This window comes from Curtobacterium sp. TXMA1 (genome assembly GCF_020162095.1).
Taxonomy (GTDB): domain Bacteria; phylum Actinomycetota; class Actinomycetes; order Actinomycetales; family Microbacteriaceae; genus Curtobacterium.
In genome coordinates this window covers 1,713,847-1,771,517 of record NZ_CP083910.1, presented here as the reverse complement: position 1 = coordinate 1,771,517, position 57,671 = coordinate 1,713,847, and the positions used below count along the sequence as shown (strand labels likewise).

At 71.6% G+C, this 57,671-nt stretch carries 52 protein-coding genes, 1 tRNA gene and 1 pseudogene (2 of these 54 only partly in view); 33 read left to right on the top strand and 21 right to left on the bottom strand.

What is annotated here, in order from left to right; all coding sequences use genetic code 11:
- The 7 genes from rapZ to LCG91_RS08405 form a co-directional block, all read left to right on the top strand.
- On the top strand, positions 1-284 hold the 3' portion of the coding sequence (gene rapZ, locus LCG91_RS08435; protein ID WP_058727792.1) for an RNase adapter RapZ. The gene continues 628 nt to the left of window position 1, outside the view; the window shows 284 of its 912 coding nt (coding positions 629-912); its start codon lies off the left edge, out of view; it ends in the stop codon at positions 282-284.
- 75 nt (positions 285-359) lie between these two features.
- Positions 360-1,340 carry a DNA-binding protein WhiA gene (gene whiA / locus LCG91_RS08430; RefSeq protein ID WP_058727793.1) on the top strand — a complete coding sequence of 327 codons (981 nt, stop codon included), beginning with the start codon at positions 360-362 and terminating at the stop codon, positions 1,338-1,340.
- Between the two features lie 272 nt (positions 1,341-1,612).
- Complete coding sequence (gap, locus tag LCG91_RS08425; protein ID WP_058749583.1) at positions 1,613-2,623, top strand: type I glyceraldehyde-3-phosphate dehydrogenase; 1,011 nt, start codon at positions 1,613-1,615, stop codon at positions 2,621-2,623.
- Positions 2,620-3,837, top strand: coding sequence for a phosphoglycerate kinase (locus LCG91_RS08420; protein WP_224441110.1), 1,218 nt, complete (start codon positions 2,620-2,622; stop codon positions 3,835-3,837). The genes gap and LCG91_RS08420 overlap by 4 nt, the downstream gene beginning before the upstream one ends.
- Positions 3,834-4,613 carry a triose-phosphate isomerase gene (gene tpiA, locus LCG91_RS08415; RefSeq protein WP_224441109.1) on the top strand — a complete coding sequence of 260 codons (780 nt, stop codon included), beginning with the start codon at positions 3,834-3,836 and terminating at the stop codon, positions 4,611-4,613. Before LCG91_RS08420 ends, tpiA begins: the two co-directional genes overlap by 4 nt.
- Positions 4,614-4,733: 120 nt before the next feature.
- On the top strand, positions 4,734-4,985 hold the full coding sequence (secG, locus tag LCG91_RS08410; RefSeq protein WP_058727797.1) for a preprotein translocase subunit SecG: 252 nt from the start codon (positions 4,734-4,736) through the stop codon (positions 4,983-4,985).
- A gap of 3 nt (positions 4,986-4,988) precedes the next feature.
- Positions 4,989-5,348, top strand: coding sequence for an RNA polymerase-binding protein RbpA (locus LCG91_RS08405; protein ID WP_058727798.1), 360 nt, complete (start codon positions 4,989-4,991; stop codon positions 5,346-5,348).
- A 304-nt stretch (positions 5,349-5,652) separates the two neighbouring features.
- On the opposite strand, the gene pgl is transcribed toward LCG91_RS08405, so the two are convergent.
- From pgl to tkt, 5 genes are all read right to left on the bottom strand, one after another.
- Positions 5,653-6,423, bottom strand: a complete 771-nt coding sequence (gene pgl / locus LCG91_RS08400) for a 6-phosphogluconolactonase (RefSeq protein ID WP_224441108.1) — start codon at positions 6,421-6,423, stop codon at positions 5,653-5,655.
- A gap of 106 nt (positions 6,424-6,529) precedes the next feature.
- Positions 6,530-7,474 carry a glucose-6-phosphate dehydrogenase assembly protein OpcA gene (locus LCG91_RS08395; protein WP_058749585.1) on the bottom strand — a complete coding sequence of 315 codons (945 nt, stop codon included), beginning with the start codon at positions 7,472-7,474 and terminating at the stop codon, positions 6,530-6,532.
- Positions 7,471-9,009, bottom strand: coding sequence for a glucose-6-phosphate dehydrogenase (zwf, locus tag LCG91_RS08390; RefSeq protein WP_058727801.1), 1,539 nt, complete (start codon positions 9,007-9,009; stop codon positions 7,471-7,473). The genes LCG91_RS08395 and zwf overlap by 4 nt, the downstream gene beginning before the upstream one ends.
- Positions 9,010-9,200: 191 nt before the next feature.
- Positions 9,201-10,313 (bottom strand): transaldolase, encoded by a 1,113-nt coding sequence (gene tal / locus LCG91_RS08385; protein ID WP_058727802.1) that lies wholly within the window; start codon positions 10,311-10,313, stop codon positions 9,201-9,203.
- Positions 10,314-10,467: 154 nt separating this feature from the next.
- A complete protein-coding gene (gene tkt, locus LCG91_RS08380) occupies positions 10,468-12,561 on the bottom strand; it encodes a transketolase (RefSeq protein ID WP_137767396.1) in 2,094 nt (697 codons plus the stop codon).
- A 373-nt stretch (positions 12,562-12,934) separates the two neighbouring features.
- On the opposite strand from tkt, the gene LCG91_RS08375 reads away from it, so the two are divergent.
- On the top strand, positions 12,935-13,879 hold the full coding sequence (locus LCG91_RS08375) for a heme o synthase (protein WP_058749588.1): 945 nt from the start codon (positions 12,935-12,937) through the stop codon (positions 13,877-13,879).
- Positions 13,880-14,517: 638 nt separating this feature from the next.
- Here LCG91_RS08375 and LCG91_RS08370 read toward each other — a convergent pair.
- On the bottom strand, positions 14,518-15,504 hold the full coding sequence (locus LCG91_RS08370) for a COX15/CtaA family protein (RefSeq protein WP_224441107.1): 987 nt from the start codon (positions 15,502-15,504) through the stop codon (positions 14,518-14,520).
- Positions 15,505-15,754: 250 nt separating this feature from the next.
- Here LCG91_RS08370 and sufB point away from each other — a divergent pair, with 250 nt between their 5' ends.
- The 5 genes from sufB to LCG91_RS08345 are packed head-to-tail and all read left to right on the top strand — an operon-like array spanning position 15,755 to position 19,986.
- Positions 15,755-17,173 (top strand): Fe-S cluster assembly protein SufB, encoded by a 1,419-nt coding sequence (gene sufB, locus LCG91_RS08365; protein WP_058727805.1) that lies wholly within the window; start codon positions 15,755-15,757, stop codon positions 17,171-17,173.
- Positions 17,174-18,505, top strand: coding sequence for a Fe-S cluster assembly protein SufD (sufD, locus tag LCG91_RS08360; RefSeq protein ID WP_224441106.1), 1,332 nt, complete (start codon positions 17,174-17,176; stop codon positions 18,503-18,505).
- Positions 18,505-18,831, top strand: coding sequence for a non-heme iron oxygenase ferredoxin subunit (locus tag LCG91_RS08355; RefSeq protein ID WP_374109362.1), 327 nt, complete (start codon positions 18,505-18,507; stop codon positions 18,829-18,831). Before sufD ends, LCG91_RS08355 begins: the two co-directional genes overlap by 1 nt.
- Positions 18,832-18,889: 58 nt before the next feature.
- Positions 18,890-19,657, top strand: a complete 768-nt coding sequence (gene sufC / locus LCG91_RS08350) for a Fe-S cluster assembly ATPase SufC (RefSeq protein ID WP_058727807.1) — start codon at positions 18,890-18,892, stop codon at positions 19,655-19,657.
- The gene (locus tag LCG91_RS08345; protein ID WP_022902786.1) at positions 19,657-19,986 is read left to right on the top strand and encodes a metal-sulfur cluster assembly factor; all 330 of its coding nucleotides are present in this window, start codon (positions 19,657-19,659) and stop codon (positions 19,984-19,986) included. Before sufC ends, LCG91_RS08345 begins: the two co-directional genes overlap by 1 nt.
- 338 nt (positions 19,987-20,324) lie before the next feature.
- Here LCG91_RS08345 and LCG91_RS08340 read toward each other — a convergent pair whose 3' ends face one another.
- The gene (locus LCG91_RS08340) at positions 20,325-20,924 is read right to left on the bottom strand and encodes a biotin transporter BioY (RefSeq protein WP_224441105.1); all 600 of its coding nucleotides are present in this window, start codon (positions 20,922-20,924) and stop codon (positions 20,325-20,327) included.
- A gap of 115 nt (positions 20,925-21,039) precedes the next feature.
- On the opposite strand from LCG91_RS08340, the gene LCG91_RS08335 reads away from it, so the two are divergent.
- Complete coding sequence (locus tag LCG91_RS08335; protein WP_058750254.1) at positions 21,040-22,638, top strand: ABC-F family ATP-binding cassette domain-containing protein; 1,599 nt, start codon at positions 21,040-21,042, stop codon at positions 22,636-22,638.
- A gap of 90 nt (positions 22,639-22,728) precedes the next feature.
- On the opposite strand, the gene LCG91_RS08330 is transcribed toward LCG91_RS08335, so the two are convergent.
- Genes LCG91_RS08330 through LCG91_RS08320 form a run of 3 tightly spaced genes read right to left on the bottom strand, consistent with a single transcriptional unit; the run spans position 22,729 to position 24,550 of the window.
- Positions 22,729-23,769, bottom strand: a complete 1,041-nt coding sequence (locus LCG91_RS08330) for an SURF1 family protein (RefSeq protein WP_224441104.1) — start codon at positions 23,767-23,769, stop codon at positions 22,729-22,731.
- Positions 23,766-24,074, bottom strand: a complete 309-nt coding sequence (locus LCG91_RS08325; RefSeq protein WP_374109361.1) for a hypothetical protein — start codon at positions 24,072-24,074, stop codon at positions 23,766-23,768. The genes LCG91_RS08330 and LCG91_RS08325 overlap by 4 nt, the downstream gene beginning before the upstream one ends.
- Positions 24,074-24,550: a DUF3099 domain-containing protein gene (locus tag LCG91_RS08320; protein ID WP_058727810.1), complete on the bottom strand. Its 477-nt coding sequence runs from the start codon at positions 24,548-24,550 to the stop codon at positions 24,074-24,076. The genes LCG91_RS08325 and LCG91_RS08320 overlap by 1 nt, the downstream gene beginning before the upstream one ends.
- Before the next feature lie 108 nt (positions 24,551-24,658).
- Here LCG91_RS08320 and fabG point away from each other — a divergent pair, with 108 nt between their 5' ends.
- Positions 24,659-25,441 carry a 3-oxoacyl-ACP reductase FabG gene (gene fabG, locus LCG91_RS08315; protein ID WP_224441103.1) on the top strand — a complete coding sequence of 261 codons (783 nt, stop codon included), beginning with the start codon at positions 24,659-24,661 and terminating at the stop codon, positions 25,439-25,441.
- A gap of 115 nt (positions 25,442-25,556) precedes the next feature.
- Here fabG and serB read toward each other — a convergent pair whose 3' ends face one another.
- Together serB and LCG91_RS08305 are read right to left on the bottom strand one after the other, a co-directional pair.
- A complete protein-coding gene (serB, locus tag LCG91_RS08310) occupies positions 25,557-26,195 on the bottom strand; it encodes a phosphoserine phosphatase SerB (protein WP_224441102.1) in 639 nt (212 codons plus the stop codon).
- Positions 26,196-26,274: 79 nt separating this feature from the next.
- Complete coding sequence (locus tag LCG91_RS08305) at positions 26,275-27,516, bottom strand: glucose-1-phosphate adenylyltransferase (protein WP_058750251.1); 1,242 nt, start codon at positions 27,514-27,516, stop codon at positions 26,275-26,277.
- A gap of 47 nt (positions 27,517-27,563) precedes the next feature.
- Here LCG91_RS08305 and glgA point away from each other — a divergent pair, with 47 nt between their 5' ends.
- From glgA to LCG91_RS08290, 3 genes are all read left to right on the top strand, one after another.
- Positions 27,564-28,763, top strand: coding sequence for a glycogen synthase (glgA, locus tag LCG91_RS08300; protein ID WP_224441101.1), 1,200 nt, complete (start codon positions 27,564-27,566; stop codon positions 28,761-28,763).
- A 9-nt stretch (positions 28,764-28,772) separates the two neighbouring features.
- Complete coding sequence (locus LCG91_RS08295) at positions 28,773-29,555, top strand: ABC transporter ATP-binding protein (RefSeq protein ID WP_224441100.1); 783 nt, start codon at positions 28,773-28,775, stop codon at positions 29,553-29,555.
- Between the two features lie 136 nt (positions 29,556-29,691).
- On the top strand, positions 29,692-29,940 hold the full coding sequence (locus tag LCG91_RS08290) for a type B 50S ribosomal protein L31 (RefSeq protein ID WP_022905175.1): 249 nt from the start codon (positions 29,692-29,694) through the stop codon (positions 29,938-29,940).
- A 768-nt stretch (positions 29,941-30,708) separates the two neighbouring features.
- Here the strand turns inward: LCG91_RS08290 and LCG91_RS08285 are convergent.
- On the bottom strand, positions 30,709-31,416 hold the full coding sequence (locus LCG91_RS08285) for an exonuclease domain-containing protein (protein WP_058727932.1): 708 nt from the start codon (positions 31,414-31,416) through the stop codon (positions 30,709-30,711).
- Between the two features lie 309 nt (positions 31,417-31,725).
- A complete protein-coding gene (treS, locus tag LCG91_RS08280; protein ID WP_224441099.1) occupies positions 31,726-33,438 on the bottom strand; it encodes a maltose alpha-D-glucosyltransferase in 1,713 nt (570 codons plus the stop codon).
- A gap of 269 nt (positions 33,439-33,707) precedes the next feature.
- On the opposite strand from treS, the gene LCG91_RS08275 reads away from it, so the two are divergent.
- Together LCG91_RS08275 and LCG91_RS08270 are read left to right on the top strand one after the other, a co-directional pair.
- Positions 33,708-34,697, top strand: coding sequence for an alpha/beta fold hydrolase (locus tag LCG91_RS08275; protein WP_224441098.1), 990 nt, complete (start codon positions 33,708-33,710; stop codon positions 34,695-34,697).
- Positions 34,694-35,776, top strand: a complete 1,083-nt coding sequence (locus LCG91_RS08270; protein ID WP_058727817.1) for a glycosyltransferase family 4 protein — start codon at positions 34,694-34,696, stop codon at positions 35,774-35,776. The genes LCG91_RS08275 and LCG91_RS08270 overlap by 4 nt, the downstream gene beginning before the upstream one ends.
- 34 nt (positions 35,777-35,810) lie before the next feature.
- Here LCG91_RS08270 and LCG91_RS08265 read toward each other — a convergent pair whose 3' ends face one another.
- The 3 genes from LCG91_RS08265 to LCG91_RS08255 form a co-directional block, all read right to left on the bottom strand.
- Positions 35,811-36,572: a hypothetical protein gene (locus tag LCG91_RS08265; RefSeq protein ID WP_224441097.1), complete on the bottom strand. Its 762-nt coding sequence runs from the start codon at positions 36,570-36,572 to the stop codon at positions 35,811-35,813.
- 196 nt (positions 36,573-36,768) lie between these two features.
- Complete coding sequence (locus LCG91_RS08260) at positions 36,769-37,404, bottom strand: histidine phosphatase family protein (RefSeq protein ID WP_224441096.1); 636 nt, start codon at positions 37,402-37,404, stop codon at positions 36,769-36,771.
- A complete protein-coding gene (locus LCG91_RS08255) occupies positions 37,401-38,324 on the bottom strand; it encodes a Sir2 family NAD-dependent protein deacetylase (RefSeq protein ID WP_411955836.1) in 924 nt (307 codons plus the stop codon). The genes LCG91_RS08260 and LCG91_RS08255 overlap by 4 nt, the downstream gene beginning before the upstream one ends.
- Positions 38,325-38,382: 58 nt before the next feature.
- Here LCG91_RS08255 and LCG91_RS08250 point away from each other — a divergent pair, with 58 nt between their 5' ends.
- Positions 38,383-39,210 (top strand): TrmH family RNA methyltransferase, encoded by an 828-nt coding sequence (locus tag LCG91_RS08250; protein WP_224441094.1) that lies wholly within the window; start codon positions 38,383-38,385, stop codon positions 39,208-39,210.
- 60 nt (positions 39,211-39,270) lie between these two features.
- Here LCG91_RS08250 and LCG91_RS08245 read toward each other — a convergent pair whose 3' ends face one another.
- Both LCG91_RS08245 and LCG91_RS08240 read right to left on the bottom strand, forming a co-directional pair.
- Complete coding sequence (locus LCG91_RS08245; RefSeq protein WP_224441093.1) at positions 39,271-40,845, bottom strand: AtzH-like domain-containing protein; 1,575 nt, start codon at positions 40,843-40,845, stop codon at positions 39,271-39,273.
- The gene (locus tag LCG91_RS08240) at positions 40,842-41,912 is read right to left on the bottom strand and encodes an acetamidase/formamidase family protein (protein WP_224441092.1); all 1,071 of its coding nucleotides are present in this window, start codon (positions 41,910-41,912) and stop codon (positions 40,842-40,844) included. Before LCG91_RS08240 ends, LCG91_RS08245 begins: the two co-directional genes overlap by 4 nt.
- Positions 41,913-42,211: 299 nt before the next feature.
- Between LCG91_RS08240 and LCG91_RS08235 the strand changes: the two genes are divergently transcribed.
- The gene (locus tag LCG91_RS08235; RefSeq protein ID WP_224441091.1) at positions 42,212-43,522 is read left to right on the top strand and encodes a D-alanyl-D-alanine carboxypeptidase family protein; all 1,311 of its coding nucleotides are present in this window, start codon (positions 42,212-42,214) and stop codon (positions 43,520-43,522) included.
- A 10-nt stretch (positions 43,523-43,532) separates the two neighbouring features.
- Complete coding sequence (locus LCG91_RS08230; RefSeq protein ID WP_224443092.1) at positions 43,533-44,942, top strand: serine hydrolase domain-containing protein; 1,410 nt, start codon at positions 43,533-43,535, stop codon at positions 44,940-44,942.
- Positions 44,943-45,013: 71 nt separating this feature from the next.
- Here LCG91_RS08230 and LCG91_RS08225 read toward each other — a convergent pair whose 3' ends face one another.
- Positions 45,014-45,805 (bottom strand): SGNH/GDSL hydrolase family protein, encoded by a 792-nt coding sequence (locus LCG91_RS08225; protein ID WP_224443091.1) that lies wholly within the window; start codon positions 45,803-45,805, stop codon positions 45,014-45,016.
- 23 nt (positions 45,806-45,828) lie between these two features.
- Between LCG91_RS08225 and LCG91_RS08220 the strand changes: the two genes are divergently transcribed.
- The 8 genes and pseudogenes from LCG91_RS08220 (at position 45,829) to LCG91_RS08185 (ending at position 55,498) form a co-directional block, all read left to right on the top strand.
- The gene (locus tag LCG91_RS08220; RefSeq protein WP_224443090.1) at positions 45,829-46,986 is read left to right on the top strand and encodes an acyl-CoA dehydrogenase family protein; all 1,158 of its coding nucleotides are present in this window, start codon (positions 45,829-45,831) and stop codon (positions 46,984-46,986) included.
- Positions 46,987-47,119: 133 nt separating this feature from the next.
- The gene (gene dinB, locus LCG91_RS08215) at positions 47,120-48,370 is read left to right on the top strand and encodes a DNA polymerase IV (RefSeq protein ID WP_224443089.1); all 1,251 of its coding nucleotides are present in this window, start codon (positions 47,120-47,122) and stop codon (positions 48,368-48,370) included.
- A gap of 164 nt (positions 48,371-48,534) precedes the next feature.
- Positions 48,535-50,333 (top strand): annotated as a pseudogene (locus tag LCG91_RS08210) (DEAD/DEAH box helicase).
- Positions 50,330-50,539: a hypothetical protein gene (locus tag LCG91_RS08205; RefSeq protein WP_058727828.1), complete on the top strand. Its 210-nt coding sequence runs from the start codon at positions 50,330-50,332 to the stop codon at positions 50,537-50,539. Before LCG91_RS08210 ends, LCG91_RS08205 begins: the two are co-directional and overlap by 4 nt.
- An 88-nt stretch (positions 50,540-50,627) precedes the next feature.
- On the top strand, positions 50,628-51,956 hold the full coding sequence (locus tag LCG91_RS08200; protein ID WP_224443088.1) for an NAD(P)/FAD-dependent oxidoreductase: 1,329 nt from the start codon (positions 50,628-50,630) through the stop codon (positions 51,954-51,956).
- A gap of 275 nt (positions 51,957-52,231) precedes the next feature.
- Positions 52,232-53,623: an HD domain-containing protein gene (locus LCG91_RS08195; RefSeq protein WP_224443087.1), complete on the top strand. Its 1,392-nt coding sequence runs from the start codon at positions 52,232-52,234 to the stop codon at positions 53,621-53,623.
- Positions 53,624-53,765: 142 nt separating this feature from the next.
- A complete protein-coding gene (locus tag LCG91_RS08190) occupies positions 53,766-54,905 on the top strand; it encodes a zinc-dependent alcohol dehydrogenase (protein WP_224443086.1) in 1,140 nt (379 codons plus the stop codon).
- Positions 54,906-54,916: 11 nt separating this feature from the next.
- Positions 54,917-55,498: a hypothetical protein gene (locus LCG91_RS08185; RefSeq protein WP_224443085.1), complete on the top strand. Its 582-nt coding sequence runs from the start codon at positions 54,917-54,919 to the stop codon at positions 55,496-55,498.
- A 412-nt stretch (positions 55,499-55,910) separates the two neighbouring features.
- Here the strand turns inward: LCG91_RS08185 and LCG91_RS08180 are convergent.
- Positions 55,911-55,996 (bottom strand) — tRNA-Leu (locus tag LCG91_RS08180).
- Positions 55,997-56,186: 190 nt separating this feature from the next.
- Between LCG91_RS08180 and LCG91_RS08175 the strand changes: the two genes are divergently transcribed.
- Positions 56,187-57,503 carry a M20/M25/M40 family metallo-hydrolase gene (locus tag LCG91_RS08175; protein ID WP_224443084.1) on the top strand — a complete coding sequence of 439 codons (1,317 nt, stop codon included), beginning with the start codon at positions 56,187-56,189 and terminating at the stop codon, positions 57,501-57,503.
- Positions 57,504-57,564: 61 nt separating this feature from the next.
- Positions 57,565-57,671: the 5' portion of an undecaprenyl-diphosphate phosphatase gene (locus tag LCG91_RS08170; RefSeq protein WP_058727832.1), read on the top strand. 724 nt of this gene lie beyond the right edge of the window; 107 of the gene's 831 nt are visible here — the first part of the coding sequence; its start codon is at positions 57,565-57,567; its stop codon lies off the right edge, out of view.

The following is a 57,671-nucleotide window of genomic DNA, read 5'->3' as shown; positions in this document are numbered from 1 at the left end:
ACTGGGTGCCGGAACTCCGCCCCCACACCGGCCTCGACGCCCCCGTCTCCGAGTACGTCCTGTCGCAGCCGGGTGCCCGCTCGTTCGTCGAGCGGTACGCCGCCGTGCTCGAGCCCGTGCTGGCGGGATACCAACGCGAGAACAAAAGACACGCTACGATCGCCATCGGCTGTACCGGCGGCAAGCACCGCTCGGTCGCCGTCGTCGCCGAGTTGGCGAACCTCCTCCGCGGGATGTCCGACGTCGCCGTGCGTGTGAAGAACCGAGATCTCGGCCGGGAGTGACCGTTCCTCCGGCCGCTCCACACCGCGTGCGCCGGACCCGCGGACCCCACCAGAGAAAACGTTAGGAATGATGCTGTGCCGTTGACTGCCGAGGTCAAGGACGAACTGGCCAGGGTCGTCGTGAACCGCAACACGGTCCGCGCCGCCGAACTCGCGACCATCCTGCGGTTCGCGGGCGGCCTGCACGTCATCTCGGGCAGGATCGCGGTCGAGGTCGAGCTCGACACCCGGATCATCGTCCACCGCGTGCGCAAGGACCTGGCGGAGCTGTACGGCGTGCGGAGCGAGGCGTCGGTGGGGTCGTCCGCCTCCTCCCGCCGCGGCACCCGCTACCTCGTCCGCGTGCTCGAGGCGGGGGAGACCCTCGCCCGCCAGACCGGGCTCATGGACGCTCGTCGTCGCCCGGTGCGCGGCCTGCCCAACCGACTGACGACCGGCAACCGCGAGGACCTCGCCGCCATCTGGCGCGGTGCCTTCCTGGCCTCCGGCACGCTGACCGACCCGGGTCGCGCCGCCGCGCTCGAGGTCACCTGCCCGGGCAACGAGGCCGCGATGGCCCTGGTGGGCGCCGCGTCGCGGCTCGGCATCGCCGCGAAGGGCCGCGAGGTCCGTGGCGTCCACCGCGTCGTCATCCGCGACGGCGAGGCGATCGGGCAGATGCTCACCGTCATGGGTGCTGCCCGCACCACCGCCGAGTGGGAGGAGATGCGCCAGCGCCGCGAGGTCCGCGCCACCGCCAACCGCCTGGTCAACTTCGACGACGCGAACCTGCGCCGCTCGGCGCAGGCCGCCGTCGCCGCGTGCGCCCGCGTCGAGCGTGCGCTCGAGATCCTCGGCGACGAGGTCCCGGACCACCTCAAGTACGCCGGCTCGCTCCGGCTCGAGCACCGCGACGCGTCGCTCGACGAGCTCGGCCAGCACGCCGAGCCGCCGATGACGAAGGACGCGATCGCCGGACGCATCCGCCGCCTCCTCGCGATGGCCGACAAGAAGGCGGCGGACCTCGGCATCCCGGGGACCGAGGCCAGCGTGCCGGAGGAGCTCGAGGGGGCCTAGCCCCCGACGTTCCCCACGACGCAACGGGAGGCGCGGTGCCAGCTGGCACCGCGCCTCCCGTCCGTTCGTGCACGGGCCCACTGCCACCCGGACCGCCGCCCGGACCACCGTCCGGACGGACCGTCATCCGGCGCTGGCGCGCAGTGTCCGACTGCTAGGGTCGTTACGGCGACGTTACGGGGCGTATCGTCCACCACACGTGGGCCCGCAGGGCCGCACGACTCCGAAAAGCAGCGCCCCCCGGGGGCGCTCCACACCCACCAGGAGATCCATTGACCGTCAAGATCGGCATCAACGGCTTCGGCCGCATCGGCCGTAACTTCTTCCGGGCCGCCCTCGCCAAGGGCTCCGACCTCGAGATCGTGGCGGTGAACGACCTCACCGACAACGCAGCCCTCGCGAACCTGCTGAAGTTCGACTCCATCACGGGCCGTCTCGGCGTCTCCGTCGAGCTCGACGGTGACAGCATCGTCGTCGACGGCAAGCCGATCAAGGTCCTCGCGGAGCGCGACCCCGCCAACCTCCCGTGGGGCGAGCTGGGCGTCGACATCGTCATCGAGTCGACGGGCTTCTTCACCAAGGCCGCCGACGCGCAGAAGCACATCGACGCGGGCGCCAAGAAGGTCATCATCTCGGCCCCGGCGACCGGCGACGACGTCACCATCGTCCTCGGTGTGAACGAGGACCAGTACGACCCCGAGAACCACAACATCATCTCGAACGCGTCGTGCACCACGAACAGCCTCGCGCCGCTCGCCAAGGTCTTCCACGACAAGTTCGGCATCGAGCGCGGTCTCATGACGACGGTCCACGCGTACACCGCCGACCAGAACCTGCAGGACGGCCCGCACAAGGACCCGCGTCGTGCCCGTGCCGCTGCGCTGAACATCGTCCCGACGTCGACCGGTGCTGCCAAGGCCATCGGCCTGGTCATGCCGGAGCTCGCCGGCAAGCTCGACGGCTACGCGCTCCGCGTGCCGGTGCCCACCGGTTCGATCACCGACCTCACCCTCGAGACGTCGTCCGAGGTCACCGTCGACGAGATCAACGCCGCCTACAAGGAGGCCGCTGAGGGCCCGCTCAAGGGCATCCTGCTCTACAGCGAGGACCCGCTGGTGTCGACCGACATCACGACGGACCCGCACTCGTCGATCTACGACTCCGGTCTGACCAAGGTCATCGGCAAGCTCGTCAAGATCACGTCGTGGTACGACAACGAGTGGGGCTACTCGAACCGCCTCGTCGACCTGACCGAGTACGTGGGCGAGCGACTCTCGGCATGAGCCTCCGCACCCTCGAGGACCTCGGCGACCTCGCCGGCAAGCGCGTCGTCGTCCGGTGTGACCTGAACGTCCCGCTCAAGGACGGCACGATCACCGACGACGGCCGCGTGCGCGCGTCGCTGGGCACGCTCAACACGCTCGTCAACGCCGGGGCGCGGGTCATCGTGATCTCGCACCTCGGTCGACCCGACGGCAAGCCCGCGCAGGAGTACTCGCTGGCCCCCGTGGCGCAGCGGCTCTCCGAGCTGCTGGGCAAGGAGGTCACCTTCGTCGGCGAGACCGTCGGCGACGAGGCGACCGCGGCCGCCGAGGCCCTCGGGGACGGTGACGTCCTGCTGCTAGAGAACCTCCGCTTCAACCCGGAGGAGACCTCGAAGGACGCGTCGGAGCGCCAGGCGTTCGCCGAGCGGATCGCCGCACTCGGCGACGCGTTCGTGTCCGACGGCTTCGGTGTCGTCCACCGCAAGCAGGCCTCGGTCTACGAGCTCGCGGCGGCGCTCCCCAGCGCAGCCGGCTCGCTCATCGAGTCCGAGCTGACGGTGCTCGAGCGGCTGACGAAGGACCCGCAGCGGCCCTACACGGTCGTGCTCGGCGGGTCGAAGGTCAGCGACAAGCTCGGCGTCATCGAGCACCTGCTCCCGCAGGTCGACACGCTCTGCATCGGTGGCGGCATGCTCTTCACGTTCCTCGCGGCCCAGGGCCACGGGGTCGCGAAGTCGCTCCTCGAGCAGGACCAGCTCGACACCGTCCGCGCCTACCTGTCGAAGGCGGACGAGCTCGGCGTGACGATCGACCTGCCGACCGACGTGGTGGTGGCCTCCGGCTTCGCGGCCGACGCCGACCACGAGACCGTCGCGGCCGACGCGATCGAGTCCTCGTCGTTCGGCGCCGACGGCATCGGCCTCGACATCGGCCCCGAGACTGCTGAGCGCTTTGCATCGGCGGTGTCCGGATCGAAGACCGTGTTCTGGAACGGACCGATGGGCGTGTTCGAGTTCCCGGCGTTCGCGGCCGGCACGAAGACCGTCGCGCAGGCGCTGACCGAGGTCGACGGCCTCGGCGTCGTCGGCGGTGGTGACTCGGCTGCGGCCGTCCGGTCCCTCGGGTTCTCGGACGACCAGTTCGGGCACATCTCGACCGGTGGTGGCGCGAGCCTCGAGTTCCTCGAGGGCAAGTCGCTGCCCGGTCTCGAAGCACTGGGGTGGTCCCGATGACCCGCACGCCGTTCATCGCCGGGAACTGGAAGATGAACCTGGACCACCTCCAGGCGATCGCCACCGTGCAGAAGCTCGCGTGGACGCTGAAGGACGCGCGCCACGACCACGACGACGTCGAGGTCGCGGTGTTCCCGCCCTTCACGGACCTGCGGAGCGTGCAGACGCTCATCTCGGCCGACAAGCTCTCCATCGAGTTCGGCGCGCAGGACCTCTCGCAGTACGACTCCGGTGCCTACACCGGCGACGTCTCGGGTGCGTTCCTCGCGGCCCTCGACGCGAAGTACGTCATCGTCGGGCACTCCGAGCGTCGCACGAGGCACGGGGAGACCGACGAGGTCGTTGCTGCGAAGACCGCCGCCGCCGTCAAGCACGGTCTGGTGCCGGTCGTCTGCGTCGGCGAGACCGGCGAGGAGCGCGAGCAGCGCGGCGCCGGTGTCGTGCCGGTCGAGCAGCTGAAGGTCGTCCTCGACGCCGTGAAGCCGTCCGAGATCGTCGTCGCGTACGAGCCGGTCTGGGCGATCGGCTCCGGCCAGGCAGCCACCCCGGAACAGGCCCAGGAGGACTGCGCCGCCCTGCGCCGCGGGATCGCCGAGGCCTGGAGTGACGACCTCGCCGCGAGCACCCGCGTCCTCTACGGCGGTTCGGTGAAGTCGGGCAACATCGCCGGCTTCCTCCGCGAGCCCGACATCGACGGCGCGCTCGTCGGTGGGGCCTCGCTCGACGTGCAGGAGTTCGCGGCCATCGCGCGCTTCCGGCAGCACGTCGGACTCTGATCCACCTCGCTCAGGCCGGTCACGTCCGCGTGGCCGGCCTGAGCCACGCCCTGCCCGGTGTCCTGGCTGCTCGCGCAGCCCGGTACACTTGCAGGGCTGACTTCACACGAAAGGTACGTCGTGGCGATACTCTCCGTCGTGCTGCAGGTCCTGCTCGCGATCACGAGCCTCCTGCTCACGCTCCTCATCCTCCTGCACAAGGGCCGCGGTGGCGGTCTCTCCGACATGTTCGGCGGCGGCGTGACGAGCAACCTCGGGGCGTCCGGCGTCGCCGAGCGCAACCTCAACCGCATCACGGTGATCCTCGGTCTGGTCTGGATCGTGTCCATCATCGTGCTCGGTCTCATCAACAAGTTCACGGCGGGGAGCTGATCCATGGCAACCGGAGGCAGTGCAATCCGAGGGTCGCGCGTCGGCGCGGGCCCGATGGGGGAGCAGGACCGCGGCGTCCAGGCGGAGCGCGTGGCGGTCTCGTACTGGGATGCCCTCGGCAACGAGGTCGTGCGGTACTTCTCGGCGACCCTGCCGGAGGACGAGATCCCGGAGACGGTCGACTCGCCCTCCACGGGTCTCCCGGCCGGACGTGACAAGGAGAACCCTCCCGTCGTCGCGAAGACCGAGCCCTACAAGACGCACCTCGCGTACGTGAAGGAGCGCCGCACCGAGGAAGAGGCAGCGCAGCTCCTCGAGGACGCGCTGCAGCAGCTCCGGCAGCGTCGCGGTACCGCGAAGTAGCACCAGACACCACGAAGGCCCCCGCACCCATCCGGTGCGGGGGCCTTCGTCGTCCGTGGGCGCGCTGGTGTCGAGGTCAGGAGCCGCCGAGCGCGGTGCTCCTGGGTCCCGGTGCCGGTCGCTCCGGTCGCACGACGTGCCGCCCGCGGCCATTCAGGTCGCACGACATGCCGTCGACGGCGGAGCTGAGCGGCAAGTCCTGCGACCAGAAGCCCACCACGGCGGGACCGCTGGCAGACAGACAGACGGACGGGAGGCGCGGTACCAGCCGGCACCGCGCCTCCCGTCCGTCAGGGGGCTGCGTCTAGTACGTCGAGGCGATCAGGTTCTCCGGGACGTCGCGCGCGGCGTCCTGGTCGACGAAGAACACGGTGCGCTTCCGGCCCTGCACGCCGCCGACGGGGACCTCGTCCACCGCGGCACCGGCCAGCGCGAGGCCGAGCACGGACGCCTTCTCGGCGCCGGACAGGATCACCCACACACGCTGCGAGGCGTTGATCACCGGGAACGACAGCGTCAGGCGCTGCGCCGGCGGCTTCGGGGAGTCGTCGACGGTGAGCACGGCACGGTCGGTGACCGCGAGCTGCGGGAACTCGGGGAAGAGCGAGGCGGTGTGTCCGTCCGGTCCGACGCCGAGCAGCGTGATGTCGAAGCGCGGCGCGACCGCACCCTCGGGCGCGGCGTCCTGGAGCTCGCGCTCGTACTGCGCTGCGGCCTCGTCGATGGACAGACCCGCGTCGGACGGCGCCATCGGGTGGATGTTCGCCGCGGGGACGTCGACGTGCGCGAAGAAGTCGGACTGCGTGCCGGTGACGTTGCGGTCCGCGTCGCCCTCGGCGACCCAGCGCTCGTCGACCCACCAGACGTGGACCTTCGACCAGTCCACGCTCTCGCGGGCGGGGGACTGCCCGATCGCCGCGAGGACCAGGGTCGACACGGAGCCGCCACTGATCGCGATGTCGGCGCGCTCCTGCTCGTCCAGCACGTCGATGATCTTCGTGATGAAGCGGGCGGCGACCGACGCGCCGAGGGACTGCTTGTCCGGGTGCACCAGCACCCGTCGTTCGTTGGTCACGTGTCTCCCGTGTTCGTGGCGGCCGACCGGTGCGACCGCCTTCGGTCCGGCCGAGTCCGGGTGGCCGTCGTGTCGACCACCACCCGGTACTCGGTCGTGTGGGTGCTCAGCCGGCGATGGTCTCGCGCAGCTGGGGCACCCCGTGCTTGACGACGTCTCCGAAGAGGACGTCCGGGTCGAGTCTACGGAGTTCCTCTGCGAGGCAGTCACGCAGGTTCCGCCGCGGTAGCGACAGGTCGTGCGTCGGCTGGCCGGGCATCGAGAGGGTCGCGACGTCGACGAGCGAGCGCTCGAGGTCGATCGTGCCCGAGGCACGCTGGAGCTTCACCCCGTGGATGCCGCTCGACCCGGTCGCCCTCGGCGAGGTGACGACCGACACCGGGACCTGCAGCTGCAGCTGGAGCCAGGCGGCGAGCAGGACCGTCGACGGGCTGTCGCTCGCGCCGGACACCTCGACGCCGGTGACCGGCTCGTACGGCGGCTGGTCGAGCGCCGCGGCGAGCTGGTTGCGCCACAGCGTCAGGCGGGTCCACGCGAAGTCGGTGTCACCGGGGACGTAGGACCTCCCGAGTGCCTCGATGGCGCCGTTCGGGTCCTTCTGGGCGGCGGCGTCGGTGATGCGACGCTGCGCGATCCGGCCCAGCGCGGACGCCGCCGGCTGCTCGGGAGCGGCCTGCGGCCACCACGCCACGACGGGAGCGTCCGACAGCAGCAGGCCCGTGACCAGGCTCTCCTCGTCGGTCGCGGTCTCACCGTAGGCGCGGAGGACGATGACCTCGCTCGCCCCCGCGTCGCTGCCGACACGGATCTGCGCGTCGAGGCGCCCGGGGGACTTCGTGTCCCCGTCGTTCTTCGACACGATGATGACGCGCATCGGGTGCTCGCGTGACGCCTGGTTCGCGGCCGAGATCGCCTCCTCCTCGTGGCCGAGGGCCGTCGAGATGATGAGCGTCAGCACGCGACCGAGGGCGACGGCGCCGCCCTCCTCGCGGATGTGGACGAGCTTCTTCTGGATCTTCGAGACCGTGGTGTTCGGCATGTCGATCTTCATGGACGCCTCCAGGTCCGGCCGTCGCGGGCGAGCAGGGCATCGGCGGACGCCGGACCCCACGTGCCGGGACGGTACTGCTCGGGTTGGCCCTGCGTGGCCCAGAACTCCTCGATCGGGTCGAGGATCTTCCACGACAGTTCCACCTCTTGGTGACGGGGGAACAGGGGCGGGTCGCCGAGGAGCACGTCGAGGATGAGTCGCTCGTACGCCTCCGGCGAGGCCTCGGTGAACGCGTGCCCGTAGCCGAAGTCCATCGTCACGTCACGCACCTGCGTGCCGACGCCGGGGACCTTGGATCCGAAGCGGAGCGTGACGCCCTCGTCCGGCTGGACACGGATGACGAGCGCGTTCTGCCCGAGCGGCGCCTGCGTGTTGCCGTAGACGTCCTCGGGGACGCGCTTGAAGACGATCGCGATCTCGGTCACCCGGCGGCCGAGACGCTTGCCGGCACGCAGGTAGAACGGGACGCCCTGCCAGCGGCGGGTCGCGATGTCGAGCTTGATCGCGGCGTAGGTCTCGGTCGTGGACTCGGGGTTCATCCCCGCCTCCTCGAGGAACCCGAGCACCTTCTCGCCGCCCTGCCAGCCGCCGTCGTACTGCCCGCGGGCGGTCGCGGTGGCGAGGTCCTCGGGCAGGCGTACGGCGGAGAGCACCTTCTCCTTCTCGGCGCGCAGGTCCGCGGCCTTGAACGAGACGGGCTCCTCCATCGCGGTGAGGGCGAGGAGCTGCAGGAGGTGGTTCTGGATGACGTCGCGCGCGGCGCCGATGCCGTCGTAGTACGCGGCACGACCGGCGACGCCGATGTCCTCGGCCATCGTGATCTGCACGTGGTCGACGTAGTTCGAGTTCCAGATGGGTTCGTACATCTGGTTCGCGAACCGGAGCGTCAGGAGGTTCTGGACGGTCTCCTTGCCGAGGTAGTGGTCGATGCGGAACACGTCGTCCGGCGCGAAGACGCTCTCGACGATCGCGTTCAGCTCGCGCGCGGTGCGGAGGTCGGAGCCGAACGGCTTCTCGACGACGACGCGGCTCCACGAGCCCTCGCGCTTCTCCGTCAGACCGGAGACCTTGAGCTGCTCGGTCACCACCGGGAACATCTTCGGCGGGATCGACAGGTAGAAGGCGTGGTTGCCGAGGGTGCCGCGCTCGGCGTCGAGCTCGTCGACGGTGCGCTTCAGCTCGAGGAACGCCTCGGGGTCGTCGAACGAGCCCTGCACGAAGCGGATGCCCTGCTCGAGCTGCTTCCAGACGGCCTCGTCGAAGGGGGTGCGGGAGTGGTCCCGGACCGCGTCGTGCACGAGCTGGGAGAAGTCCTGGTCCTCCCAGTCGCGCCGGGCGAACCCGACGAGCGCGAACCCCGGGGGCAGGAGACCCCGGTTCGCGAGGTCGTAGACCGCGGGCATCAGCTTCTTGCGGGACAGGTCGCCCGTGACGCCGAAGATGATGAGGGTGCTGGGACCCGCGATCCGGTTCAGACGTCGGTCGGTCGGCAACCGGAGCGGGTTGTGCTCCGGGGTGATCGCCACCGGTGACATGGGTGTGGACTCCTTGAGGGTCGAACGGAGACGGCGGAGCGCGACGCTGCGGTGGCAGCGGCGACTCCGCCGTCGTGGTGGTCAGGGTCGGCCGGGAGGCGCGCTGCGGCTCCGGTGGACCGGTCCTGACCGTGGGTGCCCGCGTCCCGACGACGGTGGTGCCGTCACCGGGACGCGAGCTCCTGTGGTGCCTACTTGCTGTTCTCGAGCGCGGTCTTCACCGTGTCGACGAGCTCGCCCCAGGAGACGTTGAACTTGTCCACGCCCTCCTTCTCGAGCAGCGCGACGACGTCGTCGTAGTCGACGCCGGCGGCCGCGATCTGGTCCATGACCTGCTGGGCGCCCTCGTACGAGCCGGCGATGGCGTCGCCGTGGATCTCGCCGTGGTCGAACGTCGCGTCGAGCGTCTTGCCCGGCATGGTGTTGACCGTGTTCGGCGCGGCGAGCTCGGTCACGTAGAGCGTGTCGGGCAGCGACGGGTCCTTGACACCGGTCGACGCCCAGAGCGGACGCTGCGTGTTGGCGCCCGACTCGAGCAGGCCCAGGGCGCGCTCGGTCGCGAACGCCTCGGTCCAGACCTGGTACGCGAGCTGCGCGTTGGCGATGCCGGCCTTCGACTTGAGGGCCTTCGCCTCGTCGGTGCCGACGGCGTCGAGGCGCTTGTCGATCTCGGAGTCGACGCGCGACACGAAGAACGACGCGACCGAGTGGATCTTCGAGAGGTCGTGGCCCGCGGCCTTGGCCTTCTCGAGGCCACCGAGGTAGGCGTCGATGACGGCGCGGTAGCGCTCGAGCGAGAAGATCAGCGTGACGTTGACGGAGATGCCGGCGCCGATGACCTCGGTGATGGCCTCGAGGCCCTCGAGGGTGGCGGGGATCTTGATGAGGACGTTCTCGCGGCCGACCTTCTCGAACAGGAACTTCGCCTGCTCGATGGTCTTCTGCGTGTCGTGTGCCAGGCCCGGCTCGACCTCGATCGAGACACGACCGTCGAAGCCCTTGGTCTCGTCGTAGATCGGCTTGAAGACGTCGGAGGCGTTCGCGACGTCCTGCGTGGTGATCTCGAAGATCGCCTCGGTGACGTCGGTGCCCTTCGCCGCGAGCTCCTTGACCTGCGCGTCGTAGCGCTCGCCCTTGGCGAGGGCCGACGCGAAGATGGTCGGGTTCGTGGTGACGCCGACGACGTTCTTCTGCTCGATGAGCTCGGTGAGCTTGCCGGTCTCGAGGAGCTCGCGCGACAGGTCGTCGAGCCAGATGCTGACGCCGACCTCGGAGAGGGCGGCGGTGGGGGTGTTCTCAGCCATGGTTTCTCTTCTTCTTTCGTCGACCGGCCCGGTGCGCGGAGGCGACCAGGGCCGTGGTGTCGTGGTCTGTGGGCCGGGAGGCGCGGGGCGGGCCCGCTGCGTGCCTCCCGGCAGAGGGGCCGGACCCGGCGTACCGGATCCGGCCCCTCGTGGGTCAGGACGCTGCGATCGATTCCTTGGCGGCCGCGACCACGTGCTCCGTGGTGAAGCCGAACTCGGCGAACAGGCGCTGGTAGTCGGCCGACGCACCGAAGTGCTCGATCGACACGCTGCGGCCCTTGTCGCCGACGATGTCGCGCCAGCTCATCGCGATGCCGGCCTCGACCGAGACGCGCGCGGTGACGGCCTTCGGCAGGACCTGCTCGCGGTAGGACTCCGACTGCTCGAAGAACCACTCGAGCGACGGGGCGCTCACGACGCGGGCGTTGATGCCCTCGCCCTTGAGCTGCTCGCGGGCGTCGACCGCGATCTGGACCTCGGAACCGGTCGCGATGAGGATCACGTCCGGGGTGCCGTTCGGCGCCTCGGCCAGCACGTACGCACCCTTGCCGACGTTCTTCGCCGACGCGAGCGTGTCGCCGGAGGCGTCGCCCTCGCCACGCTCGAACACCGGGAGGTTCTGGCGGCTCAGCGCGATGCCGGCCGGGCGGTCCTTGTGCTTGAGCATCTCGAGCCAGGCGTACGAGACCTCGTTGGCGTCGGCCGGACGGACGACGTCGAGACCCGGGATCGCGCGGAGGGCGGTGAGCTGCTCGATCGGCTGGTGCGTCGGGCCGTCCTCGCCGAGGGCGATGGAGTCGTGGGTCCAGACGTAGATCGCCGGCGCCTTCATGAGCGCGGCGAGACGGACCGCCGGACGCATGTAGTCGCTGAAGATGAGGAACGTGCCGCCGAAGGGGCGGGTGTTGCCGTGCAGCACGATGCCGGAGAGGATCGAGCCCATCGCGTGCTCGCGGATGCCGAAGTGCAGCACGCGGCCGTACGGGTCGGTCGACCAGGTCTTCGTCGAGGCCTCGGCCGGACCGAAGGACTTGGCACCCTCGATCGTCGTCAGGTTCGACTCGGCGAGGTCGGCGGAACCGCCCCAGAACTCGGGCATGAGCGGCGCGATGGCGTTGATGACCTTGCCGGACGCGGCGCGGGTCGAGACGGCCTTCTCGGTGGAGAACACCGGCAGCGCCTCTTCGAGGCCCTCGGGGAGCTCACCCGCGTTGATGCGGTCGAGCATCGCCTTCTTCTCCGGGTTGGCCGCAGCCCACGCGTCGAAGGTCTTGTTCCACTCGGCGTGCTGCTCCTGGCCCTTGGTGATCGCACCGCGGGTGTACTCGAGCACCTCCGGGTCGACGTGGAAGGTCTTGTCGGCGTCGAAGCCGAGGACCTCCTTGAGGCCCTTCAGCTCGTCTGCGCCGAGCGCCGAGCCGTGGATCTTGCCGGAGTTCTGCTTGGTCGGCGACGGCCAACCGATGATCGTCTTGAGGACGATGAGTGACGGCTTGGTCGTCTCGGCCTTGGCCGCCTCGACCGCGCGGTAGAGCTCCTCGACGTCCTCGGAGTACTCGCCGGTCTTCTTCCAGTCGACGTGCTGCACGTGCCAGCCGAGCGCCTCGTAGCGGGCGGCGACGTCCTCGGAGAACGCGATGTCGGTGTCGTCCTCGATCGAGATCTGGTTCGAGTCGTAGAAGACGACCAGGCGACCGAGCTGCTGGCGGCCGGCGAGGCTCGCGGCCTCGTTGGTGACGCCCTCCTGCATGTCGCCGTCACCGGCGATCACGTAGGTGAAGTGGTCGAACGGCGACTCGCCGTCGGCGGTCTCCGGATCGAACAGGCCGCGCTCGAAGCGCTGCGCGTAGCCGAAGCCGACTGCCGAGGCGAGGCCCTGGCCGAGCGGGCCGGTCGTGATCTCGACGCCGTCGGTGTGGCCGTACTCCGGGTGACCCGGGGTCTTCGAGCCCCACTTGCGCAGGTGCTGCAGGTCCTCGAGCTCGAGGCCGTAGCCGTGCAGGTAGAACTGCACGTACTGCAGGATCGAGGCGTGACCGGCGGACAGGATGAAACGGTCGCGGCCGATCCAGGTGGAGTCGCTGGGGTCGCGACGCATCACCTTCTGGAAGAGCAGGTGGGCGACCGGCGCGAGGCTCATCGCGGTGCCGGGGTGACCGTTGCCGGCGGCCTCGACCGAGTCGGCGGCGAGGACGCGCGCCGTGTCGACGGCCTTCCGGTCGATGGCGTCCCAGGTGAATTCAGCCACTTGGATGTTGACCCTTCGTTGTTGCGACATGTGCGAGGGCTCGTGCCATCGCACGGACATGATCGCCGTCCCGGGGCCGTGTGTCGTGTCGCCGTCGAGCGGCGGCCGACCGGCTCTTCGCGACCGACGTCTTCGGGGCACACGATGCGGGAGGGCGTGTCCAGCATAGTGACAACGCTCTCAGAAGGTGTCCAGGTGACGACGGTGCCGTGTCGAGCACTCGGCCCGGTCGGCGAGGCGGGGCATCCTCGCGGCGCCTCGATGGCCTAAACTGGCGGGGACCCGTGTGCATTCCGGGTCGACGCACGCCCCGACGGTGACGGAGCCGCCCACCGAGCGTGCGAGCTGACGCGAACGGACTGAGGTTCCCCTGTTGACTGCCACCGCGACCCGGCCCGACACCGATCGACCCCGCTCGACGCTGTCGCGCAAGGTCCGGGCGTACGTGTCGCTGACGAAGCCCCGGGTCATGGAGCTGCTCCTCGTCACCACGGCGCCGACGATGTTCCTGGCGGAGCGCGGGGTCCCGGACCTGTGGCTCGTCTTCTGGACGATGCTCGGTGGTGCGATGTCGGCGGGTTCGGCGTCGGCGTTCAACTGCTACATCGACCGTGACATCGACCGGCTGATGAAGCGCACGAGCCAGCGGCCCCTGGTCACCGGTGAGCTCTCCGACCGCGAAGCGCTCGTGTTCTCGTGGACCCTCGCGGTGCTCTCGACCGCGGTCCTCGGCTTCCTGGTGAACTGGCTCGCCGCCGCGCTCAGCGTGATCGCGATCCTGATCTACGTCTGCGTCTACACGCTCTGGCTCAAGCGCCGCACCCCGCAGAACATCGTCTGGGGCGGCTCCGCCGGCTGCATGCCCGTGCTCATCGGCTGGGCCGGCGTCACCGGTTCGCTGTCCTGGGCGCCGATCATCCTCTTCATGGTGATCTTCCTCTGGACGCCGCCGCACTACTGGCCGCTGTCGATGAAGTACCGCGACGACTACGACGCCGCCGACGTGCCGATGCTCGCCGTCGTCCGCGGCCGCACGGTCGTCGGGCTGCAGGTCGTGCTCTACGCCTGGGCGACGCTGGTCTGCTCGCTGCTGCTCGTCCCGGTCGCGCACATGGGGCCGCTGTACACGGTCGTCGCGCTCGCTGGCGGCATCTGGTTCGTCGTGGAGTCGCATCGCCTGTACTCGCGGGCGATCCAGCACGTGGAGCAGGTCCAGCCGATGCGGGTCTTCCACAGCTCGATCACGTACCTCACGCTGCTGTTCATCGCCGTGGGCATCGACCCGCTGCTGCCGCAGGTGTTCACCTTCACGATCTAGTCCGGGCTCGTCGCCCGATCCCACAGCGCCGCCGGTCCGCCGGCGGCGCTGTGGTGCGTCGCGGGGCGTGAGCCGTGCGCGGACTCGGCCACGAGCGCTGGCCTGGGCGCGAGCGGGCGGTTCCGGCTGGGACGACGGATCCGCTGCCGTGCGACGACGGTGGTGTGGGTGCAGCTCGCGAGCGATGCACGCTGCGAACGGCGGGCCGACCGGGGCGACGATGTCGCTGTCGTGCGACGACCGCGGTGTCGTGGCAGTCGCGGGTCGCGCGCGGGCGCCGGCCGGGAGGCGCGGGACGGGCGGCAGACGGGCCTCCCGTCCGTGTCGTGGCCGGGCCTGCGCGGGGCGCGGAGCGGTCGCGTCCGCGCGAGACGGTCGCGTCCGCGCGAGACGGTGTCGCATCCTGGGGCGCCTTGCGCGGGCGGCGGCGTCGTGCGCGGGCGGCGGCGTCATGCGGTGGCGCCGGCGTCTCGCGGTGACGGCGGCGTCTCGCGGTGACGGCGGCACCACGCGGTGACACCGGCGTGTTGCGCATGGTCGCGGCACCGGAGTACCCCGGACGACGACATCCCACGCGTCGGCGCTCGGGTCGAAGGCGACGCGCGGGATGTCGGAGGAGCAGGCTGGCGGGCGCCGGGTCAGGCGGAGATGCGCTCCCGGACTGCCTGACGACCCGCGCTGCCGCGCGTGGAGAGCACGACGACGGTGACGGCGCCGACGAGGAGGCCGGCGAGCACCATGTGCGTCCCCACCAGGCCGACCGGCAGGCCCGTCCGCGCCTGGGTCAGGCCGACGGCGATCTGCACGAACTCGACGACGAGCAGGACCAGGGCCCAGCGGCTCGAGAGTCGCAGGACGACCGCGCCGACGACGAGCGCGAGGGTGAGGGCGAAGAGCGCGTACGCCGGGATCGCGTGCAGGTGCTCCATGAGCTGCGGGTCGAACCCCGTGCGGTGCAGGCGGCCGCCGTCGACGGCCTCGCTCGCTCCCGCGTGCGGGCCGGAGCCGGTGGTGAGGATGCCGACCAGGACGGTGACGACCACGGCGGCGACCGTGCCGCGGACCAGGCCCGTGTACCAGCCCGGCACCAGACGGGCAGCGGTGCGGGGGCCGTTCATCGAGCGGTAGACGAGCGTCGCCGTGACCGCGACGAGGGTGGTCGACACCACGAAGTGCAGGCCGACGACGAACGGGTTCAGGTTCGTGAGCACGCTGAGGCCGCCGATCACGGCCTGCACCGGGATCGCGATGCCCTGTGCGAAGGCGAGCCAGAAGAGCTCGGGACGCGTGCGGCGCATCCGGACCACGAGCAGGAACATCGCGACCGCGACGATCACCAGCACGAAGGTGAGCAGACGGTTCCCGAACTCGATCACGCCGTGGATGCCCATCTCGGGCGTGGACACGAGCGACTCGGCGGTGCACTTCGGCCACGTCGGGCAGCCCAGGCCGGAGGCGGTGAGCCGGACGAGGCCACCGGTGCCGATGAGCACGACCTCGACCACGAAGGACGCCCAGGCGAGCCAGATCACGCGGGGGTCGACGGCGCGGGGGAGCGACCACCACCGCGGGTCGCGGGTGCCGGGGCGGACGCCCTGCTCGACGGTGGGTCCGACGCGAGTCACGAGGGTGGTGCCTTCCTGTTGTTCCGTGCGGTGAACCTGTAGGATTCGAGGGTTCAGCAGCAGTCAAGTCTAGGCAGGCGCCGGCTCCGAATGGGCCGAGATCGCCGATCGGTCGGACGACTGCGTGGGACCATCGACGTTGCGAGGCAGCAACGCCGTGGGACTCCTGTCGGAGGTCCGCGGTGGAATGGCGTCCGGACGTCACGGGTTGTCCCGGAAGACGCTGCCGCGAGAAGGAAACGAGGAGACCATGTCCGACGTGCTCATCGACCGTCCAGAACTCGAAGGGCTCGGCCAGTACGAGTTCGGCTGGTCCGACTCCGACACGGCCGGTGCATCTGCGCGCCGTGGTCTGTCGGACGAGGTGGTCAGCGACATCTCCGCCCGGAAGGACGAGCCCGAGTGGATGCGCAAGCTCCGCCTCAAGGCGCTCACGCTGTTCGACCGCAAGCCGATGCCGTCGTGGGGTGCCGACCTGTCGGACATCGACTTCGACAACATCAAGTACTTCGTGAAGTCCACCGAGAAGCAGGCCCAGACCTGGGAAGAGCTCCCCGAGGACATCCGCAACACCTACGAGCGTCTCGGCATCCCCGAGGCCGAGCGCCAGCGTCTCGTCGCCGGCGTGGCCGCCCAGTACGAGTCCGAGGTCGTCTACCACCAGATCCGAGAGGACCTGGAGCAGCAGGGCGTCATCTTCATGGACACCGACACGGCGCTCCGCGAGCACCCGGAGTTCTTCGAGGAGTACTTCGGCTCCGTCATCCCGGCCGGCGACAACAAGTTCGCCGCGCTGAACACCGCCGTGTGGTCCGGCGGCTCGTTCGTCTACGTCCCGAAGGGCGTACACGTCGAGATCCCGCTGCAGGCCTACTTCCGGATCAACACCGAGAACATGGGCCAGTTCGAGCGGACGCTGATCATCGCGGACGAGGACTCCTACGTCCACTACATCGAGGGCTGCACGGCCCCGATCTACAAGTCGGACTCGCTGCACTCCGCCGTGGTCGAGATCATCGTGAAGAAGAACGCCCGCGTGCGCTACACGACGATCCAGAACTGGTCGAGCAACGTCTACAACCTCGTCACCAAGCGTGCGATCGCACACGAGGGCGCGACGATGGAGTGGATCGACGGCAACATCGGGTCGAAGGTCACGATGAAGTACCCGTCGATCTACCTCGCCGGCGAGCACGCCAAGGGCGAGACCCTCTCCGTCGCCTTCGCCGGCCCGGGCCAGCACCAGGACGCCGGCGCGAAGATGATCCACATGGCGCCGTACACGACGTCGTCGATCGTCTCGAAGTCGATCGCCCGCGGTGGTGGCCGCGCCGGCTACCGCGGCGAGGTCCGGGTCGACCCGGCCGCGCACCACGCCGCGAACACCGTCCGGTGCGACGCGCTGCTCGTCGACACGGTGAGCCGCAGCGACACGTACCCGGCGATCGACATCCGTGTCGACGACGTGCAGCTCGGGCACGAGGCCACCGTCTCCCGCGTGAGCGAGGAGCAGCTGTTCTACCTCATGTCGCGCGGCATGCCGGAGGACGAGGCCATGGCCATGATCGTCCGCGGCTTCATCGAGCCCATCGCCCGCGAGCTCCCGATGGAGTACGCGCTCGAACTCAACAAGCTCATCGAGATGAGCATGGAAGGATCCGTCGGCTAGATGTCGAACACCAGCACCAACCCGACACCGACCGACGGGGTCACCCCCGCGCCCCGCATCGACCAGCCGGTCGAGCCCTCGGCCGTGGCGCAGGGCCAGCAGGCTCCGTCGGGCCAGGCCCAGGGCACCGAACAGCACGGCGCTCGGGCGCACTCCGACGGCGGCTGGGACACGAAGGTCCCGGTCCAGACCCGCTCGGAGCGCCCGCAGTCCGGCGACCTCGACGCCTTCCCGCCGGTCACCGGCCGCGAGGTCAACTGGAAGTTCGCACCGCTCGCGAAGCTCCAGCCGCTGCTCGACGGCGGCCTCGACGGCTCCGCCTACCGGTTCCTGGCCCGCCAGACCGAAGGCGCGGACGTCGAATGGGGCCGGAGCGACGACCCGGTCGTCGGCTCCGCTGGCCTGCCCGAGGACCGCGCTGCGGCTGCGGCGTGGACCGCACGGGACGCGGTGCTCAAGGTGACGGTCAAGGCGACCGACGCCCACGAGTCGATCTCGATCACGCGATCGGACTTCGGCACGTCGGCCCGCGCAGCGCACACGGTCATCACGGCCGAGCAGCACGCGCAGGGCATCGTCGTGATCGACAACCGCGGGTCGGCGCTCCTCAGCGAGAACGTCGAGATCGTCGTCCGCGACGGCGCACGACTGACGGTCGTCAGCCTGCAGGACTGGGACGACGACGCGGTGCACGTGTCGACGCAGTTCGCCGAGGTCGGCCGCGACGCCTTCCTCAAGCACGTCGTGGTCTCGCTCGGCGGCGACGTCGTCCGGGTGAACCCCTCGACGCACCTCGGAGCGCAGGGCGCCGACACCGAGATGTACGGCGTGTACTTCGCCGACGCGGGTCAGTACATCGAGCAGCAGGTGTACGTGAACCACGACGCCCCGAACACCCGCGGTCGCGTCAACTACAAGGGCGCACTGCAGGGCGAGGGCGCGCACACGGTCTGGATCGGCGACGTGCTCATCGGTCGCGCCGGCGACGGCACCGACTCCTACGAGCAGAACCGCAACCTCGTCCTGACCGACGGCACGCGCGCGGACAGCATCCCGAACCTCGAGATCGAGACGGGCAACATCGAGGGTGCCGGGCACGCCAGCGCGACCGGTCGCTTCGACGACGAGCAGCTGTTCTACCTGCAGGCCCGTGGCATCCCCGAGGAAGAGGCCCGACGCCTCGTCGTGCTCGGCTTCCTGGTCGAGGTCATCCAGAAGATCGGCGCGCCCGAGCTCGAGGAGCGTCTGATCGCCGCCGTGGAGCAGGAGCTCGCCGACGGTCGCACCGCGGTCGCCGCTGCCGAGCCCGAGGCCGAGCAGGCGGACGCCTGATGGCCGAGAAGGTCTGCGCCGAATCCGAGATCGCCGTCGACAGCCCGATGCGGGTCGTCGTCGACGGCACCGCCGTGGCGATCGTCAAGGACTCCGCCGGCACCGTCCACGCGATCGGCGACACCTGCACGCACGGGGACATCTCCCTGGCCGAGGGCTTCGTCGAGGGCGACACGCTCGAGTGCTGGGCTCACGGGTCCCGGTTCTCGCTGGCGACCGGCAAGCCGCAGAACTTCCCGGCGTACGAGCCGGTGCCCGTCTTCCGGGTCGAGGTCCGTGACGGCGACGTCTACGTCGACGTGCACGACACCGTCCCCGTCGACTGAGCGACCCCACTCTCCTCCGCGGCTGACGCCGCACACCAGCTGCAACCGAAGGAACGCAATGTCCACTCTCGAAATCCGCGACCTCCAGGTCTCGATCGACACCGATCAGGGCACCAAGGAGATCCTGAAGGGTGTCGACCTCACCATCAACGAGGGCGAGATCCACGCGATCATGGGGCCGAACGGCTCCGGCAAGTCGACCCTGGCCTACACGATCGCCGGGCACCCGCGCTACAACGTCACCGGTGGCTCGATCACCCTGGACGGCGAGGACGTCCTGTCGATGAGCGTCGACGAGCGCGCCCGCGCCGGCATGTTCCTCGCCATGCAGTACCCGGTCGAGATCCCCGGCGTCACGGTGTCGAACTTCCTGCGCACGGCGAAGACCGCGATCGACGGTGAGGCACCCGCACTCCGCGGCTGGGTCAAGGACCTCCGCCAGTCGATGGCCGACCTCAAGATGGACTCGTCCTTCGCCGAGCGCAACGTGAACGAGGGCTTCTCGGGCGGCGAGAAGAAGCGCCACGAGATCATGCAGCTCGAGCTCCTCAAGCCGAAGTTCGCCGTGCTCGACGAGACCGACTCCGGCCTCGACGTCGACGCGCTGAAGATCGTGTCCGAGGGCGTCAACCGAGCGAAGGCGGCCACCGGTCTCGGCGTGCTCCTCATCACGCACTACACGCGCATCCTCCGCTACATCAAGCCGGACTTCGTGCACGTGTTCGTCGCGGGCAAGGTCGCCGAGCAGGGCGGCCCGGAGCTCGCCGAGCGCCTCGAGAACGAGGGCTACGACCGCTACGTCCAGGCAGCTGCGGCGGGCAACTGATGATCACCGCACTCTCCCCGGAGAAGTTCGACGAGGTCGTCGAGGGCCTCAAGGAGGTCCAGGACCCGGAGCTCGGCGTCAACATCGTCGACCTCGGCCTGATCTACGACCTCGCGATGGACGACGAGGCGAACGCGCTCGTGATCAGCATGACGCTCACGAGTGCGGGCTGCCCGCTGACCGACGTCATCGAGGGTGACACCGCGAACGCCCTCGACGGCATCGTCGACGCGTTCCGCATCAACTGGGTCTGGATGCCGCCGTGGGGTCCGGAGCGGATCACCGACGACGGGCGCGAGATGATGCGCGCGCTCGGCTTCTCGATCTAGGCGCGATCACCTGACGGACGGGCGCGCCCCGCTCGGAGACGACGCGGAGCGTTGCGCGGGGCGTGCCGACCGAGCCTGCGAGGGAGGACGGTGCCAGCGGGCACCGCGCCTCCCGTCCGTCGTTGGCGCCTCTGCGCGCGGAGCGCCCCGCTCCGGTCACGCAACCTGCCGCTCACGCCCGTCTCGGTCGCACGACCTGCCGCTCGGCTTCGCGCCTGACGGCATGTCGTGCGACCAGAACGGAGCCCGGGGACGGCCTCGGCGCCCGACGGCCGCCTCGCCGGAACGACGACGGGCCCCGCACCAGCAGGTGCGGGGCCCGTCGCGGTCCGGCGGCGTCAGCGGCGACCGGTGAGCCTCCACGCCAGGGGCAGGACGCCCGCGGCGATGAGCGCCTTGGCGACACCGCCGACGATGAACGGGTACAGGCCGGCGGCGAGCACCGACTGCAGGTCGTTCGGCGCGCCGAGCTGGCCGAGGACCACCGCGAGCCACGGCAGACCCGTGACGAACGGGATCGCGCTCGCGAGGAGCATCGCCACCGCCGCGCGGCCGACCTTCCGGTCCCAGTTGCGTCGAGCGAGCCAGCCGACCAGGCCGGCAGCGGGCACGAAGCCGATCACGTACCCGAAGCTCGGCGAGGTCAGCGCCGCGAGGCCGCCGGAGAACTCGGCGAAGAACGGCGCACCGGCGAGGCCGGCGACGGCGTAGACGAGCAGCGACAGCATGCCGCGTCGGGCCCCGAGGGTGGCACCGACGAGCACGACCGCCAGGGTCTGTCCGGTGATCGGGACCGGCCACATCGGGACCTGGAGCTGCGCCATCGCGGCGGTGAACAGGGCGCCGCCGGCGACCAGGGCGGCGTCGGTGGCCAGCCCCGAGGTGCGAAGACGGTCGGCGAGGACTGCGCGGCGAGCGAACCCGGTGGCGTTCGTCATGGATTCTCCTAGAATGGACTGCTGGTCCGCTTCCGGACCATCGGTCCCGTCAGCGTAGCGGTGCACCTCCCGCACACGTCGTTGTGCACATCACCAACTGATTGGACGTCCTCCTGTGCTTGCCGTGCACGACCTCGAGATCCGCGTAGGCGCCCGCCTCCTCATGGAGCACGTGTCCTTCCGCGTCGAGAAGGGTGACAAGATCGGGCTCGTCGGGCGCAACGGCGCCGGCAAGACCACGATGACGAAGGCCCTCGCCGGCGAGTCGCAGCCGACCGACGGCAAGATCGAGCGCTCCGGCGAGATCGGCTACCTGCCGCAGGACCCGCGGTCGGGCAACCCGGAGGACACCGCCCGCAAGCGCATCCTCGACGCCCGCGGCCTCGGTGAGCTCGTCGAGGGCATCCGGCAGGCGACGCTCGACATGGCGAGCGAGGACCCGGACACCGCCGAGAAGGCGATGCGCCGCTACAGCCGGCTGGACGACCAGTTCAACGCGCTCGGGGGCTACGCGGCCGAGGCCGAGGCGGCGTCGATCGCGTCGAACCTCAAGCTGCCGGACCGGATCCTCGACCAGCCGCTCAAGACGCTCTCCGGCGGTCAGCGTCGTCGCATCGAGCTCGCGCGCATCCTGTTCTCGGACGCCGAGACGATGATCCTCGACGAGCCGACGAACCACCTCGACGCCGACTCGATCACCTGGCTGCGTGAGCACCTCAAGACCTACGCGGGCGGGGTCATCGTCATCTCCCACGACGTGGAGCTCGTCGACGAGGTCGTCAACCGCGTCTTCTACCTCGACGCCAACCGTCAGACCATCGACGTCTACAACATGGGCTGGAAGCTCTACCAGCGGCAGCGCGCGGCCGACGAGGACCGCCGCCGCAAGGAGCGCGCGAACGCCGAGAAGAAGGCCGCGACGCTCAAGGACCAGGCCGCCCGCTTCGGCGCGAAGGCCACGAAGGCCGCTGCGGCCCACCAGATGGTCGCGCGCGCCGAGAAGCTCCTGGCGGGGCTCGAGGACGAGCGCGCCGTCGACCGCGTCGCCAAGCTGCGGTTCCCGACGCCCGCCGCCTGCGGCCGGACGCCGCTCATGGCCGAGGGGCTGTCGAAGTCCTACGGCTCGCTCGAGATCTTCGCCGGGCTCGACCTGGCGATCGACCGGGGCTCCCGAGTCGTCATCCTCGGCTTCAACGGGGCCGGGAAGACGACCCTGCTCCGCATCCTCGCCGGCGCCGACCAGCCGGACACGGGGGAGATCCTGCCCGGGCACGGCCTGCGCATCGGGTACTACGCGCAGGAGCACGAGAACATCGACGTGAACCGCACCGTGATCGAGAACATGGTGTCGGCGTCGCCGAACCTCACCGAGACCGAGGCCCGTCGCGTCCTCGGCTCGTTCCTGTTCACGGGTGACGACGGCTACAAGAAGGCCGGCGTGCTCTCCGGTGGCGAGAAGACGCGTCTGTCGCTCGCGATGATCGTGGTGTCCGGCGCGAACGTGCTGCTGCTCGACGAGCCGACGAACAACCTCGATCCGGCGTCGCGCGAGGAGATCCTCGGTGCCCTCGCCGGCTACGAGGGCGCGGTCGTCCTGGTGTCGCACGACGCAGGCGCGGTCGAGGCGCTCAACCCGGAGCGCGTGCTGCTGCTGCCGGACGGCACCGAGGACCACTGGAACAAGGACTACGCGGAGCTCGTCGAGCTCGCCTAGCGGCCCCTGACGGACGGGAGGCGCGGTGTCGGCCGGCACCGCGCCTCCCGTCGTGTACGGGGTTGCGAACCGGCTGTCGGCGGCTCCTCGTCAGCGGTGCGCGCCGAGCAGCTCGTCCTCGACCTCGTCGTCGGACCGCGGCTTGGCGTCCTTCCGCCGCTGCCGCTCGAGGGCACGCTCGCGCTCCTCGGGGTCGTCCTGGTTGAGGTTCCGGTACTCCTGCACCATCACGTAGCCCAGGAAGCCGAACCCGCCCGCGGCGAAGAGGAACCACTGGATGAAGTAGCTGAGGTGCAGGCCGGTGTCCGCGGAGGGCCGGTCCCAGCCGAGGGGGCGGGACTCGGGGGGCGCGGGCGACTCGGACGCGAGCTGGCCGTACGCACCCGTCCAGATCGGCGTGTCCACCTTGTCCGCGACGTCGGCGAGCGTCACCGACTGCACCTGGTCGGTGTGCGACGGATCGGTGCGCCCCGGGATGCGCGGCTCGCTCTGCTGCAGGCGCGCCGTCACGGTCACCACGCCGCTCGGGGGAGCGGGGACATTGTCCGGCGCGTCCTGCCGGTTGCCGGTCGGCACCCAGCCCCGGTCGACGACGAACGCGCGACCGTCGGCGGTCACGAGCGGCGTGAGGACCTCGAACCCGGGCTGGCCGTTGTGCACGCGGTTGCGGACGAGGAGCTGGTCGTCGACGTCGTACCGGCCGGTGACCTCGATGCGGAGCCACTGCTGGTCGTCGTCCCACGACGAGGCGCGGGGGAGCGCCTGGTCGAGCGGCACCGGGGTGTGGTCGTAGTTCTGCGCGATTTGGTCGTTCTGCCGGACCGCCTCGTTGCGGCGGTCCCACTGCCACATCCCGAACAGCGCGCAGATGATGGCGAACGCCACGGCGATGGCGAAGTACCCGAGCCAGCGACGGCTCCGGACGAAGGCCCAACCGACGGTCGGGCCGACCGCCACGGTCGTGCCGACGGACGCGGCACCACGGCCGGACGCGTCGGTACTCGCGGATGCGGCGCCGTCGTCGGTGCCGCCCGTGGTGGTGCTGCGATCGGGACGACGCCCGGCGTCGCGCTGCAGCTTCGCGGCGTGCTTCCGACCGTAGCGGGCGGTGGGGTCGAACTCGTCCGTCATCGTCCGGTGCCGGTGGAGCGCACCCCGACGTCGTTCTTCGGTGCGTCCTCACGCGCGCGGACGTCGTCGAGGCTGTCGACGTCCTCGTGCATCCCGGTCACCCGGACCGGGAACGAGCGGGAGCGCAGGTAGTCGGCGAGGAAGTCGCAGTGCTCCTCGCACGCGGCCCAGATCTTCACGCGGTCGACGGCGTGGATGCGCGGGTTCCGCCAGTTGATCCGCCACTCGGCGGTGTTCGTGCACCCCGCGCGGGAGCAGACCGGGGTGGAGCCGGGCTCCGTGAACAGGTCGAAGGTCGCGCCCATCAGCGTCGCGTCCGGGACTTCGTGGACCAGACACGGGAACGGTCCCCGTTGCGCTGCCACTCTTCCTGCGCGTGCTGGGCCTGCTCGCGCAGGCGTTCCTGCTCGGCGCGGTAGGCCTCGGCGCGGGCGTCCTCCTGCTGCTCACGGAGTCGGGGGTCGACGGCGTCGTACAGCTCGATGGCACCGGCTGGTGTGACGATGTCGCTCTCGGCGTTGCTGCCGGCGTTCGCGAGGATGACCGCGACCCACGGGATCACCGCGGCGAGCACGATCGGGATGACCGCGAGCCAGGTGTGCCAGGTCGTCCAGATGAGGACCGCGCCGATGAAGCACACGACGCGCACGGCCATCTGCCAGACGTACTTGGACAGGCGGTGTGCCCGGTCCAGCTCGGGGGAGTCAGGCAGGGACGTGATGCTCTGCGTGGACCCGGAGTGGGTGTGCGTCGCGTGGAACCGGCGCTGCGTCGACTTCATACGGTGTTCTTCCATTCGCCAGGGTCAAGCCTAAGCCCCGACCACCGACAGTTGACCCGCCGCGCGGGGGACAGCTCCGGGGAACGGCTCCGGTACGCTCGTCCGGGCGTGTCCAGCGGCCGACGGCCCCGCTGTCGGACCGGCGCACGCCGCGTCACCACACTCGAACGGAGCGATCATGACCACCCCCGTACCGTCCTCGTCACCGGCGGCAACCGCGGCATCGGCCACGCCCTCGCCGCGCGGTTCGTCGCCGAGGGACACCGCGTCGCCGTGACCTCCCGCAGCGGTCAGGGCGGCCCCGAGGGTGCGCTCACCGTCGCCGCCGACATCACGGACTCCGCCTCGGTCGACGCCGCCTTCACGCAGGTCGAGGCCGAGCTCGGACCGATCGAGGTGCTCGTCGCGAACGCCGGCATCACGAACGACCAGCTCCTGCTCCGCATGTCGGAGGAGGACTTCACCAGCGTGGTCGACACGAACCTGACCGGGACCTTCCGGGTCGTCAAGCGCGCGACCAAGGGGATGATGAAGGCGAAGTTCGGCCGCATCGTGCTCATGTCGAGCGTCGTCGGCGCGTACGGCCAGGTCGGCCAGGTGAACTACGCCTCGTCGAAGGCCGCACTCGTCGGCATGGCCCGCTCGATCACGCGCGAGCTCGGCTCCCGGGGGATCACCGCCAACGTGGTCGCGCCCGGGTTCATCCAGACCGACATGACCGCGGCGCTGCCCGAGGAACTGCAGGCCGAGTTCAAGAAGCAGATCCCGGCCGCGCGCTACGGCACGGTCGACGACGTCGCCGACGCCACGCTGTTCCTGGCGAGCGACGGCGCCGGGTACGTGTCCGGTGCGGTGATCCCGGTCGACGGCGGCCTCGGGATGGGGCACTAGCCCGAGGGACTCGAGCGACCTCACGCGCGCAGCGACACCTCACGCCGACCCGCGGCCGTGAGGTGTCGCCCACCGCGTGAGGTCGCTCTCGTCCGCCGTCGGCCGACCACGCGCGTCAGCCGCGCAGGCCGAGCATCGCGAGCACGGCGGACAGGTCGCGGTCCACGACCGCGACGTCGGCCTGCTCGCGCACGCGCGGCTTCGCGTCGAACGCCACGCTGAGCGCCGCGACGCGCATCATCTCGAGGTCGTTCGCGCCGTCGCCGACCGCCACGGTGTGCGCGGCGTCCACGCCGTCCGCCTGCGCCCACTCCCCGAGCGTCGCCGCCTTCGCGTCGGCGTCGACGACGGCGCCGAGCACCCGGCCGGTGAGCGTGCCGTCGACCACCTCGAGCCGGTTCGCCCGGCAGTGGTCGAGGCCGAGTCGGGAGGCGAACGGGTCGAGCACCTCGTGGAAGCCGCCGGAGACGACGCCGACGGTGCCCCCGGCGGCGTGCACGCCGCGGACGAGCTCCTCGGCGCCCCGCGTCACGCGGACCGCCCGCTGTGCGCGGGTGCAGACGTCGGCCGGGAGGCCCGCCAGGGTCGCGACCCGCTCCCGCAGGCTCTCGGCGAAGTCGATCTCACCGCGCATGGCGCGCTCCGTCACCGCCTGCACCTGTGGCCGGGTCCCGGCGTGGTCGGCGAGCAGTTCGATGACCTCGTCCTCGAGCAGCGTGGAGTCGGCATCGAGGACGACGAGGAAGCGTGGCACGGACCAACGGTACCGACAGCAGGAGGCGCGGCGACGTCTGTGACGTCAGCCGCGCCTCCAGGCCGGTGCGGTCGGTGGGTCAGGCCTCGACGCGCACGCCCTTGCCCACCACCGTGATACCGGACTCGGTCACCGTGAAGCCGCGGGCCTCGTCGGTCTCACGGTCGACGCCCACCTGCGCGCCGGGCGCGATGACCACGTCCTTGTCGAGGATCGCGCGATTCACGATGGAGCCGGCGCCGATCGACGCACGTTCGAACACGATCGAGTCGAGGACCTTCGCACCCGAGTCGATGCCGCACCACGGGCCGATCACGCTGCGCTCGACCTGGGCGCCGGAGAGCAGGCAGCCGAGCGCCACGATCGAGTCGACCGTCGAGCCCGTGTTGCCGTTCGCGTCGCGCACGAACTTCGCCGGCGGCAGGTTCGTCTGCTGGTTGAAGATCGGCCAGTCCTGGTTGTACAGGTTGAAGACCGGGACCGGCGCGATGAGGTCCATGTGCGCGTCGAAGAACGAGTCGATCGTCCCCACGTCGCGCCAGTAGTACCGGTCGCGTTCGTTCGAGCCGGGGACGTCGTTCCGCTGCAGGTCGTACACGCCGGCGTCGCCGCGGGACACGAAGTCCGGCACGATGTCTCCGCCCATGTCGTGGTTGCTCGTCTCGATCTGCCCGTCACGGAGCACCGCGTCCACCAGGGCATCGGCGTCGAAGACGTAGTTGCCCATCGACGCGAGGATCTCGCCGGGCGAGTCCGCGAGGCCGACAGCGTCCTTCGGCTTCTCGAGGAACGCGTCGATCTTGGTCGGGTCGTCCTGGTCCACCTGGATGACGCCGAACTGGTCGGCGAGCCCGATCGGCTGCCGGATCGCCGCGACCGTGGCACTGCGGCCGGAGGCGATGTGGGCCTCGATCATCTGGTGGAAGTCCATGCGGTAGACGTGGTCGGCACCGACCACCACCACGATGTCCGGGCGCTCGTCGCGGAGCAGGTTGAGCGACTGCAGGATCGCGTCCGCGGACCCGGCGAACCAGCGCTTGCCGAGTCGCTGCTGCGCCGGCACCGACGCGACGTAGGACCCGAGCAGTCCCTCCATGCGCCAGGTCTCGGCCACGTGCCGGTCGAGGCTGTGCGACTTGTACTGGGTCAGGACGACGATCTTCTGCAACCCGGAGTTGACGAGGTTGGAGAGCGCGAAGTCGATGAGGCGGAAGTTCCCGCCGAACGGGACTGCGGGCTTCGCGCGGTCGGCGGTCAGCGGCATGAGCCGCTTGCCCTCGCCGCCGGCGAGGACGATGCCGAATACCTTCTTTGGTGCCATGTGGTTCACAGTAGGCGTCCGGACTGCGAACCCGTTACGTTGAGTCCGTGCGAGTCGATCTACTGACCAGGGAGTATCCGCCGGAGGTCTACGGCGGAGCGGGTGTCCACGTGGCCGAGCTCACGGCTGCGCTGCGGTCGGGGACGGACACGGACGTGCGCGTGCGTGCCTTCGGGGCGTACCGCGACGAGGAGGGCGTGTGGGCCTACCGCACGCCCGAGGGCCTCGAGCACGCGAACGGCGCGCTGCAGGCGCTCGGCACCGACGTCCGCATCGCCGCCGACGTCGAGGGCGCTGACCTGGTGCACTCCCACACCTGGTACGCCAACGCCGCCGGGCGCATCGCGCAGCTCACCCACGGCGTCCCGCACGTGGTCACCGCGCACAGCCTCGAGCCACTGCGCCCCTGGAAGGCCGAGCAGCTCGGGGGCGGCTACCGCCTGTCGAGCTGGATGGAGCGTGAGGCGTTCGAGCAGGCCGACGGCGTGATCGCCGTGTCCAAGGCCATGCGCGCCGACATCCTGCGCTCGTACCCGTCGATCGACCCGGCGAAGGTGCACGTCGTCTACAACGGCATCGACATCGACGAGTGGAAGCCGACCGTCGACGAGGACGCCGTGCGCGCCCTCGGCATCGACCCGTCGCGCCGCTCGGTCGTGTTCGTCGGCCGGATCACCCGGCAGAAGGGCCTGCCCTACCTGCTCCGCGCGGTGGCGTCGCTGCCGTCCGACGTGCAGATCGTCCTGTGCGCGGGCGCGCCCGACACCCCCGAGATCATGGCCGAGGTCACCGGTCTCGTCGAGTCCCTCCGACAGGAGCGTGACGGCGTCGTGTGGATCGACCGCATGCTCTCCCACCGGGAGGTCGTCAACGTCCTGTCCTCGGGCACGGTGTTCGTCTGCCCGTCGATCTACGAGCCGCTCGGCATCGTCAACCTCGAGGCGATGGCGTGCGGCATCCCGGTCGTCGGGACGAAGACCGGCGGCATCCCGGAGGTCGTCGCCGACGGCCTGACCGGGCGCATCGTGCCGATCGACCAGGCGCAGGACGGTACGGGCACGCCGAACGACCCCGACCGCTTCGTCGCCGACCTGGCTCGCACGCTCGACGAGGTCCTGGCCGACGAGGGGCTCGCGAAGCTCATGGGACGCGCCGGACGTCTGCGCGTCGAGAGCGAGTTCACATGGGACGCGATCGCGCACCGCACACGGCAGGTCTACGACGAGGTGCTCGCCCGGAAGCCGTAGGCTGGAGCCATGCCCTCGGTCGTGCGCTTGTCAGACGTCTCCGTGGTCCGCAACGGGGCCACCATCCTCGACGGGATCTCGTGGGAGGTGCAGGACGACGAACGCTGGGTGGTGCTCGGTGCCAACGGTGCGGGCAAGACCACGCTGCTGCAGGTGGCGGGTGCCCAGACGTTCCCGACCTCGGGCAGCGTCGAGGTGCTCGGGACCGAGCTCGGCGGCGCGGACCTGTTCGAGCTGCGTCCCCGCATCGGCTTCGCGTCGACCGCCCTCGCCCGCCGCATCCCGGTGACCGAGAAGGTGGTCGACGTCGTGCTGACCGCCGCCTACTCGGTGACCGGCCGCTGGAACGAGGAGTACGAGGAGCTCGACGTCCGCCGTGCCCAGCGCGTGCTCGACGAGTGGGGCCTCAGGGACTTCACCGACCGCACCTTCGGTGAGCTGAGCGACGGCGAGCAGAAGCGCGTGCAGATCGCCCGTGCCGTCATGACCGACCCCGAGGTGCTGTTCCTCGACGAGCCGGCCGCGTCGCTCGACCTCGGCGCACGTGAGAGCCTCGTGCGCACGCTCGGCGGCTACGCCCAGAGCAGCGACTCGCCGGCCATCGTGATCGTCACGCACCACGTCGAGGAGATCCCCGAGGGCTTCACGCACGCCCTGGTGCTCGCCGACGGCACCGTGCAGGCCGCCGGTCCGATCGACGAGGTCCTCACCGCCCCGACGCTCTCCCAGGCCTTCGGCGTCGAGCTGACCGTGTCCAAGGACGCCGGTCGGTACACGGCGCGCGCAGCCTGACGCTCCCGATCCGGCCCGTCGTCTGGTAACGTGGACGGCTGGCGCACGCCGCAGACTTCCCGCGCGGGGGTCCCGATCGAGTCCGCTCGAACCGGCCGTCCGCGCATCTCCCACCATCTCCAACCGAGGAATCTCCATGAAGACCGACACCCACCCCGAGTACAACGCCATCGTCTTCCGCGACCTGGCCTCCGGTGAGACGTTCCTGACGCGTTCGACCGCGACCAGCGACAAGACCATCGAGCTCGACGGTGCGACCTACCCGGTCATCGACGTCGAGATCTCGTCCGCGTCGCACCCGTTCTACACGGGCAAGCAGCGCATCCTCGACTCGGCCGGTCGCGTCGAGAAGTTCAACCAGCGCTTCAAGGGCTTCAGCAAGTAAGTCCGCGTTCGCGCTCGGACGGGCGGTCCTCCTGCGGGAGGGCCGCCCGTTCTGCGTTGGTGGGCAGTGCTCAGTGCGGCGGTGCTCGGTGCGGGCGGCGGGCGGCGGGTGCGGGTGGCAGGGATCGAACCACGCTTCCGACGTCGAACCCGCGCGTCGCCGTGGTTCGATGTCGGGAACGTGGTTCGACGTCGGAGCAGCGGGCGGGCGATGCAGCGGCGGCGCGTGCGCGGCGCTCGCGCACAACGCGGAGCACGTGGCGCCACGCGATGACGTGGTTCGAGGTGCATTCGGTTGTGCCGACCGCGATCGTCCCGGCGCGCACAACGACCTGGAGGCTCATCCTGCGTCCGCAACTGCACTCGCCAGTGGACGCGGTACCGTGCGCCGGCTGGTCGCCTCCGTCCGTGCAGCGCTCGGTTCCGCCTGTGGCGCGTCGTGCTCGCGCACCACGCCGGGCACGTCCTGCCGCGCAACGACGCGGTTCGACGTGCGTTCAGCTGTGCGCGCGGATCGAGCCGCCGCGCGGCCGCCGGATCGCGCCGCCGCGCGATCACACCGCCGCGCGATCGCACCGCCGCGCGATCGCCGCGATGCGACGGGACTGCCCGCCTCGAACCACGATTCCGACATCGGACCAACGCGCCGGCCTGGTTCGACGTCGGTGCCGTGGTTCGACACGGGCGATGGGCGACGGGCGACGGGCGACGGCGGGCGACGGCGGGCGCGGGTAGCGCGCGGCGCAGCTCGATGGGGAGCGTTCGGGCGCTACGAACCGTTGCGGTGCGGCCAGCGACCGTCAGCGGTGAAGGAGGGGTCGCGCTGCTTCCGCATGTAGTCCTGGAACGACGTGGCCTGGTCGGCGCACCAGCCCACCTGCTTGCGGTGGAGCTCCTCCGCGGAGACCCCGAGCTCCTCCGGGTACTTCGCCGCGATCGCCTGCGCGACACGCCCGGCAGCGATGGCGTCCGCACCGGCGTCGTGCGCGTCGGACAGCGTCACGCCGTACAGCTCGGACGCGGCCTCGAGCGTGCGCTTGCCCTTGCGGTACGTGTCGAGGGCCTTGTCGATCACCAGCGGGTCGACGACGTTGCCGATCACGGGGGAGGCGATGCCGTGCCGACGGGCCTCGCGATCGAGCACGGTCAGGTCGTACGGCGCGTTGTAGATCACGAGCGGGATGCCCCGGGCGAAGACGGCCTCGACCGCGGCGACGATCTCCGCGACGACCTCGCCGGCGGGGCGCCCCTCGGCCTGCGCACGCTCGGTGGTGTAGCCGTGCACGGCCGCCGCGCCCTCGGGGATGGCGATGCCCGGGTCGGCGACCCAGGCGCCCTCGACGATGGAGCGACCGGTCATGTCGATCAGGCCGACGTGGGCGGTGACGATCCGGGCGGTCTCGACGTCGACCCCGGTCGTCTCGAGGTCGAACACGCCGAGGGCGTGCCACCAGGGGCGACCGCTGAGGTCCTGCACCGCCGCGGCGGCAGGTGCGGGCGTGTCGAGCGCTGTTGCGGAGTAGGTCACGCGACGAGGCTAACGGGACACCACCGACACGCTCCACGCGACCCGCCTGCCGGGGGTGCGCCGCGCCTCCAGGCCGACACGTCGACGCGGTCACCGGCCGACACGACGACGCGGTCACCGGCGGACACGTCGACGCGGTCACCGGCGGACACGTCGACGCGGTCACCGGCGGACACGTCGACGCGGTCACCGGCCGACACGACGACGCGGTCACCGGCCGAGGCCGGTGACCGCGCGGGATCGTGGTCGCGGACGTGCCTAGACGCCGACCGGCGCCCCCACGTGCAGCCAGTAGAAGGACTGCGTACCCATCGTCAGCGTGACGGTGCCCTCCTCGTCGAACGACGGGAACGAGCCGCCGCCGAACAGGTCGTAGAGGGGCCGCCCCGCGAACTCCGGCGCCGAGATCGTCACCGACGTCGGGTTCGTGGCGAAGGAGAACACGCAGAGGACGTCCTCGGCGGACGGGCCGAACTGCTGCCCGGACCCCTCCCACGACCGGACGAACGCGAGCACCGACTCGTTCGTCGTGTCCTGCACGTGCAGGGAGCCCATGCCGAACACCGGGTGGGCCTTGCGGACGTGGATGACGTTGCGCACCCAGTGCAGCAGCGAGCGGGACTGCGCGAGCTGCGCCTCGACGTTGACCTGCGCGTAGTTGTAGACGAGCGACTGCACGACGGGCAGGTAGAGCTTGCCCGGATCGGCGGTCGAGAAGCCCGCGTTCCGGTCCGGCGTCCACTGCATCGGCGTGCGCGAGGAGTCGCGGTCGGGGAGCCAGATGTTGTCGCCCATGCCGATCTCGTCGCCGTAGTACAGGAACGGTGACCCGGGCAGCGAGAACAGCAGCGCGTGGATGAGCTCGAGCTCGGCGCGGGAGTTGTCGAGCAGCGGGGCGAGACGGCGGCGGATGCCGATGTTCGACCGCATCCGCGGGTCGTAGCCGTACCAGCCGTACATCGCCTGCCGGTACTCCTCGCTGACCATCTCGAGGGTCAGCTCGTCGTGGTTGCGGAGGAACACGCCCCACGCGGCCTTCTCGGGCACGTCGAGCGTCTCGGACAGGATCGCCTTGAGCTCGGCGGCGTGCTGGGCACGGAGCGAGTAGAAGATGCGCGGCATCACCGGGAAGTCGAACGCCATGTGGCACTCGGGCTCCTCGTCGGTGCCGAAGAACGCCGCCGTCTCGCGCGGCCACTGGTTCGCCTCGGCGAGCAGGACGCGACCGGGGTACTCGTCGTCGACCATCGCGCGGAGCTTCTTGATGAACTCGTGCGTCTCCGGCTCGCCCTCGCCGTTGCCCTCCTCGGACTCGAACAGGTACGGGATCGCGTCGAGCCGCAGCCCGTCGACGCCCATGTCGAGCCAGTGACGGACGACCTCGTAGACGGCCTCGACGACGGCCGGGTTCTCGAAGTTCAGGTCGGGCTGGTGCGAGAAGAACCGGTGGAAGAAGAACTGTCGTCGGACCGGGTCGAAGGTCCAGTTCGACTCCTCGGTGTCGACGAAGATGATGCGGATGTTCTCGTAGTGCTCGTCGGTGTCGCGCCAGACGTAGAAGTCGCCGTAGGGACCGTCCGGGTCCTCGCGGGACTGCTGGAACCACTCGTGTTGGTCCGACGTGTGGTTGATCACCATGTCGATGACGATGCGCATGTTCCGCTCGTGCGACTTCGTGACGAGTTCGCGGAAGTCGTCGAGGGTGCCGAACTCGGGCAGGATCGCCTTGTAGTCGGAGATGTCGTACCCGCCGTCGCGCATCGGCGACTGGAAGAACGGCGGCAGCCAGATCGCGTCGACGCCGAGCCACTGCAGGTAGTCGAGCTTGCCGATGACGCCCTGGATGTCCCCGATGCCGTCGCCGTTCGAGTCGACGAACGAGCGGATCATGCACTCGTAGAAGACCGAGCGCTTGTACCACTGCGGGTCCAGGGTCAGGCCGGGCAGCTGGATCGGGGCCGTGAAGGTCAAGCGTGCTCCTCGTCGTCTGCGGGCCGGCGACGTGGCCCGACTCCGGCCACAGTAGGCGCGTGCTCCTGCTGCTGTCCGCGGGTCGGGAGCCCGACCGCGTCGCGCGGCCGGACGGCGGGTCGGCACGGCGGTCGACGACACGTCCCGCAGGTCGTCCGGCAGGTCGGCCGGGAGGCGCGGTGCCCCTCCACAGCGTCCCGTGCGCCCGCCGTCGTCCACAGCCGCGCGGGGCGCACCCCCGTCGGCCCCTGCTTCGTAGACTGGCCGGGATGCAACCCCCCGTGATCTCCCCGTACCAGTCGCTCGTCGCCGCGACGCCCGTCGTGCACCGGGCCGTGACCGTCGACGGCCGCACCACGCACTACTGGGAGTACGGCCCTGCGGACGCGACCGAGACGGTCCTCGCCGTGCACGGCTTCCGTGGCGACCACCACGGCCTCGAGACGATCGCCGCGCACCTGCTCGGCAAGCGCGTGGTGGTCCCGGACCTGCCCGGGTTCGGGATCTCCGACCCCCTGCCGGTGTCCGACATCGACTCGTACGTCTCCTGGCTCACCGGGTTCCACCGGGCGCTCGGTCTCGACACCGACACCGTCGTGCTCGGACACTCGTTCGGGTCGATCGTCACGGCGGCCGCCGTCGCCACCGGGCTCGACACGCGGCTGCTCGTGCTCGTGAACCCGATCGCCGCGCCCGCGCTCCAGGGGCCGCGGGCGATCGGCACCGCGATCGCGATCGGTTACTACCGCGCCGGCGCCCTGCTGCCGCGCGTGCTCGGGCTCGGGCTGCTCCGGAACGGGGCGATCGTCCGGGCGATGAGCCTGGCGATGCTCAAGTCCCCTGACCGCGACCTGCGACGCTGGGTGCACGACCAGCACGACCGGTACTTCTCGGCCTTCGCGGACCGCACGAGCGTGCTCGAGGCCTTCCGGACCTCGGTCACCCACGACGTCTCCGAGTTCGCCGACCGCATCGAGGTCCCGGTGCTGCTCGTCGCAGCCGAGCGTGACGACATCACGGCACTGCCGGAGCAGCGGGCTCTGACCAGACGGCTCCGCGACGCCGAACTCGTCGTCGTCCCCGACGTCGGACACCTCGTCCACTACGAGACCCCCGGGGTCGCCGCCGACGCGGTGCTCCGACGGATGGCCGACACGCCGGGGTCGCGGCGGACCGGGCGGGGGACGGCTCGCGGCACGAAGCGCGGGTCCGCACGGACTGCCCGGACGGGTGCCGACACGGGGGAGTCCGCGTCGTGAAGCGTCTCCGGATCGGCATCGACTGCCGCTACGTCCGGATCGGTCGGCACGACGGCATCAGCCGCTTCACGGCCGGCATCGTGGCGCACCTGCCCGATCGGCACGACCACGTGCTGCTCGTGCACGACGAACGGCAGCTCGCGTCCCTGCCCGAGGGCATCCCGTGGGAGCGGATCCCGGCACCGACCGACGCCGGTGAGCCACTCGTCGCCCGGGCGGTGAACCGACTCGGGCTCGACGCGGTGTTCTCGCCGATGCAGACCATGGGGTCGCGCGGCCGCCGGTACGCGCTCGTGCTCACGCTGCACGACCTCATCTACTACCGGAACCGCACGCCCCCGCGGGAGTTCTCGTGGCCGATCCGGCTCGGGTGGCGGCTCTTCCACCTGAGCTGGGCGCCGCAGCGCCTCCTGCTGAACGGTGCCGACGGCGTCGTGACGGTGTCCGAGACCACCGCGGGGTTGATCGAGCGGCACCGCCTGACGAAGCGGCCCGTCACCGTGGCGTACAACGCCGCCGACCCGGCCGCGCCACGCGACCTCGCGGCCGGACGCTCCCGGACGCTCGTCTACATGGGTTCGTTCATGCCCTACAAGAACGTCGAGACGCTCGCGGCCGCGCTGCCCCTGCTCGGCGCCGACTGGACGCTGCACTGCATGTCCCGGGTGTCCGATGCCGATCGCCGTCGGCTCGAGGCACTGGCACCGTCCGGGTCGATCGTGTTCCACGACGGCGCCTCGGACGACGAGTACCTGGCGACCCTGCGGAGCGCGACCGCCCTGGCGACGGCCTCGTTCGACGAGGGCTTCGGCATCCCCCTGGTCGAGGCGATGGGGGTCGGCACACCCGTGGTCGTCAGCGACGTCCCGATCTTCCGCGAGATCGGCGGCGACGCCGCCGAGTACTTCGATCCGTCCTCGCCGTCCGCGGTCGCCGCTGCGGTGCGCCGACTCGAGGACCGGTGGGACGAGGCCGCACGGGCCTCGCTGGAGCGGGCGGCGCGGTTCCGGTGGCAGGACTCCGCGGAGCAGGTGACACGAGCGGTCGAGCGCGCCGTGGAGGACCGGCAGCGCCGGTGAGCCCCCGCGGCAGGGCACACCGGGCGGAGTGCCGTCAGGTCGACTGCCGCGAGCTGACGTCGGCGCCGGGGAACACCGCGTGTGTCTCCCGCTGGGCGACGTCCATGATGGCCGCGAGGGCCTCGCCGGTGCCGCCGGTGGCGAGTTCGACGCGTTGTGCGTCCGCCGCGTCCGTCGGTGTCTCCGAGCCCCAGTCGCACCGCACGCCGACGACGCCGCCGATGGCCGCGACCGTCCGGGCCACCTCGAGCCGCTGACGCGTGACCTCGGCGTCCGTCGTGACCCCGACGGCCAGGGTGTCGAGGCGGACCTCCGCCGACACGGTCACCCCGTTGCCGCCCGCGTCGGCAGCCGCAGCGCTCAGCGCTCGGACGAGATCGACCTGCTGTCCGACCGACAGGCCCGGAGCCGCGTCGACCACGGCCGACACCCGGTAGGCAGCCAGGGAGTCGCGGGTCGTCTCCTCCTCGCGGACGGCGCTGACCCCCGGCACGGCTCCTGCCGCGCTGCGGAACCGGTCGAGCGCTGCCTGCGGGCGTGGGAACACCCCACCGACCCCGGTCTGGATGCTGCCCACGATGACCGAGAGCACGACGGCGATGACGACGCCGACCCCGACGAAGGCCAGCGTGATGACGGTGCCGCGTCGGACCCGTTGGCCGATCGACGGCGTCGCGACCGACGCCGTCTCCGGACCGAACGCGCGGTCCAGGTCGTCCGCCGGGCGGACACGGTCCTCTGCGGGGCCGGGACGGTCGCCCCGCGCTCCCTCGTCCGCCGGTCCCTGGTTCGTCACGGCCCCTCCTCGCGCACGGGTGCGAGCGCCACCGGACGGTGGTCAGGTCGCCCGTGGACCGGAGCCTAGTCCGGGCGGTGCGAGGCCAGACCACACCCGCGGTGACGGTCCGGTAACGGTCCGTCAGAGCGCGGCCGTCACCAGGCCGGACCAGAGCGGACGACGCTCCGGATCCGCGGCGCGCGGTCGCCTGGCCCTACCGACGCTCGAGCGGGTTCTGCTCGGCGAAGGTTTCGTCGCCGGTCTGCTCGGAGACGTCGTCGAGCGGGTCGTCGAAGCGGACGAGCTCGGCGCGGAACCGCTCGGGGTCCCAGCGGAACGAGTGCACGGACCCGTTCCGGATCGGCGTCGTGTACCGGTCCGCCGTACCGGGAGCCGCGGCGTTCACGACGGCGCGGATGACGGCGCCGTGCGTCGCGACGACGACCGACCCGGCGTCGAAGCGGACGGCGATCTCGGCCAGGGTCTCGGTGGCTCGCGCCAGGAGCGCGGAGCGGGACTCGCGTCCGGGGATCTCGTCGTCGGGGTACCGGCGGGCCACCTCGGTGTCGGTGAGCCCCTCGGCCTCGCCGTACGAGCGCTCCGCGAGACCCGGGTACGTCGTCGGCTCCGGGAGGCCGAGGTGGCTGGCGATGATCGCGCCGGTCTCGAACGCACGCGAGAGCGGTGAGGCGACGACCGCGTCGAACCGTCGGCGGCCGAGGAGCAGCGCCGTGGCCGCGGCCTGTGAGCGCCCGGTGTCGTTGAGGGGGATGTCGGTCGAGCCCTGGATGCGTCGCTGCGCGTTCCAGTCGGTCTCGCCGTGCCGGACCAGGGTGAGGAGCGTCGTCACCCGTCGATCCTGCCAGAGCGACCAGGAGCGGGCGCCTCTCGAGCGGCCGGCGCAGCGCCCGACGACGGAGCGGCCGACGGCGCGGCGCCCGACGGCACCAACCGTGCGGCCAACGCCTCGAGTGTCTCCGTCGTGCCGGCGTCGAGCTTCGCCGCCGCCCGGCGATCGCTGCGGGTGGCCCCGCGGTTCACGATGACGACCGGGTGCTTCCGCCTGGTGGCGTGGTCGACGAGCCGGACGCCGGAGTTGACGGTGAGCGACGAACCCACGACGAGCAACGCGTCTGCCTCCGCGACGATCGAGACGGCCTCGCGGAACTTCTCGGCCGGGACGAACTCGCCGAAGAACACCACGTCGGGCTTCAGCACCCCGCCGCACACCGAGCAGTCCGGCACCCGGAACCGTTCGACGTCGGAGATCTCGACGTCGCCGTCCGGCTGGAGCTGCACGGTGCCGGGGTCGTCGATCCACGGGTTGTCGCGGTCGAGCACGGCGGCCAGGTCGGCACGCGAGAACACCTGTCCGCACGTCAGGCACACCGCGCGGTCCATCGAGCCGTGGATCTCCACGACGCGGCGCGACCCGGCGCGCAGGTGCAGACCGTCGACGTTCTGCGTGACGACGCCGGTGACGATGCCCGCGTCCTCGAGTGCGGCGAGCGCCCGGTGGCCCGTGTTCGGTCGGGCGGCGGCGAAGGAGCGCCAGCCGAGGTGCGACCCGGCCCAGTACCGCTGGCGCTTCGCGGGGTCGGAGCGGAACTCCTGGAACGTCATCGGCTTCCGCACCACGCGCCCCTCGCCGCGGTAGTCCGGGATGCCGGAGTCGGTGCTGAGACCGGCGCCGGAGAGCACGGCGACACGCTTGCCCGCCAGGAGCTCCACGACGCGGTCGAGCTCGTCCGTCGTCGGGTCGGTCAGCACGTCGTCCACGGTACCCTCAACAGCCGAACGCCCAGCCGCCTTCCCAGGAACGAGCCCCGTGCACCCCATCCGCATCGACTCCCTCGACGACCCCCGCCTCGACGACTTCGCCCGGCTGACCGACGTGGCGCTCCGCCGGGTCACCGAGCCGGAGGGCGGGCTCTACATCGCCGAGTCGAACACCGTGATCGAGCGCGCGGTCCGCGCCGGACACGTCCCGCGCAGCGTCATCGTCCAGGAGAAGTGGCTCGACAGCGTGCTGCCGCTCGTGGCGGAGCACGAGGGACCGGTGTTCGTCGGACCCGACGCACTGCTCGAGGACCTGACCGGATTCAAGATGCACCGCGGTGCCCTCGCCGCGATGCACCGCCCGCAGCTGCCGTCCGTCGCCGACGTCGTGCGGGACGCGAAGGTCGTCGTGGTGCTCGAGGACGTCGTCGACCACACGAACGTGGGCGCGGTGTTCCGGAGCGTCGCCGGACTCGGTGCGGACGCGGTGCTCGTCAGCCCACGGTGCGCGGACCCCCTCTACCGCCGCAGCGTCCGGGTGAGCATGGGCACGGTGCTCCAGGTGCCGTGGACCCGCATCGGCGAGTGGCCAGCGGCGGGCGAGGAACTCCGGGCCCAGGGCTTCCACCTGGCCGCGATGGCGCTCACCGACCGCTCGGTCGACCTCGATGCCTTCGTCGCGGACGTCCCCGAGCGGGTCGCGCTCGTGATGGGCACCGAGGGGCAGGGGCTCACCGACGCCGCCATCGCCTCGGCCGACACGACGGTCCGCATCCCGATGGCGCACGGCGTCGACTCGCTCAACGTCGCCGCGGCGAGCGCCGTGGGCCTCTGGGCGGTCACGCACGCGCAGCGCGCTGCGCGACCGACCGCCTGACCCCTCCGGCCCACGCGCGCGTGCTCGGAACGCTCAGGTCGCCCAGCGCGGGCAGTCCACTCAGACCGCGCCGGCCGGGAGGCTCGCCCCGACCCCGTCGCGCAGCCACCGCTCCGCCGTGGTCACCAGGGCACGGTCCGTACCGGTCCCGCCGGTCAGGCACACCCCGACGGGGGCGCCGTCGACGATGAGCGCCGGCACGCTCAGCGAGGGCACCCCACCCACGCTCGCGAGCGCCGTCATGGTGGTCGTGGCGGTCCGCACGCGCTCGAGCTCCGCTGCGCTCGCCGTGAGCGACGGCGCCGGACCGGGCGCGGTCGGCGTGACGAGCACCCGGTCGGCCAGGGCTGCGCGGATCGCCGCACGGACGACGGGGAAGCGCTCGCGGGCTGCCGTGACGAGGTCCGGCTCGTTCGCTGCGGCCGCGGCGAACCGCGCACCGACGACGTCCCCGAGGGCGCCGGGGTGGGCGGCGATCCACGTCCCGTGCGACGCCGTCGCCTCGGCGCCCTGCACGAGACGCAGGAGCTCACGCAGGTCGTCTAGGGGCGGCAGCCCGAGGTCGTCGAGGGTCACGACCGGCAGGTCGCCGGCGACCGCGTGGAAGGCGTCCTGCGTCGCGGGGTCCGCCGCGGCGAGGAGCTCGGCGAGCACGACCGGTGTGCCGGCGTCCGACGCATGGTGGGACGCCGCTGGCACCGAGGCGTCGAGGGCCCGGACCAGGGTGTCGGCGTCCCGCGTCAGCCAGCCGACGGTGTCGAACGACGGGGCGAGGGGCAGCAGCCCGGCGCGGTCCACGATGCCGTGCGTCGTCCGGAGACCCCAGAGCCCCTGGTACGAGGCGGGGATCCGCAGCGACCCCGCGGTGTCCGTGCCGAGTCCGACGTCCGCCGCGCCGGAACGGACGGCCGACGCGGATCCGCTGGACGAGCCTCCCGGCACACGCGACGGGTCGGCACCGTTCGGCGGGGTGCCGTGGTGCTCGTTCCGCCCGGTGAGCGCGTAGGCGAACTCGTCGGTGCGCGCGATCCCGCGGACCGACGCGCCCGCGTCGAGGAGCGCGGCGACGGCGGCGGCGGACGCGGCGGCGGGCTCGGACTCCCGCAGGTACGTCGGGTTGCCCGCACCGACGCGGTGCCCGGCGACGGCGTACAGGTCCTTGACCGCCACCGTGACGCCGTCGAGGGGTCCGCTGCCCGTGGGCGGGAGGAGCGGGTCGCCGACGACGCGCCACACCGTGGTGTCGAGGGGGCGCTGCCGGCCGGTGACGTGTGCCGCCTCGATGCGCCACGCGTCGGTGTCGCGCCGCCAGAGCTGGGTCTGCAGGCCCGAGCCGCCGTCGCGGAACGTGGAGACCGAGACCACGAGGGCGAGGTCCTCGGCGAGCACGCGGACCTCGACACGGCTCAGGTGCCGTGGGGCGATCCCGCCACGCGTCCCGCGGAACGCGCTGATCGCGTCGTGGCCGACGAGCAGCCCGCGGTCGTCCCCGCGCAGCGTGGACGGGGAGCGGACGAAGGCGTCGTCGAGCGCGGCCAGGTCGTCCTGCGCGAGCGCCCGCTCGTAGGCGTCGAGGGCGTCGAGGAGCCCGGGTGGTGCGGTCGGACCGCCGGCGCTGCGTGCCGCGGCGGTCACCGGACGTCCTCGAAGTCGGCCTTGCGGATGCGGGCGTGCGCTCCGGTGACGAGGTCGACCACCTGGGAGACGTCGAAGTCGGTCGCCGCGCTGAGGTAGGCGTACGCCAGGTGCGGCTCCATGCCGTACCGGGCGCCGAGGATCGCGATCGCGTGTCGGACGCAGGCGCGGACGGCCTCGTCGAGGTCGGGGTCGAGCCCGGTCGGCACCAGGTGCTCGTGCGTCTCGACGAGCGGCCAGACGAGCTCGCCGAACTGCTGCGCGGCCGCGGCAGCCGGCGTCACGTCGAAGCGCACGGTGGCGCGGAGCGAGGCCTCCATCGCGGTGAGCGCGACCTCGCCGTCGCCCTGCGCGAAGTGCGGGTCGCCGACGTACGCCAGCGCGCCGGGAACGAGCACGGGCAGGTGCAGCTGGGCGCCGACCTGCAGCAGGTTCACGTCGATGTTGCCGCCGTGACGGCCGGGCGGCACCGAGTGCAGCCGTTCACCGGGCGTGGCGACGCCCATGATCCCGAGGAAAGGCGCGAGCGGGAAGCGGGCGTAGCGGTCGCCGCCCTCGGTGATGGGGATGCGGCCGCGGGGGCCGTCGTCGCCGGGCACCACGTCGGCGAAGACGCTGACGGTCGTGCCGTCGACGGGGTACTCGCCGTGCAGCGCCCCGCGGCCGTGCCGGTTGGACACCACGCCGTAGGGCACGCGGGGGAGCGTCTCGAGGACGGTCATGGTGAGGACGTCGCCGGGCTCGGCACCCTCGACGGCGATCGGCCCCGTGACGACGTGCGGGCCGTCCTGCTCGGGGTGACGGCGACCCGTCCTGGCGATCGCGACGGCGTCGGCGAGGACGTGCTCGGGTGGGACGCCGTGGCGACCGAAGAAGGCGACCGGGTCGCTGCCCTGGTCCGGCAGGAGTCCCTCGTGGCTCACCGTGTCGACGGTCAGGTCGTCGCCTGGCGCGAGCGTGACGACGGGGCGGTCGTCGCCGTTCGGGAGTCGACCCCAGAGCACCTGGTCCGCCTCGGCGGGCAGGTACCGGGACGAGCGGACGGGACCGGTCCCCGGCTGGAGCACCGGCGTCGTGGCCGGGTTCGTCGTGCTCGTCGGGTTCGTCGTGCTCGTCGTCCCGGGTGCGCTCGTGCGGCCGACGGTGGGCGGTGCGGTGGTGCGGCCCCCGACGGGGCGCCCGGGGTGGATCCGTGGTGCATGTCCAGCACGCTAGGGGCAGCCCGACGTCGGACGGGGGCCGCAGCGCGATGTTTTACGTGTTCGTCACACGGCGAGATCGACCCCGACCCCTACCCACTGGCCGGCGTCGGCTGCCGGTCCGCTGTCGGCCGTCACCCCGGGACGGCCCGCTACCCTCGGTTCCCGTGCCCCGTCCCGCCCGCAGCCCCCGCTCCGCCGTCCGGAGGCCCGTGACGATCGGTGTCGTCGCGGTGCTCCTGCTCGCCGTCGGGTACCTCGTGGCCGTCGCGGTCGTGCCGTTCGCCCCGGCGAGCGCCACCACGACGACGTACTCCGCCCCGACCTCGACCCTGCCCGACCTGCGGTTCCCGGGCTACGGCGCGACCGCGGTGCAGGCCACCGGGTTCCCCGAGAGCCTCCGCACGAGCGGCGACACGGAGCCGCGTTCCATCGCGAGCATCACGAAGGTCGTGACGGCCCTGGTCGTGCTCGACGCGAAGCCCCTCGACCGCGGGGCGTCCGGGCCGACGATCCGTTTCGACGCACGGATGCAGGCGCTGTACGCCGAGTACCTCGCGCAGGACGGCGAGGTCGCACCGATGCCGGACGGCCTGCAGCTGTCCGAGTACCAGACCATGCAGGTCATGCTGATGAAGTCGGCGAACAACTACGCAGGTGCCCTGGCGCTCTGGGCCTTCGGCTCGATGGACGCGTACCAGCGCGCCGCCTCGACCTGGCTCGAGGCGCACGGCCTCGACCACACGACGATCCACGAGCCGACGGGCCTCGACCCGGCGAACCAGTCGACGGCGACCGACCTCGTCCGGCTGGGGCAGCTCGCGCTGGCGGACCCGGTCGTGAAGGAGATCGTCGGCACGCAGCAGGTGACGGTGCCCGGAGCCGGGCAGATCGAGAACTCGAACAAGCTCCTCGGCCTCGACGGGATCGAGGGCATCAAGACCGGCACGCTCGACCAGGCGGGCGCCTGTCTGCTCTTCGCCGCCACCTACCAGCGCGGCGGACGCCAGGTCACCGTCGTCGGGGTGATGCTCGGCGGCAAGGACCACCCGTCGCTCGACGTCGACGTCCGCGCCCTGCTCCGCTCGGTCGCCGACAACTTCCAGGTGGTGACGCTGACGCACGCCGGTCAGACCTTCGGCACGTACTCGACGCCGTGGCACGACGACGCCGACGCCGTTGCCGCCCGAGCCGCCGAGGTCCTGGTGTGGGGCGACACCACGGTCACCGCACGCACCCGGCTCGACAGCGTGACCCTCGGCGAACGCGGCGAGCGCGTCGGCACGGTGCGGTTCACGGTCGAGGACCACGACCCGGTGACCGTGCCGCTCGAACTCGAGCGCTCCATCGAGGACCCGGGTCTCTGGTGGCGCTGGACGAACCCCTTCCGTGGCGTCGAGACGACCGCAGCAGCCGGACCGACCCCAGCTGCGCCGACCGCTGCAACGTCCGCCGAGCGCTGGGGGCTCGCCGCGTAGGCTCTGCTGCGTGACGACGACGTTCCCGCGCAGCACCCCGTCCGCACTCGGCATCGACGCTGGCGGGGTCGCCGCGTTCCTGGACGCCCTCGAGTCGACCCCCGACGTCGAACCGCACAGCATCGTGCTGCTGCGGCACGGCCGTGTCGTGGCCCAGGGCTGGTGGGCGCCGTACGCCGCCGACCGCGTGCACCTGCTGTACTCCCTCAGCAAGAGCTTCACCGCCGCCGCCGTCGGCATCGCCGTCCGCGAGGGACTCGTCGACCTCGACGCCACGGCCCTGTCGTGGTTCCCGGAGCTCGACGCGGACGTCACCGACGAGCGCAGCCGGCGGATCCGGGTCCGGCACCTGCTCGCGATGGCTTCGGGACACCGCGAGGAGACCCTGCAGCGGGCCGAGGCCACCGACCCCGAGGACCTGGTCCGCGGGTTCCTCCTCACGCCGCCGGACGAGGAGCCCGGCACGGTGTTCGCGTACAACCAGCCGTGCACGTACACGCTCGCCGCGATCGTCCGTCGGGCCAGCGGCGGGTCGCTCGTCGACTACCTGCGCCCGCGCCTGCTCGACCCGCTCGGCATCGACGACCTCGCCTGGAAGCGCGACGACACCGGCGCCGAGCTCGGCTTCAGCGGCGCGTACGCACCCACGGCCGCCGTCGCCGCACTCGGCCAGCTGTACCTGCAGCGCGGTGTGTGGGACGGGCAGCGCATCCTCGACGAGGACTGGGTCGACGCCGCGACGAGCACGCAGGTCGAGAACCCCGACGAGGAGAACCTGGACTGGCGCCAGGGCTACGGCTTCCAGTTCTGGATGGCCCGGCACGGCTTCCGCGGGGACGGCGCCTACGGCCAGTTCTGCGTCGTCCTGCCCGAGCAGGACGTCGTGCTCGCCCTGACCGGGCAGTCGCTCGACATGCAGGCCGTGCTCGACGCCGCCTGGCAGCACCTGCTTCCGGCGATCGCGCCGCACGACCGCGACGCACCGCACGCGGCTCCCGCGGACGGCTCGGACGCGGACGTCGGCCTGGAGGCGCGACTCGCCTCCCTCGGGCTGCCCCCGGTACAGGGCGGTCACCTCACCGGAGCCGCGGCCGGCTCGTACGAGTCGGACGGCGTCCTCGAGGGGCTCCGGTTGGAGCCCGACACCGACACCGGTGGTGCCACGTGGCGGCTCACGGTCGACGTCGACGGCGGGCTGCTGTCGTTCCCGGTGGGGCAGGGGGAGTGGGCGGTCGATGGTCCGCTCGCCGCGAGCGCCGCGATCGGTGCCGACGGTGTCGTGGACGTGCTCGTCCGCTTCGTCGAGACCCCGCACGCCGCTCGGCTCCGGCTCGACCCCGGTACCGGCACGGCATCGGGGGAGTGGGTCACCCAGCCGCTGCACGACGGGCCGCTCACGCTGCGCCGGCCGACCACCTGACCGGGCGCCACGCACGGACACCGCGCCCCGCACACCGGAGCGCGACGTCCGTTTCGGGGGTGCGACCGGCGTCAGGGCGTGTCGGAGGTCCCGGCGACGGGCTGCAGGTCGGGACGCTTGGCGCTGATGCCGTCGCCGGACGAGGTGTGCTTGAGACGTCGCACGACCCAGGGGACGAGGTACTCACGCGCCCACCCGAGGTCCTCGACGCGGGCCTCGCGCCACGGCCGCGGCTCGAGCGGCTCCGGCGTCACCGCGTCGAGTCCGTGGTCGACCCCGAGGGCGTCGAGGACGGCTGCGGCGACCGTCGCGTGCCCGGTCGGCGAGTGGTGCAGCCGGTCCGGCGCCCACATCCGGGGGTCGCGGAGGACCCGGAGCGCCCACATGTCCGCGACCAGTGCGCCGTGCTTCAGGGCGATCGCGTGCAGGTTCTCGTTGTAGATCGCCGTCTTGCCGCGGACCATGCCGAGCACCGGGGTCATGCCGACGTCCGGGCCGGTGAAGAGCACGACGGTCGCCCCGCCGCTCCGCAGGCGCTCGACCATGCCGTCGAACCGTTCGGCGAGTTCGTCGGGGTCCGAGCCCGGGCGGATGATGTCGTTGCCGCCGGCGGAGACCGTCACGAGGTCGGGGGCGAGCGCGAGGGCGGGTCCGACCTGCTCCTCGACGATCTGCCCGAGCAGGCGCCCGCGGATCGCCAGGTTGGCGTACGAGAAGTCGTCGGTGCGGGCCGCGAGGACCTCGGCGACCCGGTCGGCCCAGCCGCGGTGTCCGCCGGGCACGGTGGGGTCGGGGTCACCGATCCCCTCGGTGAACGAGTCACCGATCGCGACGTACCTGGACCACGCATGACGAGCTGACACGCCTCCGACCGTAGTCTCGTCGCATGACGTTGGTCGACGACCCCGGGTGGACGCTGCCGGAGGACCTGCTGGAGCGGATCGCCGCCCGCGCACCGCGCTACGACGCCGAGAACGCGTTCTGCGCCGAGGACCTCGAGGACCTGCGCACGGCGGGCTGGCTCCGGATCGGCGTGCCGGTCGAGCAGGGCGGCGCGGGGCTCGGCCTCGCCGCGACGAGCACCCTGCAGCGACGGCTCGCTCAGGCCGCACCGGCGACCGCGCTGGGGCTCGGGATGCACCAGGTGTGGGTGCAGGCGGCGCGCGCGGTCACCGCGCGGGGTGGGTCGTTCCTCCAGACCGTCACCGACCACGCTGCGGACGACCACCTGCTCGCGTTCGGGGTGAGCGAACCCGGCAACGACGCGGTGCTGTTCGACTCGTCGACGACGGCCGAGCCGGACGGCGACGGCGGCTACCGGTTCACCGGCACGAAGGTGTCCACCTCGCTCGCACCCGCGTGGGACGTGCTCAGCGTGTTCGGCAAGGACACCAGCGGACCGGAGCCGCGGCTCGTGCACGGCTTCGTGCTGCGCTCCGACGGCGACGTCGAGCACCTCGACGACTGGGACACGCTCGGGATGCGCGCGACCCAGAGCCGCACGACCCTGCTGCACGGCGTGCACGTGCCGGCGTCGCGGATCGTCCGGGTGCTGCCCGTCGGGCCGACGCAGGACCCGCTCGTCTTCGGGGTGTTCGCGGCGTTCGAGCTGCTCGTGGCGTCGGTCTACGTCGGGATCGCCGAGCGGGCGCTCGAGCTGGCCGTCGCGGCGGTGTCCGGACGGCACGGGCGCGACGGGGTCGCGCGGTCGCAGGACCCGGACGTGCGGCGTGCGGTCGCGGACCTCCGCGGAACCGTGGACGCGGTGACGCTGCAGGTGTCGTCGCTCGCCCGCTCCGTGGACGAGGCCGACGACCTCGGCGCCCGCTGGTTCCCGCTGCTCGTCGGCACGAAGGCGCGGACGGTCGACACGGCGCAGCACGTCGTGGACGAGGCGCTCCGGCTCGCCGGCGGATCGGCCTTCCGGGCGTCGTCCGAACTCGCCCGGCTGGCCCGGGACGTCCGCGCCGGGCAGTACCACCCGTCGACGCGGGACTCGGCGGCGCGCACGATCGCGGCGGCGGAGCTCGGGCCGCTCGCGTAGGGGCGGCGCGGCCGACGCCGGCTCGGCGGCCGGTGTGCGACGTCCCTCGCGTCGATCGGGCCGTTGACCGTCGCACGGTGCGCGCGCAGCGCCGCCGGCGTCCGGTGTCGGTGGCACGTGGCATCATCGCCGGGTGAGCAAGCAGGACGGACGCAACCGCCTCGTCTCCGCGCAGCCGGTCGACGACGTGACGGCGACGGTCCTGCACGTCGACATGGACGCCTTCTTCGCCTCCGTCGAGCTGCTCGACCGTCCGGACCTGCGCGGGCTCCCCGTCATCGTCGGGCACGACTCGGACCGCTCCGTGGTCACCGCCGCGACGTACGAGGCCCGTCGGTACGGCGTGAACTCCGCGATGCCGATGGCCGTGGCGAAGCGACGCTGCCCGAACGCGGTCATCGTCGAACCGCACTTCGAGAAGTACGCGGCGAAGTCCGCGGCGGTCATGCGGGTCTTCAGTCAGTTCACGCCGAAGGTCGAGAAGCTCGGTATCGACGAGGCGTTCCTCGACGTCGCCGGAGCGCTGCGCCTCTACGGCACCCCGTGGGAGATCGGCACCGCGATCCGCGCGGCCGTGCTCCGCGAGACCGGACTGCACTGCTCCGTCGGGGCGGCCTCGACGAAGTTCGTCGCGAAGCTCGCGTCGAGCCGCTCGAAGCCGGACGGGCTGCTCGTGGTGCCGGCGGAGCACACCGTGGCGTTCCTGCACCCCCAGCCGGTGTCCGCCCTCTGGGGCGTCGGCGGGACGACGCAGGAGAAGCTCGAGCGACGGGGCATCCGAACCGTCGGCGACCTGGCGCACACCCCGCTGCCCTCGCTCGTCGCCGCCCTCGGCCCCGCCGGCGGACAGCGCCTGCACGACCTGTCGTGGGGGCGCGACCCGCGCGTCGTCGACACGGGCGTCAGCGAGAAGTCGATCGGGCACGAGGTCACGTTCGGCCGCGACCTGACCGAGCGCGATGACGTGGCGCGCGAGCTGCTGCGCCTGGCCGACAAGGTCGCCGTCCGCCTGCGCCGTGCCGACGTCCAGGCGCGCACGGTGGCGCTCAAGGTCCGGTACACCGACTTCAGCACCCTGAACCGCTCCCGCACGCTCGCCGAGCCGACCGACGTCGCCAAGCGGCTGCACCACGAGGCGGTCGAGCTCTACGACGTCCTGCACCGCCCGGGCAACCGGATCCGGCTGATCGGCGTCCGGGGCGAGAACCTCGTGCCGGCGGCGGCGAGCAACGCCCTGTGGGACGACGACGCGCCGTGGCGTGAGACGGAGACGACCGTCGACGCCGTCGCCGCACGGTTCGGTGCCGGCGTGCTGCGACCCGCCTCGCTCGTGCGCGGCGCGCCCGAGCAGCGCCCGCCGCACGCCCGGCAGGACCCGGCCTGACGGTAGGATCGTCTGAAGTGAGCGCAGCGGAACACGACGACCAGCAGCAGCCCGCGACGCTGTGGGGCGACACCCCGGACGGCGTCGACCAGGCGACGCGGGAGCAGCCCGCGGCCGGTGGCGAACCGGCCGCGACGACCGCTGCCCGACCCCACGACGAAGCCGTGGTCCAGGCGGAGAACGCCGGCAACGCGGCCGCCGAGCACCTGTCGCCGGCGTTCCCGGAGCGTGCGGCGTGGGGCACCGCGTCGAAGCTCCGTGCCTGGCAGGTCGAGGCGCTCACGAAGTACTTCGAGACCGAGCCGCGCGACTTCCTCGCGGCCGCGACCCCCGGCGCCGGCAAGACGACCTTCGCGCTCCGTCTGGCCACCGAGCTCCTCGCCCGGGGCACCGTCGACCGCATCGTCGTCGTGGCGCCGACCGAGCACCTCAAGCGGCAGTGGGCGGACTCCGCCGACCGCGTGGGCATCCGGATCGACCCGATGTTCAAGAACGGCGACGGCATGTTCGGGCGCCACTACCAGGGCGTGGCGATCACCTACGCCCAGGTCGGCATGAACCCCGAGGTGCACCAGCGGATCACCGCGGGTGGCAAGACGCTCGTGATCCTCGACGAGGTGCACCACGGCGGTGACGCCCTGACGTGGGGCGACGGCATCCGCGAGGCCTTCACGAAGGCCACGCGGCGTCTGTCGCTCTCCGGGACCCCGTTCCGGTCGGACACCGCGCCGATCCCGTTCGTGCAGTACGCCCCCGACGAGCAGGGCATCCGGACCTCGATCTCGGACTACAACTACGGTTACGGCCGCGCGCTGAAGGACGGCGTCGTCCGACCCGTGCTGTTCATGGCGTACGCCGGGCAGATGCGCTGGAAGACGCGCATGGGCGACGAGATGTCCGCGTCCCTCGGCGAGCAGGTGACGAAGGACATCACGGCGCAGGCCTGGCGGACCGCGCTCTCACCCGAGGGCGAGTGGATGCCCGCCGTGCTCTCGGCAGCCGACAAGCGGCTGACCGAGGTCCGTCGCGGTGTGCCGGACGCCGGTGGCCTGGTGATCGCCACCGACACCACGACCGCCCGCGCGTACGCGCGGATCCTGCAGCAGATCACCGGCGAGCGACCCACCGTGGTCCTCTCCGACGAGGCAGCCGCGTCGAGCCGGATCCAGGCGTACTCCGAGGACACCTCCCGGTGGATGGTGGCCGTCCGCATGGTGTCCGAGGGCGTCGACGTGCCCCGGCTCTGCGTCGGCGTCTACGCCACGAGCGCGAGCACCCCGCTGTTCTTCGCCCAGGTGATCGGCCGCTTCGTCCGGGCCCGTCGCCGGGGGAGACCGCGAGCGTGTTCCTGCCGAGCGTGCCCGGTCTGATGGCGCTGGCGGCATCGCTCGAGCTCGAGCGCGACCACGCCCTCGACCGGCCGAAGGACAGCGACGACGGGATGTACAACCCCGAGGACGCCATGGTCGCCGAGGCGAACAAGGAGGACCGGGCATCGGAGAGCCTGCTCGAGGTGCAGCCGTTCGAGGCGCTCGACTCGCAGGCGTCGTTCGACCGGGTGCTCTACGACGGCGGCGAGTTCGGCACCGGGGGCGAGGTCGGCTCGCTCGAGGAGCTCGACTTCATCGGCATCCCGGGCCTCCTCGAACCCGACCAGGTGCGCGACCTGCTGCGGGCCCGCCAGGCGTCCCAGGCGAAGCGGTCGAAGGGCCGCGCCGCGAAGGACGGCCTGCCGAAGCCGAAGCAGGACGAAGCACGCCCGATGTACCAGACGCTCAAGGAGCAGCGGACCGAGCTCGCACGACTCGTGTCGATCTGGTCGCGGCACGCGAACGAACCGCACGGCGCGATCCACGCCGAACTGCGCCGGATCAGCGGTGGGCCCGCGGTGGCGCAGGCGAGCATCGAGCAGATCCAGAAGCGCATCGACGTGCTGCGCTCCCGCATCGGCAACCGACGGTGATCGAGCCCGTCGACGACCGGACGTGGCTCGTCAAGCGCACGCCGGAGTCGTCGCCCGAGGCGATCATCGACCGCTTCGGCGGCGGGTACCGCCTGCGTCGGTTCTCGCTCACCGAGTCCCGCCGCACCCAGCACGGTGTCTACACGGGCCCCGAGCTGGCCGAGACCGCCTGGTGGCGCCTGCAGGACCGTCCACGCGGACGGTGACGACCCGCGTGGCCGATCCGGTTGCGGGGCGCGGACCGGGCGGCGCGGCTTGGTGACGTCCGAGGGCATCTTCCGGTAGACCGGGTGCATGGCAGACTCCATCCCTCACGTCCTCGTCCTCGGCGGCGGCTCCGCCGGCTACACCACGGTCAAGCAGCTCCAGAAGCACGCCGCGACCGTGCCGATGCGGATCACGCTGGTGGACCAGAACACGTACTACACGTACCTGCCGTTCCTGCCGGAGGTCGCGGGCGGGCACATCGCCCCGAAGGACGTGACCTTCGAGCTCCGTCGCGCACTGAAGAAGACCCGCGTCATCCAGGGCAAGGTCACCGGCATCTCCTCGAAGGACAAGACGGTCTCGATCGCCACCGCCGGCGGTGACGACCGCACGCTCGGCTACGACCAGCTCGTCGTCGCGCTCGGCTCGGTCACGCGCACGTTCCCGACCCCCGGGCTCGAGGAGTACGGCGTCGGCTTCAAGACCGTGGAGGAGGCTGCCTACGTCCGCGCCAAGCTCCTCGACAACATCGCGAAGGCCGCCGCCACGCGCGACGAGGACGAGCGTCGTCGCCTGCTCACGAGCATCTTCGTCGGCGGTGGCTACACCGGTGTCGAGGCGATTGGCGAGCTCTTCGACGTCTCGCAGGCCGCCATCAAGACCTACCCGTCGCTCGCCGGCGAGCAGCCGCGCTGGGTGCTCATCGACGCGCTCGACCGCGTCGCGCCGGAGGTCGGTCCGGAGCTGTCGAAGTGGACCCTCGAGTCGCTCCGCGCCCGCGGCATCGACGTCCGCCTGAAGACCACCATGCCGAGCGCCGAGGGCGGCGTCATCAAGCTCTCGGACGGCGACGAGTTCGCCGCCGGTCTGCTCGTCTGGACGGCCGGCGTCAAGCCGAACCCGCTCCTCGACGCGTCCGACCTGCCGCGCGGCCCGAAGGGCCACCTCGCCGCGAACGCGAAGCTCCAGGTCGAGGCCGAGGACACCCACGAGGTCGTCCCGGGCGTCTGGGGCCTCGGTGACGTCGCGCAGGTCCCCGACCTGACCGCCGAGAAGCAGCCCGCCTACTACCCGCCGAACGCGCAGAACGCCGTCCGCCAGGCCGTCGTCGCCGCCGACAACGTGGTCGCGACGATCACCGGCAAGCCGCTCGAGGAGTACCGCCACCCGTCGATCGGCACCGTCGCCTCGTACGGCGTCGGCAAGGGTGCGGCGAACATCAAGGGCGTCAAGATGACGAACCTGCTCGCCTGGCTCGCGCACCGCTCGTACCACGTGTACGCGATGCCGACCCTGAACCGGAAGGTCCGGATCGTCATCGGCTGGATCACCGGTGCGGTGTCCGGTCGCGACGCGACCTCGCTGATCAAGGAGACCGACCCGCGACGCAACTTCGTCGAGGCCTCCAAGAGCTGACGCCACCAGACGACGGACGGGAGGCGCGGTGCCGGACGGCACCGCGCCTCCCGTCCGTTGTGTGTCACGTCTGCTGTCGCGTCCGGGGCCGAGGTGCGGCAGACTGGCTCCCTCGGTGCCGTGCACGGAGGTCCACGACGAGGAGCCCGGCCGTGCCCACCACCCCCTGTCCCCGTTGTGCGTCGACCCGTGGCGCGGGTCTGCACCGTTGCCCCGGTCCCGCTGACGCTGTCCGGTGGCTCCGTCTCCCGCCGGCCGCTGAGGCGCTGCTCGCGGTGCTGTCGACCGTCGGACGACCGCTCGTCGTCGGCGGTACCGTCCGTGATGCGCTGCTCCGTGAGGTCGACCGGCCGGTCCCGGACGTCGGGCCACCGGACGTCGACGTCGAGCTGCACGACGCCGCGGACGCCGAGGCGGTCGTCGCGGTCCTGCGCGCGACCGGGGCCGTCGTGGTCACCGCCGGTGCCGCGTTCCCGGTGTGCAAGGTCGTCCTCGACGACACGCACCTCGACGTCGCGGTGGTGCCCGGCACGGTCGCGGACGACGACGCCCTCGACGCTGCCGTCGCCTCCTCGGCGCACCGGCGGGACCTCACCGTGAACGCCGTCGCGTGGGACGTCGTCCGGAACGAGCTGCTCGACGCCGTCGGCGGCATCGACGACGCCCGCGCCGGACTCCTGCGGCACGCGTCCCGACACTTCGGTGACGACCCGCTCCGGGTCCTCCGACTGGTCCGGTTCGTCGCCCGGTACGGCTGCGCCGTGCACCCGGAGACCATCGCACTGGCCCGCGCCCTCGGTGACCGGTGGGACGCCATCGCACGCGAGCGGCTCTGGCCCGAGGTGCGTCGGCTCACCGAGGGCGACCAGCAGTCCGCCGCCCTCGCCGTCCTGCACGCCACCGGCTGGGAGCGGCACCTGCCGGAGCTCGCCGCGGTCCGAGACGTGCCGCAGGACCCGACGTGGCACCCGGAGGGCCCCGTGCACGTGCACGCGGGGCTCGCGGCCGATGCCGCGGCGCGGGCCTGCCGTGCGGCCGGCGTGGCCGGGGAGCGGCGCGTGGTCGTCGTGCTCGCATCCCTGCTGCACGACCTCGGGAAGGCCGGGTCGGGCACGCAGCGGGTCGTGAGCGAGGACGGCTCGGTGCGGATCCGGAGCCTCGGGCACGAGGTCTCCGGCGCAGCCGCCGCCACCGCACTGCTCCGTCGACTCGGCGCACCGCGGGCCGTCGTGCAGGAGGTGGCCGTGCTGGTCCGCGAGCACATGGTGGCGCACTCGACGACGGGCGCGCCGCCGTCGGTGCCGGCTGCCCGGCGACTCCTGCGACGCCTCGGGGGATCACTCGAGACCGCGGAGGCGTGGGCACGCGTCTGCGAGGCCGACGCGCAGGGCCGCGGATCGGCCGCGAGCCGCAGTCCGGCGTGGGCGTGGCTGGCGGTGATGGCGGGTGACCAGGTCGCGGGGCGCCGCGCGCGACTCGTCACCGGCCGGGACCTGGTGGACGCGGGACTCGAGCCCGGCCCGAGCTTCCGGGCGCTCCTGGCCGAGGCCGCCGACGCGCAGGACGACGGCGTGTTCGACGACGTGTCCGCGGCGCGGCGCTGGCTGGCGGCCCGCCTGGCGGAGCGGGCCGCGGACCCCGACCGACGCGACGGCCGGCGCTGGTAGCACGACGGACCCGAGCCGTGCCTCCCGGTCGTCCGTCTGCGCGGTCTCGACGACCGCGGGCGTTCTGCACAGATCACGCGGTCCTGGGTCGGCACGCACGGCACCGCGGTGACCGTGGGTGCCACGAGCGAGAGGAGCGCCCATGCGCGCCATGACCTTCCGCGGACCGTACCGGGTCCGCGTCGAGGAGAAGCCGGATCCCCGGATCGAGCACCCGAACGACGCCGTCGTCCGGGTCGAACGGGCCGCCATCTGCGGGTCCGACCTGCACCTGTACCACGGGATGATGCCGGACACCCGGGTCGGGCACACGTTCGGCCACGAGTTCATCGGCGTCGTGGAGGAGGTCGGCTCGTCCGTCGCGAGCCTGGCGGTGGGGGACCGCGTGATGGTGCCCTTCAACGTGTACTGCGGGTCCTGCTGGTTCTGCTCGAGGGGACTGTTCTCGAACTGCCACAACGTCAATCCGAACGCCACGGCCGTCGGCGGGATCTACGGGTACTCGCACACCACGGGCGGCTACGACGGCGGGCAGGCCGAACGCGTCCGGGTGCCGTTCGCCGACGTCGGACCGTCGGTGATCCCGGAGTGGCTCGACGACGAGGACGCCCTCCTGATGACCGACGCCCTGAGCACCGGCTACTTCGGGGCGCAGCTCGCCTCGATCCGCGAGGGCGACACCGTCGTGGTGCTCGGTGCCGGTCCGGTCGGGCTGTACGCGGCCCGGTCAGCGTGGTTCATGGGCGCCGGACGGGTCATCGTCGTCGACCAGCTGGAGTACCGGCTCGAGAAGGCGCGGACGTTCGCCCACGCCGAGACGATCAACTTCGCCGAGGTCGACGACGTCGTGCTCGAGCTGAAGAAACAGACCGACTTCCTGGGCGCGGACAGCGTGATCGACGCCGTCGGTGCCGAGGCGGACGGCAACTTCACGCAGCAGGTGACGACGTCGAAGCTCAAGCTGCAGGGCGGGTCGCCGACCGCGTTGAACTGGGCGATCGACGGTGTGCGCAAGGGCGGGACGATCTCGGCCGTCGGCGCGTACGGACCGATCCCGAGTGCGGTGAAGTTCGGAGACGCCATGAACAAGGGCCTGACGATCCACACGAACCAGGCGCCGGTGAAGCGTCAGTGGCCGCGGCTGCTCGAGCACATCCAGGCCGGGCACTTCCGCCCGAGCGACATAATCACGCACCGGGTCCCGCTCGAGCACATCGACGAGGCCTACCACCTGTTCTCGTCGAAGCTCGACGACTGCGTCAAGACGGTGATCGTGCCGTGAAGGAGACACCCGTGACCGACCACACGCCCTACATCGCCGATCCGCCCCGCCGGGTGCCGGCGTCGGCCGAGCTCCGCGAGCGCATCCCCGGGTGGGGGAGCGACCTCGACCTCGCCGACCGTCCCTCGGTACCGAAGCTGTCCCGCGAGGTCGGGCTCGCCTCGGGCGCCCACTGGGACGTCCCCGAGCAGCAGCCCGGCGCCCAGGGCCGTGAGCGCTCGATCGAGCACGCCCACGTCACCCCGGTGTTCGGGACGGCGCAGCCGCTGTCCGGGCTCGCCGGGGTCGTGAAGCGGTACGCCTACCGACGCTTCAGCGAGGGCCGTCTGGCGCACTGGTTGCTCCTCGTGCTGGGCGACCGGATCGACGTGGCGACGCACCGGGTGACGGACGCGTTGCGTGGCCGTCCGGACCGGGTCGTGCACGAGACCGGGTGGCGCGCCGAGCTCGGCAACCGGCCGGTCGCGTCACGCCTGACGTCGTCGCGACGGGACTGGCGGCACCAGCTGCTCGACCCCGTCATCGCGAACTGGGGGTGGCTCGCAGCCATCGGCGGCGTGGTGCTGCTCGTGCGTCGCCTACGGCGGCGCTGACGCGCCGGCTGCGTGCGGACGAGGCACGGGGACCCCGGTAGGACCACCCGCCGGACGGGAGGCGCGGGGCGGCCCCGCCCCGCGCCTCCCGTCCGGTGCGCAGTGCGTGGTGCGGGTGCGTTCGTGCCGCGGGTCGGTCGTACCGGTTCTGCGACGCGACAGCTGTCGTTCGACAGCGGCAACGTCGCACGATGCGCACGCTCCGAGTGGGGCGCGTTGAATGCGACAAGACGGCTGTCGTTCGACGACGACGATGTCGCACCAAGCGCACGGTCGCCGGCCGGCCCTGAGCGCAGCGAAGTGGCCGCACGGAGGCGGCGTCGCCCTGAGCGCAGCGATGGCGATGCTCGCCGGGAGAGCACGAACAAGGAATGCCCCCGGGCCGAAAGACCAGGGGGCACCGCATTTCTTGTGTCCGAGGGGGGACTTGAACCCCCACGCCCTAATACGGGCACTAGCACCTCAAGCTAGCGCGTCTACCAATTCCGCCACCCGGACAGGGTGATGATTCACTTGTGTGGCTGTCGTTCCGGGCTGTTTCCCCGGCGTTCCTGCCGAGAGAAGACACTAGCACGGCTCTGAACGCACGATGAACACGGGCGCGCATCCCGGGCGAGTCCCGCGGGACGACGAGGGAGCAGGGGATGTGAGCCCGGCGGTGACGGGGGCTGCCGGTAGCGTTGGCGGCATGAGCGACGACCTGCCGACCGAGCCGGACCTCGAGGCCACCGCCGCCATCGCGCGGGACCTCATCCGCATCGACACGACGAACTGGGGCGAGGGGAAGTCGGTCGGGGAGACCGAGGCCGCGCACTACGTCGAGGCACAGCTGCGCGACCTGGGTCTCGAGCCGCAGCTCTTCGAGTCGGAGCCGGGCCGGGTGAGCGTGGTCGCGCGTGTGGCGGGACGGAACGGCGACAAGCCGGCGCTGGTCGTGCACGGGCACCTCGACGTCGTGCCGGCGGATCCGGAGAACTGGACCGTGGACCCGTTCGGCGGTGAGGTGCGCGACGGCATGCTCTGGGGCCGCGGCGCCGTGGACATGAAGAACATGGACGCGATGATGCTGACCGCCCTGCGCGACGTCGTCGAACGGCAGGGTGCCCCGGAGCGTGACCTCGTCATCGCGTTCTTCGCGGACGAGGAGGCCGGCGGAGTGCTCGGCGCGCACCACGTCGTCGACACGCACCCGGAGGTCTTCGCCGGGGCGACCGAGGCGATCAGCGAGGTCGGCGGCTACTCGGTGACCCTGGGCGGGCAGCGGGCCTACCTGCTGCAGACGGGTGAGAAGGCGCTGATGTGGATCAAGCTCGTCGCCCGAGGGACGGCGGCGCACGGGTCGCACGTGATGCGGGACAACGCCGTGACGAAGGTGGCCGCCGCGGTCGCGCGCATCGGCGCCGAGGAGTGGCCGGTCCGTCTCTCGGACACGACCGAGGCGATGGTCCGCGAGATCGCACGGCTGCTCGGCGTGGACCCGATCACGACCGGGCCGGACGAGGTCGCCCTCGCGACGGGGTCCGCCTCGCGCTTCATCCACGCGGCACTGCACACGACGACGAACCCGACGGTCCTCCGCGCCGGGTACAAGCACAACGTGATCCCGGACTCCGCCGAGGCCCTCGTCGACCTCCGGTGCCTGCCCGGTGACGAGGAGGCCGTGCTCGCGCGCGTCCGGGAGCTCGCGGGCGACGACGTCGAGGTCGTCATGACGCACCGCGACGTGGGGCTCGAGCAGGACTTCGGCGGGCCGCTCGTCGACGCCGTGCGGGAGACCCTCGAGCGGCACGACCCGGGCGCCCCCGTGCTGCCGTACCTGCTGTCCGGCGGCACGGACAACAAGGCGATGTCGCGGCTCGGGATCGCGGGGTACGGGTTCGTCCCGCTCCGCCTGCCGGAGGACGTCGACTTCCCGGCGATGTTCCACGGGGTGGACGAGCGCGTGCCCCTCGACGCCCTGGCCTTCGGGCGGCGCGTCCTCGGCGACCTGCTCGCCACGTACTGATACCTTGCCGGGTCGCCCCACGGCGGCGACCCGTGACGACCGGCACGAAAGGCCCCGCTCGATGCACATCCTCGAGGCGATCTTCCTCGGCTTCGTGCAGGGACTCACCGAGTTCCTGCCCGTGTCCTCCAGCGCGCACCTGCGCATCGTCGGACTCTTCCTGCCCGA

Excerpts from the sequence above, each read along its gene's own strand:
- LCG91_RS08420 (WP_224441110.1), top strand. The coding sequence starts at position 2,620 with ATGAGCCTCCGCACCCTCGAGGACCTCGGCGACCTCGCCGGCAAGCGC.
- tpiA (WP_224441109.1), top strand. The coding sequence starts at position 3,834 with ATGACCCGCACGCCGTTCATCGCCGGGAACTGGAAGATGAACCTGGAC.
- LCG91_RS08405 (WP_058727798.1), top strand. The coding sequence starts at position 4,989 with ATGGCAACCGGAGGCAGTGCAATCCGAGGGTCGCGCGTCGGCGCGGGC.
- LCG91_RS08395 (WP_058749585.1), bottom strand. The coding sequence starts at position 7,474 with ATGAAGATCGACATGCCGAACACCACGGTCTCGAAGATCCAGAAGAAG.
- zwf (WP_058727801.1), bottom strand. The coding sequence starts at position 9,009 with ATGTCACCGGTGGCGATCACCCCGGAGCACAACCCGCTCCGGTTGCCG.
- tal (WP_058727802.1), bottom strand. The coding sequence starts at position 10,313 with ATGGCTGAGAACACCCCCACCGCCGCCCTCTCCGAGGTCGGCGTCAGC.
- sufB (WP_058727805.1), top strand. The coding sequence starts at position 15,755 with ATGTCCGACGTGCTCATCGACCGTCCAGAACTCGAAGGGCTCGGCCAG.
- sufD (WP_224441106.1), top strand. The coding sequence starts at position 17,174 with ATGTCGAACACCAGCACCAACCCGACACCGACCGACGGGGTCACCCCC.
- LCG91_RS08355 (WP_374109362.1), top strand. The coding sequence starts at position 18,505 with ATGGCCGAGAAGGTCTGCGCCGAATCCGAGATCGCCGTCGACAGCCCG.
- sufC (WP_058727807.1), top strand. The coding sequence starts at position 18,890 with ATGTCCACTCTCGAAATCCGCGACCTCCAGGTCTCGATCGACACCGAT.
- LCG91_RS08345 (WP_022902786.1), top strand. The coding sequence starts at position 19,657 with ATGATCACCGCACTCTCCCCGGAGAAGTTCGACGAGGTCGTCGAGGGC.
- LCG91_RS08340 (WP_224441105.1), bottom strand. The coding sequence starts at position 20,924 with ATGACGAACGCCACCGGGTTCGCTCGCCGCGCAGTCCTCGCCGACCGT.
- LCG91_RS08330 (WP_224441104.1), bottom strand. The coding sequence starts at position 23,769 with ATGACGGACGAGTTCGACCCCACCGCCCGCTACGGTCGGAAGCACGCC.
- LCG91_RS08325 (WP_374109361.1), bottom strand. The coding sequence starts at position 24,074 with ATGGGCGCGACCTTCGACCTGTTCACGGAGCCCGGCTCCACCCCGGTC.
- LCG91_RS08320 (WP_058727810.1), bottom strand. The coding sequence starts at position 24,550 with ATGAAGTCGACGCAGCGCCGGTTCCACGCGACGCACACCCACTCCGGG.
- LCG91_RS08305 (WP_058750251.1), bottom strand. The coding sequence starts at position 27,516 with ATGGCACCAAAGAAGGTATTCGGCATCGTCCTCGCCGGCGGCGAGGGC.
- LCG91_RS08295 (WP_224441100.1), top strand. The coding sequence starts at position 28,773 with ATGCCCTCGGTCGTGCGCTTGTCAGACGTCTCCGTGGTCCGCAACGGG.
- LCG91_RS08290 (WP_022905175.1), top strand. The coding sequence starts at position 29,692 with ATGAAGACCGACACCCACCCCGAGTACAACGCCATCGTCTTCCGCGAC.
- LCG91_RS08275 (WP_224441098.1), top strand. The coding sequence starts at position 33,708 with ATGCAACCCCCCGTGATCTCCCCGTACCAGTCGCTCGTCGCCGCGACG.
- LCG91_RS08220 (WP_224443090.1), top strand. The coding sequence starts at position 45,829 with ATGACGTTGGTCGACGACCCCGGGTGGACGCTGCCGGAGGACCTGCTG.
- LCG91_RS08200 (WP_224443088.1), top strand. The coding sequence starts at position 50,628 with ATGGCAGACTCCATCCCTCACGTCCTCGTCCTCGGCGGCGGCTCCGCC.
- LCG91_RS08190 (WP_224443086.1), top strand. The coding sequence starts at position 53,766 with ATGCGCGCCATGACCTTCCGCGGACCGTACCGGGTCCGCGTCGAGGAG.
- LCG91_RS08175 (WP_224443084.1), top strand. The coding sequence starts at position 56,187 with ATGAGCGACGACCTGCCGACCGAGCCGGACCTCGAGGCCACCGCCGCC.